General features: G+C 59.7%; 56 protein-coding genes and 1 pseudogene (1 of these 57 running past the window's edge). 26 read left to right on the top strand and 31 right to left on the bottom strand.

Annotation, left to right across the window (positions count from 1 at the left end):
- Positions 1-268, bottom strand: the 5' portion of a protein-coding gene (gene uvrB, locus DQ393_RS22910) for an excinuclease ABC subunit UvrB (protein WP_112344005.1). The gene continues 2,519 nt to the left of window position 1, outside the view; the window shows 268 of its 2,787 coding nt (coding positions 1-268); its start codon is at positions 266-268; its stop codon lies off the left edge, out of view.
- Positions 269-551: 283 nt separating this feature from the next.
- On the opposite strand from uvrB, the gene DQ393_RS22915 reads away from it, so the two are divergent.
- On the top strand, positions 552-1,802 hold the full coding sequence (locus tag DQ393_RS22915; protein ID WP_112344006.1) for an MFS transporter: 1,251 nt from the start codon (positions 552-554) through the stop codon (positions 1,800-1,802).
- Positions 1,803-1,967: 165 nt separating this feature from the next.
- On the opposite strand, the gene DQ393_RS22920 is transcribed toward DQ393_RS22915, so the two are convergent.
- From DQ393_RS22920 to DQ393_RS22945, 7 genes and pseudogenes are all read right to left on the bottom strand, one after another.
- A complete protein-coding gene (locus DQ393_RS22920; RefSeq protein ID WP_245430429.1) occupies positions 1,968-2,465 on the bottom strand; it encodes a hypothetical protein in 498 nt (165 codons plus the stop codon).
- Positions 2,466-2,610: 145 nt separating this feature from the next.
- Positions 2,611-3,450: an RDD family protein gene (locus DQ393_RS22925; protein ID WP_112344008.1), complete on the bottom strand. Its 840-nt coding sequence runs from the start codon at positions 3,448-3,450 to the stop codon at positions 2,611-2,613.
- A gap of 129 nt (positions 3,451-3,579) precedes the next feature.
- Complete coding sequence (locus tag DQ393_RS22930; RefSeq protein WP_112344009.1) at positions 3,580-4,644, bottom strand: SEL1-like repeat protein; 1,065 nt, start codon at positions 4,642-4,644, stop codon at positions 3,580-3,582.
- A gap of 92 nt (positions 4,645-4,736) precedes the next feature.
- Complete coding sequence (locus tag DQ393_RS22935; RefSeq protein WP_245430430.1) at positions 4,737-5,672, bottom strand: tetratricopeptide repeat protein; 936 nt, start codon at positions 5,670-5,672, stop codon at positions 4,737-4,739.
- A gap of 98 nt (positions 5,673-5,770) precedes the next feature.
- Positions 5,771-6,031: pseudogene (locus DQ393_RS33890) on the bottom strand (tetratricopeptide repeat protein); the annotation flags it as partial.
- Positions 6,032-6,197: 166 nt separating this feature from the next.
- A complete protein-coding gene (locus tag DQ393_RS22940) occupies positions 6,198-6,788 on the bottom strand; it encodes a hypothetical protein (protein ID WP_112344010.1) in 591 nt (196 codons plus the stop codon).
- Between the two features lie 4 nt (positions 6,789-6,792).
- Positions 6,793-7,182 carry an acyl-CoA thioesterase gene (locus tag DQ393_RS22945; RefSeq protein ID WP_112344011.1) on the bottom strand — a complete coding sequence of 130 codons (390 nt, stop codon included), beginning with the start codon at positions 7,180-7,182 and terminating at the stop codon, positions 6,793-6,795.
- A gap of 245 nt (positions 7,183-7,427) precedes the next feature.
- On the opposite strand from DQ393_RS22945, the gene DQ393_RS22950 reads away from it, so the two are divergent.
- The 6 genes from DQ393_RS22950 (at position 7,428) to DQ393_RS22975 (ending at position 13,053) form a co-directional block, all read left to right on the top strand.
- The gene (locus tag DQ393_RS22950; RefSeq protein ID WP_112344012.1) at positions 7,428-8,621 is read left to right on the top strand and encodes an extensin-like domain-containing protein; all 1,194 of its coding nucleotides are present in this window, start codon (positions 7,428-7,430) and stop codon (positions 8,619-8,621) included.
- Positions 8,622-8,727: 106 nt separating this feature from the next.
- On the top strand, positions 8,728-8,982 hold the full coding sequence (locus tag DQ393_RS22955; RefSeq protein WP_112344013.1) for a hypothetical protein: 255 nt from the start codon (positions 8,728-8,730) through the stop codon (positions 8,980-8,982).
- A 380-nt stretch (positions 8,983-9,362) separates the two neighbouring features.
- Positions 9,363-10,289 carry an ABC transporter ATP-binding protein gene (locus DQ393_RS22960; RefSeq protein WP_112344014.1) on the top strand — a complete coding sequence of 309 codons (927 nt, stop codon included), beginning with the start codon at positions 9,363-9,365 and terminating at the stop codon, positions 10,287-10,289.
- Complete coding sequence (locus tag DQ393_RS22965; protein WP_112344015.1) at positions 10,286-11,047, top strand: ABC transporter permease; 762 nt, start codon at positions 10,286-10,288, stop codon at positions 11,045-11,047. Before DQ393_RS22960 ends, DQ393_RS22965 begins: the two co-directional genes overlap by 4 nt.
- 148 nt (positions 11,048-11,195) lie before the next feature.
- Positions 11,196-12,521 (top strand): bifunctional folylpolyglutamate synthase/dihydrofolate synthase, encoded by a 1,326-nt coding sequence (locus DQ393_RS22970; RefSeq protein WP_112344016.1) that lies wholly within the window; start codon positions 11,196-11,198, stop codon positions 12,519-12,521.
- A 7-nt stretch (positions 12,522-12,528) separates the two neighbouring features.
- On the top strand, positions 12,529-13,053 hold the full coding sequence (locus DQ393_RS22975; protein ID WP_112344067.1) for a GNAT family N-acetyltransferase: 525 nt from the start codon (positions 12,529-12,531) through the stop codon (positions 13,051-13,053).
- 29 nt (positions 13,054-13,082) lie between these two features.
- On the opposite strand, the gene DQ393_RS22980 is transcribed toward DQ393_RS22975, so the two are convergent.
- The 4 genes from DQ393_RS22980 to DQ393_RS22995 all read right to left on the bottom strand — a co-directional run bounded on the left by DQ393_RS22980 (position 13,083) and on the right by DQ393_RS22995 (position 15,808).
- Positions 13,083-13,988 carry a DMT family transporter gene (locus DQ393_RS22980; protein ID WP_112344017.1) on the bottom strand — a complete coding sequence of 302 codons (906 nt, stop codon included), beginning with the start codon at positions 13,986-13,988 and terminating at the stop codon, positions 13,083-13,085.
- A 104-nt stretch (positions 13,989-14,092) separates the two neighbouring features.
- Positions 14,093-14,794 (bottom strand): retropepsin-like aspartic protease family protein, encoded by a 702-nt coding sequence (locus DQ393_RS22985; protein WP_112344018.1) that lies wholly within the window; start codon positions 14,792-14,794, stop codon positions 14,093-14,095.
- Positions 14,791-15,012: a DUF1289 domain-containing protein gene (locus DQ393_RS22990; RefSeq protein WP_112344019.1), complete on the bottom strand. Its 222-nt coding sequence runs from the start codon at positions 15,010-15,012 to the stop codon at positions 14,791-14,793. The genes DQ393_RS22985 and DQ393_RS22990 overlap by 4 nt, the downstream gene beginning before the upstream one ends.
- A gap of 19 nt (positions 15,013-15,031) precedes the next feature.
- Positions 15,032-15,808: an adenosylcobinamide-GDP ribazoletransferase gene (locus DQ393_RS22995; protein ID WP_112344020.1), complete on the bottom strand. Its 777-nt coding sequence runs from the start codon at positions 15,806-15,808 to the stop codon at positions 15,032-15,034.
- A 127-nt stretch (positions 15,809-15,935) separates the two neighbouring features.
- Here DQ393_RS22995 and cobT point away from each other — a divergent pair, with 127 nt between their 5' ends.
- Together cobT and DQ393_RS23005 are read left to right on the top strand one after the other, a co-directional pair.
- Positions 15,936-16,952, top strand: a complete 1,017-nt coding sequence (cobT, locus tag DQ393_RS23000; RefSeq protein ID WP_095435100.1) for a nicotinate-nucleotide--dimethylbenzimidazole phosphoribosyltransferase — start codon at positions 15,936-15,938, stop codon at positions 16,950-16,952.
- A gap of 183 nt (positions 16,953-17,135) precedes the next feature.
- Entirely contained in the window at positions 17,136-17,528 is a 393-nt protein-coding gene (locus DQ393_RS23005; protein ID WP_112344021.1) for a diacylglycerol kinase, read from the top strand.
- 21 nt (positions 17,529-17,549) lie between these two features.
- Here the strand turns inward: DQ393_RS23005 and DQ393_RS23010 are convergent, their stop codons facing one another.
- Entirely contained in the window at positions 17,550-19,079 is a 1,530-nt protein-coding gene (locus DQ393_RS23010) for a sensor histidine kinase (protein WP_112344022.1), read from the bottom strand.
- Positions 19,080-19,202: 123 nt separating this feature from the next.
- On the opposite strand from DQ393_RS23010, the gene DQ393_RS23015 reads away from it, so the two are divergent.
- The 3 genes from DQ393_RS23015 to DQ393_RS23025 all read left to right on the top strand — a co-directional run bounded on the left by DQ393_RS23015 (position 19,203) and on the right by DQ393_RS23025 (position 20,962).
- Positions 19,203-19,778: a thermonuclease family protein gene (locus DQ393_RS23015; RefSeq protein WP_112344023.1), complete on the top strand. Its 576-nt coding sequence runs from the start codon at positions 19,203-19,205 to the stop codon at positions 19,776-19,778.
- On the top strand, positions 19,763-20,407 hold the full coding sequence (locus DQ393_RS23020; RefSeq protein WP_210260609.1) for a uracil-DNA glycosylase family protein: 645 nt from the start codon (positions 19,763-19,765) through the stop codon (positions 20,405-20,407). The genes DQ393_RS23015 and DQ393_RS23020 overlap by 16 nt, the downstream gene beginning before the upstream one ends.
- 66 nt (positions 20,408-20,473) lie before the next feature.
- Entirely contained in the window at positions 20,474-20,962 is a 489-nt protein-coding gene (locus DQ393_RS23025) for an Lrp/AsnC family transcriptional regulator (RefSeq protein WP_069613098.1), read from the top strand.
- Between the two features lie 58 nt (positions 20,963-21,020).
- On the opposite strand, the gene DQ393_RS23030 is transcribed toward DQ393_RS23025, so the two are convergent.
- Positions 21,021-21,914, bottom strand: coding sequence for an NAD(P)-dependent oxidoreductase (locus DQ393_RS23030; RefSeq protein ID WP_348628025.1), 894 nt, complete (start codon positions 21,912-21,914; stop codon positions 21,021-21,023).
- Between the two features lie 247 nt (positions 21,915-22,161).
- Here DQ393_RS23030 and DQ393_RS23035 point away from each other — a divergent pair, with 247 nt between their 5' ends.
- The 4 genes from DQ393_RS23035 to DQ393_RS23050 all read left to right on the top strand — a co-directional run bounded on the left by DQ393_RS23035 (position 22,162) and on the right by DQ393_RS23050 (position 26,174).
- On the top strand, positions 22,162-23,130 hold the full coding sequence (locus tag DQ393_RS23035; protein WP_112344025.1) for a sulfonate ABC transporter substrate-binding protein: 969 nt from the start codon (positions 22,162-22,164) through the stop codon (positions 23,128-23,130).
- Positions 23,131-23,326: 196 nt separating this feature from the next.
- Complete coding sequence (ssuD, locus tag DQ393_RS23040; RefSeq protein WP_112344026.1) at positions 23,327-24,502, top strand: FMNH2-dependent alkanesulfonate monooxygenase; 1,176 nt, start codon at positions 23,327-23,329, stop codon at positions 24,500-24,502.
- Between the two features lie 24 nt (positions 24,503-24,526).
- On the top strand, positions 24,527-25,363 hold the full coding sequence (gene ssuC / locus DQ393_RS23045) for an aliphatic sulfonate ABC transporter permease SsuC (protein WP_112344027.1): 837 nt from the start codon (positions 24,527-24,529) through the stop codon (positions 25,361-25,363).
- Between the two features lie 10 nt (positions 25,364-25,373).
- Positions 25,374-26,174 (top strand): ATP-binding cassette domain-containing protein, encoded by an 801-nt coding sequence (locus DQ393_RS23050; RefSeq protein WP_112344028.1) that lies wholly within the window; start codon positions 25,374-25,376, stop codon positions 26,172-26,174.
- 27 nt (positions 26,175-26,201) lie between these two features.
- Here DQ393_RS23050 and DQ393_RS23055 read toward each other — a convergent pair whose 3' ends face one another.
- The 4 genes from DQ393_RS23055 to DQ393_RS23070 all read right to left on the bottom strand — a co-directional run bounded on the left by DQ393_RS23055 (position 26,202) and on the right by DQ393_RS23070 (position 28,645).
- Positions 26,202-26,678: an SRPBCC family protein gene (locus DQ393_RS23055; RefSeq protein ID WP_112344029.1), complete on the bottom strand. Its 477-nt coding sequence runs from the start codon at positions 26,676-26,678 to the stop codon at positions 26,202-26,204.
- Positions 26,675-27,019 carry an ArsR/SmtB family transcription factor gene (locus tag DQ393_RS23060; protein WP_112344030.1) on the bottom strand — a complete coding sequence of 115 codons (345 nt, stop codon included), beginning with the start codon at positions 27,017-27,019 and terminating at the stop codon, positions 26,675-26,677. The genes DQ393_RS23055 and DQ393_RS23060 overlap by 4 nt, the downstream gene beginning before the upstream one ends.
- Positions 27,012-27,704: a glutathione S-transferase family protein gene (locus DQ393_RS23065; protein ID WP_112344031.1), complete on the bottom strand. Its 693-nt coding sequence runs from the start codon at positions 27,702-27,704 to the stop codon at positions 27,012-27,014. Before DQ393_RS23065 ends, DQ393_RS23060 begins: the two co-directional genes overlap by 8 nt.
- 116 nt (positions 27,705-27,820) lie before the next feature.
- Positions 27,821-28,645, bottom strand: a complete 825-nt coding sequence (locus DQ393_RS23070) for a methyltransferase domain-containing protein (RefSeq protein WP_112344032.1) — start codon at positions 28,643-28,645, stop codon at positions 27,821-27,823.
- A 145-nt stretch (positions 28,646-28,790) separates the two neighbouring features.
- Between DQ393_RS23070 and DQ393_RS23075 the strand changes: the two genes are divergently transcribed.
- On the top strand, positions 28,791-29,516 hold the full coding sequence (locus DQ393_RS23075) for a DUF2270 domain-containing protein (RefSeq protein WP_112344033.1): 726 nt from the start codon (positions 28,791-28,793) through the stop codon (positions 29,514-29,516).
- Between the two features lie 45 nt (positions 29,517-29,561).
- Here the strand turns inward: DQ393_RS23075 and DQ393_RS23080 are convergent, their stop codons facing one another.
- The 4 genes from DQ393_RS23080 to DQ393_RS23095 all read right to left on the bottom strand — a co-directional run bounded on the left by DQ393_RS23080 (position 29,562) and on the right by DQ393_RS23095 (position 32,545).
- Positions 29,562-29,828: an usg protein gene (locus DQ393_RS23080; protein ID WP_112344034.1), complete on the bottom strand. Its 267-nt coding sequence runs from the start codon at positions 29,826-29,828 to the stop codon at positions 29,562-29,564.
- A gap of 185 nt (positions 29,829-30,013) precedes the next feature.
- Positions 30,014-30,844, bottom strand: coding sequence for an ABC transporter permease (locus tag DQ393_RS23085; protein ID WP_112344035.1), 831 nt, complete (start codon positions 30,842-30,844; stop codon positions 30,014-30,016).
- Positions 30,841-31,644, bottom strand: a complete 804-nt coding sequence (locus DQ393_RS23090) for an ABC transporter permease (protein ID WP_095435085.1) — start codon at positions 31,642-31,644, stop codon at positions 30,841-30,843. The genes DQ393_RS23085 and DQ393_RS23090 overlap by 4 nt, the downstream gene beginning before the upstream one ends.
- Before the next feature lie 118 nt (positions 31,645-31,762).
- Positions 31,763-32,545 (bottom strand): lysine/arginine/ornithine ABC transporter substrate-binding protein, encoded by a 783-nt coding sequence (locus DQ393_RS23095; protein ID WP_112344036.1) that lies wholly within the window; start codon positions 32,543-32,545, stop codon positions 31,763-31,765.
- 480 nt (positions 32,546-33,025) lie between these two features.
- On the opposite strand from DQ393_RS23095, the gene DQ393_RS23100 reads away from it, so the two are divergent.
- Positions 33,026-35,503, top strand: a complete 2,478-nt coding sequence (locus tag DQ393_RS23100; protein ID WP_112344037.1) for an OmpA family protein — start codon at positions 33,026-33,028, stop codon at positions 35,501-35,503.
- A 48-nt stretch (positions 35,504-35,551) separates the two neighbouring features.
- Here the strand turns inward: DQ393_RS23100 and mobB are convergent, their stop codons facing one another.
- The 3 genes from mobB to DQ393_RS23115 are packed head-to-tail and all read right to left on the bottom strand — an operon-like array spanning position 35,552 to position 37,651.
- Entirely contained in the window at positions 35,552-36,082 is a 531-nt protein-coding gene (mobB, locus tag DQ393_RS23105) for a molybdopterin-guanine dinucleotide biosynthesis protein B (protein WP_112344038.1), read from the bottom strand.
- Positions 36,079-36,729, bottom strand: a complete 651-nt coding sequence (gene mobA / locus DQ393_RS23110; protein ID WP_112344039.1) for a molybdenum cofactor guanylyltransferase MobA — start codon at positions 36,727-36,729, stop codon at positions 36,079-36,081. The genes mobB and mobA overlap by 4 nt, the downstream gene beginning before the upstream one ends.
- A 10-nt stretch (positions 36,730-36,739) precedes the next feature.
- Entirely contained in the window at positions 36,740-37,651 is a 912-nt protein-coding gene (locus DQ393_RS23115) for a DMT family transporter (RefSeq protein ID WP_112344040.1), read from the bottom strand.
- A 334-nt stretch (positions 37,652-37,985) separates the two neighbouring features.
- Here DQ393_RS23115 and DQ393_RS23120 point away from each other — a divergent pair, with 334 nt between their 5' ends.
- Positions 37,986-40,535 carry a methyl-accepting chemotaxis protein gene (locus tag DQ393_RS23120; RefSeq protein ID WP_112344041.1) on the top strand — a complete coding sequence of 850 codons (2,550 nt, stop codon included), beginning with the start codon at positions 37,986-37,988 and terminating at the stop codon, positions 40,533-40,535.
- 68 nt (positions 40,536-40,603) lie between these two features.
- Here the strand turns inward: DQ393_RS23120 and DQ393_RS23125 are convergent, their stop codons facing one another.
- A complete protein-coding gene (locus tag DQ393_RS23125; RefSeq protein ID WP_112344042.1) occupies positions 40,604-41,311 on the bottom strand; it encodes a helix-turn-helix transcriptional regulator in 708 nt (235 codons plus the stop codon).
- A gap of 100 nt (positions 41,312-41,411) precedes the next feature.
- Here DQ393_RS23125 and DQ393_RS23130 point away from each other — a divergent pair, with 100 nt between their 5' ends.
- Positions 41,412-41,810 carry a VOC family protein gene (locus DQ393_RS23130; RefSeq protein ID WP_112344043.1) on the top strand — a complete coding sequence of 133 codons (399 nt, stop codon included), beginning with the start codon at positions 41,412-41,414 and terminating at the stop codon, positions 41,808-41,810.
- A 55-nt stretch (positions 41,811-41,865) separates the two neighbouring features.
- On the opposite strand, the gene moaA is transcribed toward DQ393_RS23130, so the two are convergent.
- Entirely contained in the window at positions 41,866-42,855 is a 990-nt protein-coding gene (gene moaA / locus DQ393_RS23135; RefSeq protein ID WP_432422023.1) for a GTP 3',8-cyclase MoaA, read from the bottom strand.
- 193 nt (positions 42,856-43,048) lie between these two features.
- Here moaA and DQ393_RS23140 point away from each other — a divergent pair, with 193 nt between their 5' ends.
- Positions 43,049-43,423 (top strand): gamma-butyrobetaine hydroxylase-like domain-containing protein, encoded by a 375-nt coding sequence (locus DQ393_RS23140; RefSeq protein WP_112344045.1) that lies wholly within the window; start codon positions 43,049-43,051, stop codon positions 43,421-43,423.
- A 34-nt stretch (positions 43,424-43,457) separates the two neighbouring features.
- Positions 43,458-44,657: a low temperature requirement protein A gene (locus DQ393_RS23145; protein WP_112344046.1), complete on the top strand. Its 1,200-nt coding sequence runs from the start codon at positions 43,458-43,460 to the stop codon at positions 44,655-44,657.
- Here the strand turns inward: DQ393_RS23145 and DQ393_RS23150 are convergent.
- A complete protein-coding gene (locus DQ393_RS23150) occupies positions 44,651-45,136 on the bottom strand; it encodes a MarR family winged helix-turn-helix transcriptional regulator (protein WP_112344047.1) in 486 nt (161 codons plus the stop codon). The genes DQ393_RS23145 and DQ393_RS23150 overlap by 7 nt on opposite strands.
- A gap of 45 nt (positions 45,137-45,181) precedes the next feature.
- Here DQ393_RS23150 and DQ393_RS23155 point away from each other — a divergent pair, with 45 nt between their 5' ends.
- Together DQ393_RS23155 and DQ393_RS23160 are read left to right on the top strand one after the other, a co-directional pair.
- Positions 45,182-46,147, top strand: a complete 966-nt coding sequence (locus DQ393_RS23155; protein WP_112344048.1) for an alpha/beta hydrolase — start codon at positions 45,182-45,184, stop codon at positions 46,145-46,147.
- A gap of 54 nt (positions 46,148-46,201) precedes the next feature.
- On the top strand, positions 46,202-46,810 hold the full coding sequence (locus tag DQ393_RS23160; protein ID WP_112344049.1) for a pyridoxamine 5'-phosphate oxidase family protein: 609 nt from the start codon (positions 46,202-46,204) through the stop codon (positions 46,808-46,810).
- 91 nt (positions 46,811-46,901) lie between these two features.
- Here the strand turns inward: DQ393_RS23160 and DQ393_RS23165 are convergent, their stop codons facing one another.
- From DQ393_RS23165 to fumC, 3 genes are all read right to left on the bottom strand, one after another.
- Positions 46,902-47,969 (bottom strand): GGDEF domain-containing protein, encoded by a 1,068-nt coding sequence (locus DQ393_RS23165; protein ID WP_112344050.1) that lies wholly within the window; start codon positions 47,967-47,969, stop codon positions 46,902-46,904.
- A gap of 199 nt (positions 47,970-48,168) precedes the next feature.
- Positions 48,169-49,776 (bottom strand): fumarate hydratase, encoded by a 1,608-nt coding sequence (locus DQ393_RS23170; RefSeq protein ID WP_112344051.1) that lies wholly within the window; start codon positions 49,774-49,776, stop codon positions 48,169-48,171.
- Between the two features lie 353 nt (positions 49,777-50,129).
- Complete coding sequence (gene fumC / locus DQ393_RS23175; protein ID WP_112344052.1) at positions 50,130-51,521, bottom strand: class II fumarate hydratase; 1,392 nt, start codon at positions 51,519-51,521, stop codon at positions 50,130-50,132.
- 405 nt (positions 51,522-51,926) lie between these two features.
- Here fumC and DQ393_RS23180 point away from each other — a divergent pair, with 405 nt between their 5' ends.
- Together DQ393_RS23180 and tnpA are read left to right on the top strand one after the other, a co-directional pair.
- The gene (locus DQ393_RS23180; RefSeq protein ID WP_112344053.1) at positions 51,927-53,825 is read left to right on the top strand and encodes a L,D-transpeptidase family protein; all 1,899 of its coding nucleotides are present in this window, start codon (positions 51,927-51,929) and stop codon (positions 53,823-53,825) included.
- Positions 53,826-53,998: 173 nt separating this feature from the next.
- Complete coding sequence (gene tnpA, locus DQ393_RS23185; protein WP_112340015.1) at positions 53,999-54,433, top strand: IS200/IS605 family transposase; 435 nt, start codon at positions 53,999-54,001, stop codon at positions 54,431-54,433.
- Positions 54,434-54,506: the final 73 nt, after the last annotated feature.

Consider the following 54,506-nt stretch of genomic DNA (forward strand, 5'->3'; position numbering starts at 1 on the left):
CGGCGGCGGCACGCGTTTTGGGGTCGGTCGACCCACCCATGGAGACGCCACGCGCGGTCTTGCCGGCGGTGATTTCCACCTTCTTGCGGTGCTTGCCGGCCTTCGAAGCGATCTCACGCTGGGTTTCGACGCTCGATGCCTCTGCATCCGCTTCGAGCTGCTTCACCCAATCGGCAACGCTGCCGCTGAGCGGCGCACCGTCGAACGGCGCCTGCGGCGCCTCTTCGAAACCGGTCGGAGCGGGGGATTTTTTCGATGATTTGGCCATGGGGCGAATATGGCGACAGATCGCGCAGATGTGAAGGGGTAAAGGGTACAAAAGGGAAACAGAATAGCGGATTTTTCCATTCGCCGGAGATGTCAGATATGTTACAACCCAAGGGCGGCCAATGCGTTATCGCTGATCCAAAGTCCGCATAGCGCGATCCTCGCAGGCGCCAAGGGAGGAACCAGCCGCAACGTCGACATGCCCGGCCAGCGCCGGGTTCCCCCAGCTTCGACGGCATCCGGTATTGCCCGCCTCGCCGCCGCCATCCGGTCGGAGGATCATGATGACCGCATTGGATAGCTTACGCTCCTTGTCCCCCCAGCAACGAAACACCGTGATCGCAGCCTATCTGGGCTGGACGCTGGATGCTTTCGATTTCTTCATTCTGGTTTTCGTCCTCAAGCATATAGCCGAAGAATTTCACACGGATGTTCCGGCGGTTGCCGTGGCGATCTTTCTCACCCTTGCCATGCGGCCGCTCGGCGCGCTGATCTTCGGCCTTGCGGCGGATCGCTTCGGCCGGCGCACGACGTTGATGGTCGACGTGCTGCTTTATTCCATTTTCGAGTTTCTGACCGGTTTTTCGACCGGATTGACGATGTTCCTGGTTTTGCGCGCGCTTTTCGGCGTGGCCATGGGCGGCGAATGGGGTGTCGGTGCTTCGCTCACGATGGAGACCATCCCGGAGGAATCGCGCGGCCTCGTGTCCGGCATCCTGCAGGCTGGCTATCCTTCAGGCTATCTGCTCGCCTCGATCGTGTTCTTCCTGCTGTTTCCGATCATCGGCTGGCGCGGCATGTTCATCGTCGGCGCGCTGCCGGCGCTGCTGGTGCTTTACATCAGACGCAACGTACAGGAATCGCCGGCGTTCCTGCAGCGGCAATCCAAACCGCAGCGGCCTTTCCTGACCGTACTGCGGGAGAATATTCCGCTCTTCATCTGGGCCGTGCTTCTGATGACGGCGTTCAACTTCTTCAGCCATGGCACCCAGGACCTCTATCCGACATTCCTGGAAACCCAACGGCAATATGATTCCTATACGGTCGGCGCTATCGCCATCGTCTACAATATCGGCGCGATCATCGGCGGCCTGACCTTCGGTTCCCTGTCGCAGCGCTGGGGCAGGCGACGGACGATCGTCATCGCGGCACTGCTGGCTATTCCCGTCGCCCCGCTCTGGGTCTGGGGTCAGGGGCCTGTGATGCTCGCGATCGGCGCCTTCCTGATGCAGCTTTTCGTCCAGGGCGCCTGGGGCATCGTCCCCGTACATCTCAACGAATTGTCGCCGGACGAGGTGCGCGGCACGTTCCCAGGATTTGCCTATCAGCTCGGCAATCTGCTGGCGTCGGGCAATGCCTCAATCCAGGCGGGATTGGCGAAGCAGTGGAACGGCGACTATGCGCTGGCGCTGTTGATCGTCGCCTGCATCGTCGCCGTCGTCGTGGCGTTGTTCGCCGGCTTCGGGTTCGAGAAAAAGGGAGTTCGGTTTGGCGGCAAGGACGCCGGACAACCCGATAGCGTCATGCAGACCTGAACCGGTTTGTCATCATATAGACCCGAGCGGTTTAGCTCTTCGCGAAAGCTCTAAACCGCTCAATCTCTATGCTTTCTCGTAATTCCGGGTTTTCTCGCAATTCCGGACGGAAAACCGCCACCAACTGGAATGCTCGAAGGGCCGGCGATCTTTACCGGCCCTTTTTCACTTTCCGCAGATTTCCGAGATCTTGGCCTGGGCAAAGCCGCGCGCCAGATCCTGCAGGCCACCGACGGAGGATATCAGCTCACCAATGGGGCCGTTGATACCGACGTGCAGGTCGGTAATGTGGCAGGCGCCGACATCGACTGTCATCGAAGCGTCCAGCTCGCCCTTGATCGTCGTCTTGAGGACCCCATGCGACTTGCAGGCCATTTCGGCACGGGCGTTGATCTGAACGCCTCCATTTGGAGCGTCGCAGATATCGAGCGACTTCACCTCGAACTTGTCCTTGTGATCGACACCCGGCAGCTTCTTGCACGGATCGGCTTCATTCACCGATTTCTCGATCTCCGGGCCGAACTTGCTCTGCAGCAGCGACCAGCATGAGCCGGGCGCGGCTTTCGCCGACGTTGCCGTCAGCGGCAGCGGCGACAGCGGCAGGACGACCGCCGCGGCAAGCAAAGCCATGCGAAGCGACGGCAGGGGCAAGCGGGGGGACATGAGATATTTCAGGTTCACGGCGATCTATCCTCGCAGGAGAAGGAGCAGCAATTGAGGCCCGGCATGGCGCTACTCTTCCATCTCTTCCTGCGCCAAGGCAATCCCCAACGCTATGGCGATAAACTCCACGGCTTTGGACCGACGATCAATTCTTCACGACCATCGTGTCGCAGAAGCGGTCATAGAAGGTCTGCCCACGCCATATGATCAATGGGAAGAGCCACCAGATGAGCGCGAACACCAACAGAAGCGGCGTCAACGCCCCGGTAACGGCCAGGAAATCGCTGGCGCTGAGAGGATTTATATCTCGCGCCTGCTGGATCATCTCTTCGATCGGAGGAAGATACAGGCGCGACAGGAACAGGCTGGCCAGATCGAAGGTTGCCAGCAGCATCAATGGTAGAAACTTGAGCACCTCGCGCTTGGCGGCAAGTTCGAAGGGCAGGGCGCCGTTTTCAATCGTCATTACCCGCAGCGATGTTACCCGCTTGCCTGGCGTCCGCCGGCCGCGGGTCGAGCAATAGGCGAAGGCGAACGGAAGGAGCAACAGCATGATGCTGGAACTCGGTCTCACCGTTATAGTCGGATCGATCGGATTGCCGTTGCTGTCGACCGGCACGGAAAAAGCATGCTTTACCGTGGTCGGTCCCCGCTGCGAAACAGCGGCTGAAACGAAAACGGTGTATCCCTTGCTGCCCAGCCAGGATATGCGGCAAAGCTGATTGCTTCTCGTCTCGCCGGGCTGCAGAGGCCACTCAGCTTCTATCTTCGGAATGAGCGGCCCTACCGTGGTCTCCTGGCATTGCTGCTCGCGAAGAAACGGCAAGGTCAGGTCCCACGGCATCACCGCCGATAGTGCGAGAAACAGGAGTACGAAAGCGATCTGGAAGATGACGATGTCGATCGCATAAGCACTGAACCGCCGCCAGAAATGGCGAGGCGGAAGGGAGGCTTCTGGTGGTCGGATGCGGCAAAACTCATAAATTCCCCCGGTTCAATGCGCTTTGCGGCAGTCAGGCATAAGCTTTAGGCACTTCAAGTTGCAGGAGTTAGCACGCTTTGCTGCGATTCGCTGGGGAACGAAGATTGAGCGGTGATCGATCTCCCAACCGGATCAGATCGGGATGCCTTGTTCGTTCGAGCGATCATCCTTGTCGGAGTCGCCCTCATAGCCCAAGCGCTTTGCCTTGCGGAACCATTCCAGCGCCTTGGCGGAATCCGACGCAACGCCGTCACCGTCGCGATACATCATGCCGAGATTGTAGGCCGCATCGGCATAGCGATGCGCCGCCGCCCGTTCGAACCAGTAGATCGCCTGAGGACCGTTCTTGGCGGCACCTTCGCCATCGCGGAACATGACGCCGAGATTATATTCGGCTTCGACATCGTTCTGCGCTGCGGCTTTGAGGAACCATGCGATTGCCTGGCCATCGTCCTGTTTCACCCCTTCACCATCGGCATACATCGCGCCGACATTGAACTGTGCGCTGGGATCGCCCTGGTCGGCCGCTTTTTTGAACCAGGAAAGGGCTGTCGCGCCATCCTTGGCGACACCCTCGCCGTCACGATACATGATGCCGAGATTGTACTGCGCCTCGATCTTACCCTGCTCGGCGGCCTTGAGATACCACATTGCGGCCTTGCGCTTGTCCTTGTCAGTGCCTTCGCCCTGGTCGTACATGGAGCCGACATTGAACTGCGCATCCATATCGCCCTGCTGGGCGGCCTTGCTGTACCAGGCAAAAGCCTGCGGCTTATCCTTGAGAACGCCTTCGCCCGTGTCGTAGACGACGCCCAGATTGTATTGTGCGTTGAGGTATCCCTGCGCAGCCGCCTTCTTGTACCAGAGAACGGCCTGGCTCTTGTCGGCGGTGACGCCTTCACCCTGATCGTACATGGTGCCGACGTTGAACTGCGCTTCGGCATTGCCCTGCTCGGCGGCCTTCTTGTACCAGCTGAGCGCCAGTGCGTAGTCTTTCTCGACGCCGCTACCTTGCTCGTACATTTGCCCGAGTTTCAGCTGGGCCGCGACGTTGCCCCTGTTTGCCAAGGGGCGCCAGTAGTCCGCGCCTGTCTTGAGATCTTCACGATCATAGCTGTTGCGCCCGACATCGGCATGCGCCGTCCCCATCGGCACCAGCGCGAAGAGCAAAGCTGCTGCCCCCATTTTCCAATTCACGATCTACCCCGCAGTCGAAAATTCGTTCTTTCGAGATGACAAGCTCTTCGCGACCCTCAGGGCAAGAGCGCCATCAGCAAGTGAAATATGATCTAGCCCGTCATGTCGCCGGCGCCCTTCTTTCCGGCGGCTCCCTGTCCCAATGGCCCGAGATCCTTGATCGGACCCTCGCTATTGGCTTCCATGTAGCCGAGGCCGTGCTGCGCTTCCGGCAATCCTTTCGCCGCCGCCTTGTTGAACCAATCTGCGGCAATTGTGGAGTCCTTCGGCACGCCATAGCCGTTATAATACATATATCCAAGGCCATATTGCGCGCGGGCGTCGCCCTGACCGGCGGCCTTGCGAAACAAGTCGGCAGCCTGGCCATAGTCCTTGGTTACGCCGGCGCCCTGATAATAAAGATAGGCGAGGGCATACTGGCCCCGTGCATTGTTCTGGTCGGCGGCCTTGCGATACCAGTCTGCCGCCGCTGCTTTGTCCGGCTTTGTCCCTTGGCCGTTGTCGCACATGTAGCCCAGGGCGTATTGCGCATCCGCATGTCCCTGGGCGGCGGCCTTCCCATACCATTCGAACGCCTTGGTATTGTCCTTTGCGACGCCGCGCCCGCCCGCATACATGTAGGCAAGGGCGTATTCGCCTTGCGCGTCGCCCTGCTCGGCGGCCTTGCGATACCACCTCGCCGCACTCTCTTCATCGGCCTTCACGCCCTGACCGTTGGCATAGAGATAGCCGATGGCATATTGAGCGTCGGGGCGGCCCTGATCGGCCGCCTTGCGATACCATTGGAGTGCCTGCCTGTAGTCCCGGGCGACACCCGTTCCGTTCGCCAGGCTATAGCCGACGGCATATTGCGCATCGGCGCGGCCCCCTTCGGCGGCTTTCAGGTACCAGGAATAGGCTTCGGCATCATCCCGCTCGACACCCCTGCCATTGGCATAGGAGTAGCCGACGGCATATTGGGCCTGCGCCTGATCCTGGTCGGCGGATTTCCGATACCAGGCGAGGGCATTTCCTCTATCGACATCCATGCCCGCCCATTGGCGTAGGAGTAGCCGATGGCATATTGGGCATCGGCATTGCCCCGCTGTGCCGCCCTCAGATACCAGTCGTTCGCCTGTTTCAGGTCGGCATCGACGCCGCGGCCGCTGGCATACATATAGGCCAGCGCATACTGCGCCTGTGCATTGCCCTGGTCGGCCGATTTCCGATACCAATCGACCGCCCGGGCATCATCCCGCTCCACGCCCTGGCCGTTGGCATAGCGATAGCCGAGACCGTACTGCGCGGCCGGATTGCCCTGGTTGGCGAATTCCACCCAGTATTTCAGATCGATCGTAGTATTGGCCGGCCCCGGAGCGGGGTCTTCGGCATGGGCAAGCCAAGGCATCGAAAGAGCGAGCGCCAATCCCAATGCATAGCTCTTTGTCTTCAAGGCTTGAGTCCCCCGCCGATGTCCCAGACGACAATCGATCTGAACAATATGGCGATGTCTTGGTCAAGGATTGTGGAGCATCGAAATGGCGGTGGTTTTCCGCCAGGCGGAAATGCGAACCTTATCCCGGAAGCACGTCGTAGAGGCGAAAGATCCACGTGATCTGGTAGATCAGCCCGACGATTACGAATGCTGCCTGGAAGCGCCGGTTGGCGGTGATCGCGGCAATGATGCACAGGACGACATAGACGACGTTGCGTATCGGATATTCCCAGCCGAGGGACTGGAAATAGGCCTCGCCCTTCAGCAATGTATCGATCAGATCGACGGCATAGGTCACCGCAAGCAGGCCGAAAAACCAGCGGCGACGGGAGATGAAATATTCCTCGAAACCGCCGTAATCCTCGACCGAATGCGGATTCAGCAATACGCACAGGAAATAGAAGAGGCAGCAGAAGCAGATGAGAAAGAGGTAGACGCCGAAATTGATCTGCGCGACGGATTGTAGCCGATATTCCCACCACCAGAAATGGATGATGAACAGGAACATCGACAATACCCAGCCGATATGGACGAGGTAGATCTTGTTCTTGCCTGGCGACTGCACGAACCCGGCGAGCCTCGTCAGAAGCTGGGCGAGCGAGAGGCCGATCACCATGCTCATGACCGTCCGGATATAGACGTAGACTTCTGGCGTATGTGCCGGGCCCATCACGTCAGCTCTCCTCCGGTACGGCCTTCGGCGCTCCATTCTCGTCAAGCGCGACCATGATGAATGTTGCAGCGGTGACTTTTTCCAACGCATTGAAGCGCGCCCGGTGCGCCCAGGCTTCGACATTCAGCGTGATCGAGGTGCGTCCGACGCGGTCGATGTCGGTGAAGACGCTCAGCGTGTCGCCGATCTTGACCGGCAGCTCGAAAGCCATCTCTTTCACAGCCGCCGTGACAACGCGGCCACGGGCGCGTTCGGCCGCGCGGATGCCGCTTGCCAAGTCCATTTGCGCCATGACCCAGCCGCCGAAGATATCGCCGGCAGGATTGGCGTCGGCGGGCATGGCAAGCGTGCGCAATGTCAGCTCGCCTCTGGGTTTGACGCTGTCGTTCATTCATCTGCTCCTGTTTCTCGGCTCGATTCCCCTTTTCAGCCTATGCAATCCAGGCGCGATGGAAAAGACAATGTTGAGTTTTCTGCTTTGAACCTCTACGGGCCGGAGGGCATGTTCCGTGCGGTTTCGTCACTTTGCAGCGCCAGGCTGAAACATCCCGAGTGGCGACGGTAAGCATTCGTTCACCCTTCCCATTTAGGATTTGTAATCGTTACCGACCGTGGCTGGGGCAGCGGATCAGGAGTATGACCATTTTACCCAATCTACGGCGGGTCGCGCTGCCATTGCTATTGTCGTCGGCGCTTGTTGCCTGCACGGCAGACAGCCTCGTGCCCCCTTCCGGCATCGACAGTTCCTCGCGCGTCGGCTCCATCAAGCCGCATAGAAGCGTGCCGCAGCGGCAGTTCGCCTATCCAGGCGTCCAGGATCCGGTCGTTTCCACCTCGAACAACTATAGGAATGGTGGTCCTCTCCGTTCCACCGGAACCGGCAAGGCGGCGACCACGTCCGATGTCGAAGTCGGTCTGGCGCAGCAATCGAATGTTCCGCCGCAGGGCGTCAACATGGATGCCGAACTCGGCGTCGGGCCGAGCGAGGAGGCGCAGTCTCCATCGGTGGTCGGGCTGGCGCAGGAAGAGCAGCAGAATATTGCCGAAGGCGAGTCCGATCAGCCTGTTGTCGATGGCATCGGCACCGACGCGCCGGTCCAGACCAACCGCTCCGTCCTTCAGCGGCCTGCCGCGCAGGCTGAACTCGGCCAGTCGCGGATACCGAGGCAGCAACCGGGAACGCAGGTCGCCATGCTGCCGCGTATCGAAAATCCCGTGCCGCGCCTCGATCAGGAATTCGAAGCGCCACAATCGACACCCGGCATGATGCCGCCGTCGGAAGTTGCCTGCCGTCAGGAACTCAGGCGCATGGGCGTCATCTATACGGATAAGCCGGCGATTTCGAACGGTCCCTCCTGCCAGGTTCCCTATCCGGTTTCGCTCAGCGGTCTCTCGGGCAACATCGCCGTCAGTCCAGCCGTCACATTGAATTGCCAGGTGACGCTCGCCTTTGCCAAATGGGTGAAGAACGAGCTGGCTCCGGCTGCGCGCACACGCTACTGGTCCGGCATCGGCACGATCGTGCCGCTCGGCGGCTATTCCTGCCGCAGGATGAACAATAGCCGGCAGCGCTACAATCCGATGTCGGAACATGCCCATGGCAATGCCATCGATGTCGGCACCTTCGTGTTGAAGAATGGCCATGTGATCGACGTGCGCAAGAAGGGGCTCTTCTCCTTCCGGGAAGGGCGGCTGCTGAAAGCCGTGCGCAGCGACAGCTGCCGCTACTTCGATACGGTGCTCGGCCCGGGCAGCAATCCGGAACATTGGAACCATTTCCACTTCGATCTCCGGGACCGGAAAGGCGGCCGACGCTATTGCAGCCTCTGATAGGCGTTTCGCCGGGGCAGCATCCACACTTGCCGAGCGGGGAAGCTGATTTACCTATCGAGGAAATTGCGTTTACTCGTGTGGGCCGAGGGCAGGAGAAGGTTTCATGGAAGAAGCACCAAGACGAAAGAGAAGCCTGGGAAGGGCGCTCCTTGCCGCATTGATCGCCATCGTCATCGTTATTGGCGGCCGTTGGTACGCCTATGTCGCCTATGCCGACGATCCGTTCGACGAGGTCGGTATCGACCTCAACTCGATGATGCCCGCTCCCATCCGTGACAAGGGTTGCGAAATGCTCAGGGCTCGCTTCGAGCACAGGACGCTGCCGCCGGCTGGCTGCGGCGTCAACGGCAACTGGTAGCGCTACATCGATCGTAAGCCGGCGAAAAAGAAAAAAGCCGGCTGATGCCGGCTTGAGCGGTGCATGGCAACGACGGGGGATCCTTGCCTGCTCCAGAAAAGACCTTCATGTTGCAATGATGCATGCAATATGGATACGAGGGCAATAAATCGGCCAGTACGACAGGCGCTGACGTGTCGCCAAGAGGCATTGGGCGGAGTTGCGACAAACGTTGCTCACCTAAGGAGCTATATGCCCGACGAAGGTCACGATTTGATGACAGCTTATTTGGCTTAGGCGAACGCTGTGTTTCACCTCCGTGGGGTGGTAAAAGCCCGGGACCGGCTATATAGCGGGCAAACGCCGCGAAATTCATCACAAAAGCCGGACTCTGCCTCACCATGGCTCCGATCATTTCCATCCGTAATCTCACCAAAATATACTCTAACGGGTTCCAGGCGCTGAAAGGCGTCGATCTCGATATCGAGCAAGGTGAAATCCTGGCCCTGCTCGGGCCGAACGGTGCAGGCAAGACGACGCTGATTTCGATCGTCTGTGGGATCGCCAATCCGAGCGGCGGTACGGTGACGGTCGGCGGTTATGACGTCGTGCGCGATTTCCGCGCCACGCGCAGCATGATCGGCCTCGTGCCGCAGGAACTGACGACCGATCAGTTCGAAACCGTCTGGAATACGGTGAGCTTTTCGCGCGGGCTCCACGGCAAGAAGCCGAACCCGGAATATATTGAGAAGATATTGCGCGATCTTTCGCTGTGGGAGAAGAAGGACAACACGCTTCGGCAGCTTTCGGGCGGCATGAAGCGGCGCGTGCTGATCGCCAAGGCGCTTTCGCACGAACCGAAGATTCTTTTTCTCGACGAGCCGACGGCCGGCGTCGACGTGACGCTGCGCAAGGATATGTGGCATGTGGTCGAGCGCCTGCGTGCTTCCGGCGTTACGATCATTCTGACGACGCATTACATCGAAGAGGCCGAAGAGGCGGCGGATCGCGTCGGCGTCATCAACGGCGGCGAGCTGCTGCTGGTGGAGGAGAAGAAGGCGCTCATGGCCAAGCTTGGCCGCAAGCAGCTGATCCTCGATCTCAACGAACCGCTGGGCGCCGTTCCCGATCGTCTTGACGGCAACGGGCTTTCGCTTGGGCCGAATGGCCTGACGCTGGTCTATGACTTTGATGCGCAGCACGAACAGTCCAGTATCGCGGCGCTGCTGTCGAAGCTCGCGGCCGAGGGAATTCATTTCAAGGACCTCTCGACGCGCCAAAGTTCGCTCGAGGATATTTTCGTCTCGCTGGTGGGAGCAGGCAAATGAACTTCGAAGCGATCAAGTCCATCTACGCTTTCGAAATGGCCCGCACGCGCCGCACGCTGTTGCAGAGCGTCGTCTCGCCGGTCATTTCCACCTCACTCTATTTCATCGTCTTCGGTGCGGCGATCGGATCGCGCATCAATCTCGTCGAGGGCGTGTCCTATGGGGCGTTCATCACCCCCGGCCTGATCATGCTGACCCTGCTCGGCCAGTGCATCAGCAACGGCTCCTTCGGCATTTATTTCCCGAAATTCACGGGCACGATCTATGAGGTGCTATCGGCGCCCGTCGCCATGGCCGAGATCGTTCTCGGATATGTCGGCGCGGCGGCGACCAAGGGCATGCTGATCGGCCTGATCATCCTCGCCACGGCGAGCTTCTTCGTCGAGATCAGGATCGAGCATCCCCTTATGATGATCCTGTTCTTCGTGCTGACGGCGGTCACCTTCAGCCTGTTCGGCTTCATGATCGGCATCTGGGCCGGAAATTTCGAGCAACTGAACCTCATTCCGATGCTGGTCGTGCCGCCGCTGACCTTTCTCGGCGGCAGCTTCTATTCGATCAACATGCTGCCGCCTTTCTGGCAGGCGGCCAGCCATCTCAATCCGGTTCTCTATCTCGTCAGCGGCTTCCGCTGGAGCTTCTACGGCATCGCCGATGTCAATCCGATCCTGAGCCTCGCAATGATCACGCTCTTCCTCGTCATCTGTCTGGTGATCCTCGGATGGATTTTCCGGACGGGCTACCGGCTGCGGAACTGAGGGCGGAGCCTTCTAGTTTTGCCGCGCGCGTGGCCGCTTGGGCTCCACTGGTCGTGACTTGACGGAGCCAGGCGGCCGGGTGTCCATAGTGGTGAGAGGTTCTCATGCTGCTTCCTGGCGTCAGTCTGAAATCTTCCGAAGGTATCCAATGCCGCAATCCGATCCGAGCCCCGCGCTATCCCAAGCACTCTCCCGGCTCGACCAACTGACCAATTGGGAGCGCAAGCCGCGTGGGGAGATGCGCGTCGGTCTTGAGCCCATGCTCGATCTGATGCAGCGGCTGGGCAATCCCCATCGGAGCTTTCGCGCCATCCATGTCGCAGGCACCAAGGGCAAGGGGTCGGTCTCGGCGCTCCTCGAAGCGGGATTGCTGCGGGCCGGCTGGCGCGTCGGTCGCTACGCATCACCGCATGTCGACCGGGTGAACGAGCGCATCAGTGTTCTGGGCCAGGAGGTCGGAGATGATGTCCTGGCCAGCGCGATCATGCGCGTTCTCGATGGCTATGAAAGCGCGAAGCAGGCAGCGACAGCTGGCGAAGATGCCACCTGGTTCGATGTGATAACGGCCGCCGCCTTCGTCGTGTTCAGAGATGCGGGCTTGAACTGGGTCGTTGTCGAGGTCGGCCTTGGTGGCAGGCTGGATTCGACGAATGTGGTTTTCGGCGAAGTTGCCATCGTTACCAATATCGGGCTCGAGCACACGGAAATCCTTGGGATCACGCGCGAGGCGATCGCGGGCGAGAAGGTCGGCATATTGAAACCGGGCGCGACGCTTGCCACCACGCTTGCTATCGACGATGCCGCGGGAAAGGTCTTGCAGCAGCGTGCCGATGAGCTTGGCTGCCAGGTCCTGCGAACCGATCTTCCCGAAGATGCGACGATTGCTGAGACGAATATCTCGCTGGTCGGACTTGTGTTCGATCATCTGGGACGACAAGGCGAGAGCGTGCAGACGGCGAGCGAAAAGGTGCAGCCGGTCGGCGCGTGGCTGCTCGAACCGGCCGTTATCGACAAGGCGCGGCTGCCGGGGCGGATGGAGCGTTTCGACCTTGCCCTACCATCCACGCTGCGCAGCGGACGACAGAGCTTGCCCGTCATCATGGATGGTGCGCATGTGCCGTTCAACATCGAGGCTGTCCTTCGCGATATCACGCGCTCGTCCAGCGTCAGCGGCGATTGCGTTGCCGTCGTCGCACTTGCATCCGACAAGGATGCTCGCGGCTTCTTGAATGTGCTCTCGCGATATGTGGCCCATGCCGTCTTTACGGAGGCGTCCGGATCGGGTCGAGCCCATGCGGCGACGGAGCTGGAGGCATTGGCGATCTCGATGGGTATGGCCTGCGAAGCCGAGCCCAACCCGCAGAAAGCGCTTCATCATGCAGTCGCGAAAGCTGCGGAGAGGGGCGGCTGGATCCTGGTGACGGGCTCGCTCTATCTTGTCGGCGCTCTGCGCGGCACTGTCCAGGGAGTGTAGGGTGACGATGGAAATTACGATCAGGCCTGCTCTTGCCGACGATGTCACCGAGATGGCGAGGCTGCATCGCGCGATCTGGTGCGACACCTATCGCAATCTGGTGTCTGCAGAAATCTATGAGGCTCTCGACGAGGATTTCCGTCGTCTGCGATGGGCGGATATACTCGCAAATCCCCGTACGGATCAGCGCGTACTTCTGGCTGAGCAAGACGGGCGGCTTGTCGGCATCGGCGCGATCAACGCGCCGTCCGATGCCGTGTTCGAGGGGCGAGGCGAGATTAAGTCGCTCTATATCGATGCTTCCATCAAACGCCAGGGACTTGGCCGCCGTCTGATGCGAGAATTGGCGCGAGAATTTTTATCCATGGGCTATTCGGGCGCTGCGCTTGGCGTCGTCGTCGGCAATGAACCGGCGATCGCCTTCTATCGTGCGCTCGGAGGGCAATTGATCGGCCGGTACACGGATCCGGGTCCGGTCTGGCGCTCCGACAATTTCATTTTCGCGTGGGACGACCTGTCCGTTCTGATCTGATTATCCCATGCAAGCCGATGAACGGCGATTTACCCGGCTGCGACCCTCTTGCGTGGCGCGAAGGTCATCGCCATGACGCCTGCTACGACACAGACAAGACCTATGGCTGCGGTCGGAGATAGAGGTTCGCCAAGGAAGATGACGCCAATCCCGACGCCGATCGGGACGCGCAGATAGGCTTGCGCCGTCGTGCCGACCGAACCGAGGGTCTGGATGAGCCGGAAATAGATGCTGAAGGCAAGCGCGGTAGAGACGACCGACAGGCCGAGCAGTGCCAGGATCGAGGCTGTCGACGGCGCAATTTGCCAGGGATGTTCGACAATCAGGCTGGCGGGAATGAGAAGGGCCGCGCCGCATAGCAGCGAGCCGGCGGCCGGCATCATCGGGTCGAGCCCCTTGAAATTACGGCCGAACAAGGCGGCACAGGCATAGCAGATGGATGCAGCGACAACGGAAAGCTGCGGCAGCAATTGGCGGCCCATACCATGCAGCGCATCGAGGCCGATGATCAGGCAGATACCAGCCATGCCAGCAATCACGCCGAACAGCTTGCGGCCCGTCAGCGGTTCGCTGCGCAGCAGGAAAGCGGCAATCAGGAAGGCGAAAATCGGTGTCGTGGAATTCAATATGGTCGCAAGGCCGGCATCGACGGTCTGTTCCGCCCAGGCAATTAACGTGAAGGGGATGGCGCTGTTGAGGCAGGATTGAATGAGGAAGCGCTTCCAGGTGGCGGCGTCACGCGGCAGGTTCAGACCACGCCAACGAATGATTGCAAGCAGGACAAGGCCGGCGATCAAGGTGCGGGCCGCGATCAGCGTGATCGGCGGAATGGTTGCTACTCCGACGCGGATGAAGGTATAGGAGGCGCCCCAGCAGGTCGCGAGAGCAAGCAGAAGCAGAAGTTCCGTCGTTATATTGGTTTTTGCAGACGCCATGATTTGTCACTCTTTATGCGGTTCGGATGTGACCGTCTTTAGAGCGAAAAGAACGAGGAATGCTTCGGTCCACGCCGAACTATTGAGCCGATGGTTCGTCTGCCTCAGTCGCGAAGCCGAAGTTCGTCGGTCTGCATCTGCATCGATCCCAGGGTTTCGAGAAAGCTCATGCCGAGCAGGCTCTGGTCCAGCTTGCCCGCTTCGGCCACGCTCGCTTCGACATCTTTGCGCTTGATCGGCCCGATGGCGACGGAGCCGAGCTCAACTGGGGCTGCCATGGCGCGACCGTTGGCCGTCAGCACGCTCATGGAATAGGTGAGGTTTTCCGGGATGATGCCGACACGCTCGGCGTCTTCCTGTGACAGCGCAATCGTGCTGGCACCGGTGTCGATCAGCATGTCGATCGGCTGGCCATTGATCAAGACCTGGGCCTCGAAATGTCCGTTCGAACGCTTGTGAAGAATGACCTCCTGGCCGCCTTCGCTTGTCGTGACGACAACGGCATGGCCGGGCATCAGACCGGCGAAGACACGATTTCCGACCTGTTCCGCATCGCGGCGATAGATATAGGCGGTCGCGAGCGCCATGATGATGACCAGCCAGATCAGGAGATTGCGGACAGACTGGCTGACGGTATGGCGGCTTGCCCAGACGGCGGCGCTCATCATCAGGGCAATCGGCAGAAGATAGACGATGCGAGCGAAATCGTCATTGCGCATGCCGAAAGTGGTGCCGGTATTGCTGTTGAAGACGAGCAGAGCAAGGCCGATGCCGAGAATGGCGAGAACGATGTTCAGGCGGTTCATACGGCACTGCGCTCCCGTGCCATCCTTTGGCGGCGGGTTTCCCTGCGCGGCTTGCGCTCGATCTGCGTCAGGCGTTCCGGAAGCGCTTCCATGATCTCACGGCGTTCGTCGTCGCTATAGTTCATCCAGGCGCCGATTTCGGCCGATGTGCGGCCGCAACCGAAGCAATAGCCGGTCGTTTGATCGATGGAGCAGACAAGGATGCAAGGTGTCAGCATGAGATCATATATCGAGGCTTCAAACGCACATGGCAAGGGTACAGAGGGAGACGATCTCGCAAATCTGCTGCGTTGCGCCGATCGTGTCGCCGGTGTGACCTGACAGTCTTTGCCGCATGTATCCGGTGGTGAAAAATGTTGTTGCGCAGGTCGCAAGAAGGCAGGCAACGAGCGCGGGAACACCAAGCGCAGGTCCGATGAGGAGCACCGCGAGGCTAAGTGCGGCAATCAATGCCAGCTGCATGGCATCGCCATCCGGCTTGCCCGCCGAAGCCGCTATTCCATCCGGTTTGGCGGGCGGCAGGGCATACCAGTGCCATACCATCGCACTGCGGCTCAAGGCGGCGCTTGCGAGTAAGGCGATAGCGGATTCCGAAGGTGGAAGATGGCGGGCGAGAGCGGCAAGAGCCGCAGCGCGCAGTCCGAAGGACAGGATCAGCGCCGCCGCGCCATAGGTGCCGATGCGGCTGTCCTTCATGATCTCGAGTGCGCGTTCGCGGTCCTTGCCGCCTCCAACTCCGTCGGCGGTATCGCTGAGCCCGTCCTCATGAAGAGCGCCTGTCGTAATCGTCTGCACGGTGAGCGCCAGCAGAGCCGCCATCAACGGATCGGCATTGACGGCAAGCAGTGTCGCGAAGGTCAAGGCTGCAGGCAGGACGACCAGCAGACCGGCAACGGGGAACGTGCGGGAAACGCGCGCAAGCCTGCCGTCATGGCCTTCGAAGAACGACGCCGGCACGGGAATACGGCTCAAGAAAGCGACCGCGCGCGCGATATCGCGCATATATTCCCGCATTTCTTCCTCTCCTCGCCATGCGCGCGACAGCATCGGGCGCTTTTGGAGTTGTTCGCGCCGATTCCGAAGACTAATAGAGTTGCACGCAAAGAACCCGATTTGAGACCAAAAGACAAGGAACGCATTCATGAGCGTCAGCGGCCTCCCATTCGACGATTTCCGCGCATTGCTGCGCGACCTTCCGGGGCCGGATGCCCGGGCACTCGTGGCAGCGCGCGAGCGTGATGCGCAACTCACCAAGCCGCCGGGCGCGCTTGGAAGACTGGAGGAAATCGCCTTCTGGCTGGCCGCCTGGACCGGTCGTGCGCCGGCCGTGACCCGGCCGCTGGTGGCGATCTTTGCCGGTAATCACGGCGTCACCAAGCAGGGAATTACGCCGTTTCCGCCTTCCGTAACCCAGCAGATGGTGGAAAATTTCGCAGCCGGCGGAGCCGCGATCAACCAGATCTGCGTTGCCTACGATCTCGGCCTCAAGGTGTTCGACCTAGCCCTCGATTTCCCGACGGGCGACATCACCGAAGAACCGGCATTGAGCGAGCGCGACTGTGCCGCGACCATGGCCTTCGGCATGGAAGCGATTGCCGGCGGTACGGATCTGCTCTGTATCGGCGAAATGGGCATCGGCAATACCACGATCGCCGCGGCCATTCATTACGCGCTCTATGGCGGCAAGGCGGAGGACTGGGTTGGCCCGGGCACCGGCTCGGAAGGTGAGATGCTGAAGCGCAAGATCGCTGCCGTCGAAAAGGCGGTGGCGCTGCATCGCGATCATCTCAACGATCCGCTGGAAATTCTGCGCCGCCTTGGCGGCCGCGAGATCGCTGCGATGGCCGGCGCCATTCTCGCCGCACGCATGGAACGTATCCCCGTCATCATCGACGGTTATGTCGCGACGGCTGCCGCTTCCATTCTCAAGGCCGCCAATCCCTCTGCGCTCGATCACTGCCTGATCGGTCACGTCTCGGCGGAGCCGGGACATCTGCGCTCCATCGAGAAGCTTGGAAAGACGCCGCTTCTGGCGCTCGGCATGCGGCTCGGCGAAGGCACGGGGGCGGCGCTGGCCGCCGGCATCGTCAAGGCCGCGGCCGCCTGCCATTCGGGCATGGCGACATTCGAGAGTGCCGGCGTGACGAACAAGCACTGAGAATCGCGGCGGCGAGGCGTTGAAATAGACGTTTCGCCGCTAAATTTCCTGTAGACGATCTGTTTTCGTCATAAATCTGTAATGAATTTTGGGTGGGCGGAACGCGCTGCCTTGCTTCGCTCACGGTGAGGCGGTATTCGCAAAGCATCCAGATGCAACCGGGACAATACGGGCGGAGCGCGAATGGCTGAGTTTTCAAAATCAGCGGTCAACAAGGAGACCGGGATTCGGCACTTTTTCGCCGCTGCCGGCTATTCCTGGGGTGGTTTTCAGCGGCTGCTGCAGGAATCGGCCTTCCGGCAGGAACTCCTTTTTGCGGCTGTTTCCTTGATCCTGTTGATCGCCGTCGGTGCGACCATCGGCGAAATCGTCATCGCCATGGTACTCTTTTTGGGGGTTTTCGCGATCGAGGCCATGAATACGGCGGTGGAAGAGGTCATCGACCGGATATCGCCGGAGATTTCCAATGTCGGCAAGCATGCCAAGGATCTCGGCTCGTTTGCGGTTCTGTGCATGCTGGTCGCTTCCGGTATCTACCTGCTTTATATCATCGGCGGCCACCTGCTTTTCCGCTAGAGATCAGCACCCGAGCTTCGTTTAAGCAAAGCTCTTCTTGCGCCGCTCGACAAGCGGGGCGTCTTCGATTGCCGGTAGGCTTTGCAGCACGCGCTTGGCTGGCAGGATGGCGATGACTTCGGTGCCTTCCCGCAGCTTGGATTTCAGCACGAACTGACCATCATGCTTGGCAAGAATGGCTTGCACGATCGGCAGACCGAGGCCCGTGCCCTGCTCGGCGCTCTTGATGGCGATCGAGCCCTGCCCGAAGGCGGAAAGCACGACGGGTATCTCTTCTTCGGGAATGCCCGGTCCGTTGTCCTTGATCGCCACATATTCCCCGCCGCCGGCCGTCCAGCCGACCTTGACGGCAATCTCGCCGCCCTGCGGCGTGAATTTCACTGCGTTCGACAGCAGATTGAGGATCACCTGGCGCAACGATTTCTCATCGGCCCAGACCGAGGGTAGCAGCGCTTCGAATTGCGACGAGATCGAAATGTTCTTGGCGCGTGCGCGCAACTGCACCATGCCAATGCAATCCTCGGCAATATCGAGGAGCGAAATCGCTTCCTCGTTCAATTCGTATTTGCCGGCCTCGATGCGCGAGAGGTCGAGGATTTCATTGATCAGATTGAGCAGATGCTGTCCCGAGCGATGGATGTCGGTCGTGTATTCGCGATAGGTCGGGTTGTTCAATGGCCCCATGACTTCCGCTGACATGACTTCGGAAAAGCCGAGGATGGCGTTCAGGGGCGTTCTGAGCTCGTGCGACATGGAGGCGAGGAAGCGCGATTTGGCAAGATTTGCTTCCTCGGCACGCCGGCGAGCCTCGTCCGACATGGATTTTGCGACTTCCAGCTCTGCGATCAGGTCGTCCTTCTCCGACTGGAAGGAAAGGATCTTGAGGTTTGACTGATACATGCGGATGGTGATGAAGGTGAAGAATACGACGGCCACGGAGATGGCGGCGGTCAGCGCGATGTCCGATGGCCTTCGTGTAAGGATGGCGGTCACGACCAGCGCGACGGTGACCGGCGCAAAGGAAAAGGGCACAGCACGCGGCAGCATGAAACTGGACATCGCCGTGATGCCGATCGCGACCAGCAGGGTAGTGCCCTTATAGAGTGCGAAACTGTCGCCGCCGCAGGTGGAACAGCCCTGCAAGGCAAAGATCGCCCAGCAGAGACCCGTCAGCAATTGTCCGAGCAGAAAGATCTGCCGCCATTTCCTGGCGCCTTCCGCCGAGATTTCCTGCTTCCGTGCCTTGCGGCCAAGCAGCATGTTGATGGCATGTGCCGTCAGGATCGGGATAGTCCAGAAGAAGATCTGCGCGTCCCGCGTCAGGTAGACGCCAAGCACGGCAACGATGACGGCAAAAATCGGAACGACCGCGGCGCCCTGCAGCAGCGTGTCGATATGCATGAGCATCATTTCGCGGTCGAAATTGCGGCTGTGGCCGTTCTGCAGGCGCTCGCGCGTCTGCCGCACGGCCTTCGACACAGCCCGGTTGCGGTGACTGCGCGATCGGTCGACGATATTCTTATCTGTCGATGTGCTGACGCCGGTGCTCATGGTTACATTGAAACTTGGCCTGCCTGAGACTACAGACTAGCGTCCAATCCTTAAGAAGATACTGCGCTGAAATGATTTGTTTGCCATCTTCGCCAAGGATTTGTTGTTAAAGGAGGCAAGAACGTGATGCGGTCAGGCCGCCTGTTTCGTGACGGCGTGGCCACTTTCGCTCTGCTCGCCATCATTGCGTTGCTCGCGTTGAAAATGAACAATCGACCGGAAATCGTTCAAAACGGCAGCTTTTATGTCATCGATGGCGACACGCTTTCCGCCAACGGCGAGCGTTTGAGGCTGAAAGGTATCGATGCTCCCGAATATCGGCAGCGCTGCCAACGCAACGGAGCGGATTGGGCCTGCGGCGAGGAAGCACGCGAGGCGCTCGCCACAATGATTAAAACGGGAGCGCCCGAATGCCGGGGGCGGGAGAGGGATCGCTATGGTCGCCTGCTGGTGACATGCGTCGCCGGCGATCTCGATATCAATGCCGCGATGGTGCGCAACGGCATGGCGGTTTCCTATGGTGCCTATGCGAGCGAGGAACGGATCGCACGGCAGGCGAAAGCCGGACTTTGGGCCGGTGAATTCGAGAAACCTGGCGACTATCGGCGCGAGGAGCGTATGGCTGATGGCAATGACTATGATCCGATTGCGGGATTGTTCAGCTATTTGCACCGACTTGTCGGATGGAGCGCGCCGTGAAACAGGAGAGCGAATTGCAGATCCTGCGTTCAGCGATTGCGGCCTGCCGTCTCTGTCGGGACGCACCGGCCAGGGGCGAGGCGGATCGCCTGCCGCATGAGCCGCGTCCGGTTGCGACACTATCGTCCACAGCACGGATACTCATCGCAGGGCAGGCGCCAGGATTGCGCGTCCACGAGAGCGGTCTACCCTTCAACGATGCTTCGGGTGACCGTTTGCGTCAGTGGCTCGCTGTGGATCGCGAGAGTTTCTACAATCCGGACCATTTCGCCATAATGGGCATGGGCTTCTGCTTTCCGGGCTATGACAAGGCGGGAAGCGATCTGCCGCCGCGCAAGGAGTGCGCGCCTTTGTGGCGGCAGCGGGCGATGGATGCGATGCCGCAGATCGAATTGATCCTGACCATCGGTCAATATGCGCAGGCTTGGCATCTCGGCACGGAGCGCATGGGTTCGATGACCGAGACGGTCGCGCAGTGGCGGCGTTACCTTCTCAACAACCGGTCGCCGTCTGTCCTGCCGTTGCCACATCCGAGCTGGCGCAACAGCGGCTGGCTGAAACGGAATCCGTGGTTCGAGACCGAGTTGCTTCCGGTATTACAACAACGTGTGAAAAGCCTGCTTCCTTGAGAAAAAGTTTCTTTTCTCCCGCTAAAAATAAGCTATAGAGAGAATATAATTCGAAGGGATGCTTAAATGGACCGTCTTGACCGCAAAATCCTGCGCCTGCTGCAGGAGGATTCCACTCTGGCCGTGGCCGACCTCGCAAAGAAGGTCGGGCTGTCGACGACGCCATGCTGGCGCCGTATCCAGAAGATGGAAGAGGATGGCGTTATTCGCCGCCGCGTTGCGCTGCTCGATCCCGAAAAGGTCAACACGAAGGTCACGGTTTTCGTGTCCATCCGCACCAACAGCCACTCCATCGAATGGCTGAAGCGCTTTTCCGAAGTGATCGCCGATTTTCCGGAAGTGGTGGAATTCTATCGTATGAGCGGCGATGTCGACTATCTGCTGCGCGTCGTCGTGCCTGACATCGCCGCCTATGACGCCTTCTACAAGCGCATGATCGCCAAGATCGAAATCCGCGACGTCTCCTCCGCCTTTGCGATGGAACAGATCAAGTATTCGACGGAATTGCCGTTGGATTACATGCTGCTGGAGAATGCAAAGTCCAACGAGGACTGAGCAGCATTTTTTGCAGGGCGCTCAGCCGAAATCGATTTCGGCTGAGCGCTTTTTGTTTTTAATTCCGATCCAGGCGCGCGAGCAGCGACGAGGTATCCCAGCGATTGCCTCCCATTGTCTGGACATCACCATAAAACTGGTCGACGAGGGCCGTAAGCGGCAGTTTGGCCTTATTGCGGCGGGCCTCCTCGAGCACGATGCCGAGATCCTTGCGCATCCAGTCAACCGCAAAGCCGAAATCATATTTGCCTGAAGTCATGGTCTTGTGGCGGTTCTCCATCTGCCACGAACCGGCGGCGCCCTTGGAAATGACCTCCACCACCTTTTCGATATCGAGCCCGGCCTGCTTGCCGAAATGGATGCCTTCGGCCAGGCCCTGAACGATGCCCGCGATGCAGATCTGATTGATCATCTTGGTCAACTGACCTGCGCCGACAGGCCCCATGAGACCGACCATGCGGGCATAGGCACCGATGACGGGACGAGCCTTTTCGAAGACGGCTTCGTCACCGCCGCACATGACGGTCAAAACACCATTCTCGGCGCCGGCCTGGCCGCCGGAGACGGGAGCATCGATGAAGTCGACGCCCTTTTCCTTGGCGGCCGCGTAAAGCTCGCGAGCGACTTCGGCGCTTGCCGTGGTATTGTCGATGAGGACGGAACCGGCTTTCATGGTGGAAATGACACCGTTTTCACCCGTCGTCACCGAGCGCAGGTCGTCGTCATTGCCGACACAGGTGAAGACGAAGTCAGCGCCTTCGGCGGCTTCAGCCGGAGTAGGGGCAAACTTGCCCTCAAATTGTCTGGCCCATGCCTCGGCCTTGGCAACGGTCCGGTTATAGACGGTGACGTCATGCCCGCCCTTGACCTTCAAATGCCCGGCCATGGGATAGCCCATGACGCCCATGCCGATGAACGAGACCTTTGCCATTTCATAACTCCCTGACCGAATTTGTTTCGAAGGCTTAGCGGAAAGGCCAGGAGGACGGAAGACCGATTTCTCGGGTAACTTGTCACCATGGCATATGATTTGAAATCTGATTTCTAGTTTTTTCGTTTATTGGAATACAATTTCGTCTTTGGTGGGAATCTTCATAATATCCTTTGTCGATATAATCTATGGATTTGCGATCTTTAAGCCATCGACAACGAGCCGATGGCTGCGGAAGCGCCGGGGCCTTATGAAAAGGGGATCTTCGATGATTTCGCGCAGACAGACACTCGGCCTTCTCGGCGCCACGGCAGCAGCCTTGGCATTGCCTTCTCTCCGCCCGGCAAGGGCGGCCGCCGCGAGGACGCTTCGCATCGGCTGGCAGAAGAATGGCGTGTTGGCCTTGGCAAAGCGTCAAGGGGCGTTGGAAAAGCGCCTTTCCGATCGCGGCATATCCGTCGAATGGTCGGAGTTCACGTCCGGTCCGCCTTTGCTTGAAGCGCTTGGCGCAGGCGCTCTCGATTTCGGCGCCACGGGCGATGTGCCGCCGCTCTTCGCACAGGCGGCCAACGGCAATTTGCTCTATGTCGGCCTTTATACCGGCAGCCCCGAAGGCTCCGCCATTCTCGTGCGCAAGGATTCGCCGATCCAGACGCTTGCCGATCTCAAGGGAAAGAAGGTTGCCTTCAAGCGTGGCTCCAGCGCTCACAATGTCACCGTCAAGGCTTTGCGCAAGGGTGGTCTGACGATCAAAGATATCCAGCCGCTCGATCTCGCGCCTCCGGATGCGTCCGCCGCCTTCAAGACCGGCGCCATCGATGCATGGTCCATCTGGGATCCCTATCTCGCAATTGCAGAGGCCGATCCGGATACACGCATCCTGACGACGGCGCGTGGGATTGTCGATTCCTTCAGCTATTTCCTGGCGAATGGCGATTTCACCAAGAGCAATCCGCAGGTCATCGTCGATGTCATCGATGAACTGGCCAAGGTGGGGGCGGCGGCGCAATCGAATCTGGACGGCACCGTTAAAGCCCTCTCCGAAATCACCGGCGTTCCTGCCGGGGTGACGCGGGTGACGCTGACGCGTCCGGGTGCAAATCTGGGGAGTGCCTCGACCATTACGGACGCGGCGATCGCCTATCAGCAGGGGCTGGCTGACGAGTTCTATAATCTTGGGATCGTTCCCAAGAAGCTCAACGTGACCGACATCGTCTGGCGGCCGAAGGCAAGCTGAGGCTGATAACCGCTTGCAGATATCGCCTGCGCCTCCAAACACTACGGGCGCGGGCTCTGCCGGCAAAAATTTTTCGTCAAATACCAGCGATTAGAAAATCCATATTGTCGATATAATCGATGGCGTATGTCACTATCCATGCTGGACATCGGGAAGTGGCTCCCGACCGCGCGCACCCAGAAGGCAGGAAAATCTCATGACCGCGACTGCAAAACCCATCGATTTCCTCTGGTTCATTCCGACCTCCGGCGACGGCACCTATCTCGGCACGGCCGATCTCAACCGCGGACCGGAGATCGGCTATCTCCAGCAGATCGCACAGGCTGTCGACAGGCTTGGCTATACCGGCGTATTGCTGCCGACGGGGGTCTCCTGCGAAGAGTCCTTCGTGACGGCCGCGGCGCTTTCGGCGCATACGCAGAAGCTGAAGTTCCTGGTTGCGATCCGTCCCGGTACGGCATCTCCTGCCTATTATGCACGCCTTGCCTCGACGCTCGATCGCGTCTCCAACGGCCGCGTGCTGCTCAACATCGTCGTTGGCGGCAGCCCGGCGGAGCTCGCCGGTGACGGCATCCACCTGGAACATGACGAGCGCTACGCCCATGCCGATGAATTCTTCCATGTCTGGGAGGAGCTTCTGGAAACCGGGTCGTCCACCTTCGAGGGCAAATATATCAAGGCGACCAACGCACGTCTCGGCCTGCCGCCCGTGCAATCGCCGCGGCCGCCACTTTATTTCGGCGGTTCCTCGGATGCCGGCATCGAATTCTCCGTCGGCCGCGTCGACAAGTACCTGACCTGGGGCGAACCGCCGGCGCAGGTGGCCGAAAAGATCGAGAAGGTGCGGGCCGCCGCCGCCAAGCGCGGGCGCGAGGTGAGCTTCGGTATCCGCCTTCACTTCATCGTCCGCGAAACGGATGAGGAGGCATGGGCTGCGGCCGATAAGCTGATTTCCAAGCTGGACGACGAGACGATCCGCGAGGCGCAGGAGCAGTTCGTCACGCAATCCGACTCCGTCGGGCAGAAGCGCATGGCGGCCCTGCATGGCGGCCGGCGCGACAAGCTCGAAGTGTCGCCGAACCTCTGGGCCGGCGTCGGCCTGGTGCGCGCCGGTGCCGGTACGGCACTTGTTGGGTCGCCGAAGACTGTGGCTGCAAGGCTGCGGGAATATCAGGAGCTCGGCATCGAAACCGTGATCGGCTCCGGCTATCCGCATCTGGAAGAAGCCTATCGTGTGGCGGAGCTTCTGTTCCCGGAGCTTGGCCTGAATCAGGAACAGCAGCGCGCCGGATTCCGCAACGAATTCGGTGCCAAGCAGATCTTCGCGGGCGGCAGCCACGGTGGCAATCTGAAGGTTGTTTCCGGCTCGTAACGCCACCTTTGAAGGGAGATTCCCATGTCGGCATTCGACACATCCTTCGTACGCGTAGGCTCGGAACGCCGCACGCGCCCGGCCAAGGCCGCGCGGCAATCAATCTCGATCCAGAGATTTCTGCCCTTCCTGTTGCCGGTCGTCGTGATCGCGGCCTGGCAGCTCGGCTCGTCGCTTGGATGGATCTCCACCCGCATCATGCCGTCGCCGGCGGCAGTCGTGGTCGCCTTCTGGCAGACCACGATCTCCGGGGAATTACCGAACAACATTCTCGTCAGCGCCGGCCGCGCTTTCGCCGGCCTATTGGTCGGCGGGTCGATCGGCTTTCTGCTCGGCATTGCCAACGGCGTATCGCGGCACTCGGAGCAATTGACCGATACGACGCTGCAGATGCTGCGCACCATCCCGCATCTCGCCATGGTGCCCCTCGTCATCCTCTGGTTCGGGATCGGCGAGGAATCGAAGCTTTTCCTGACGGCGCTCGGCGTGCTGTTCCCGATCTACCTCAACACCTATCACGGCGTGCGCAATGTCGATCGCGGGCTGATCGAGATGGGACGGGTCTATGGTATGAGCAGCTGGACGTTGTTCCGGAAGGTCATCTTCCCAGGCGCGCTTCCGTCCATTCTCGTCGGTCTGCGCTTTGCCCTCGGCATCATGTGGCTGACGTTGATTGTGGCTGAATCGATCGCGGCATCATCGGGCATCGGCTACATGGCCAACAATGCCCGCGAGTTCGGCATGACCGATGTCGTCGTTCTGACGCTGGTGATCTACGCCATCCTCGGCAAGCTCGCCGATGTCGTTGCGCGGGCGATCGAGCGCAGGGCTTTGCGCTGGAATCCGGCCTATCAGAATTGAGGAGCCTGCCATGAGCGTCAACACACTCGATCGCCCACAGGCGGAAATCAAAAATGTGGCTTCGCAGGCTGCGGGAGCTGCGGCCATTCATATCAAAGGATTGGAGAAGAGTTTCGGCAACAACCGTGTTCTGCGCGGCATCGATCTCGATATTCCGGCTGGGCAGTTCGTCGCTGTCATCGGCAAGAGCGGCTGCGGCAAGAGCACGCTGCTGCGCATCCTGATGGGTCTGGAAGAGCCGAGTGCCGGCCATATGCGCTTCGAGGCCGCCGACGGCATCGACGCGCAACCGAATACGCGCATCGTCTTTCAGGAGCCGCGCCTGCTGCCCTGGTTTTCCGTCGCTGACAATGTTGCCGTCGGCCTGGGGGAGGGCGTGCCGCAAGACGTATCGAAGAAGGAAACGGCTTCGGTTCTCTCCGAGGTCCAGCTTGCCGAGAAGGCCGGCGAATGGCCGTCCAGCCTTTCCGGCGGACAGAAGCAGCGCGTGGCACTTGCCCGCGCGCTCGTCAGCAAACCCGGCGTGCTTGCGCTCGACGAGCCGCTCGGCGCGCTGGATGCCCTGACCCGCATCAGCATGCAGGAATTGCTGAATCGCGTGTGGCGCGAACTCGGCTTTACCGCGGTGCTCGTGACGCATGACGTCAGCGAGGCGGTGCATCTGGCCGACCGCGTCGTCGTCCTGGACGAGGGCAGGATCGTGCTCGATCTCGCCGTTCCCTATCCGCATCCGCGCCGCCACGGCAATCCGGCCCTGGCAGAGCTCGAAGGGCAGCTGCTGGCGGCGATCCTCGGCGACGCACGGGGTTAGAGCTTTTCCGCTTTTTCTGGAATTGCTCTAGTTCGGCCTGTTATCGTCTCCCTCGACATAAAGCCTGAGATTGTCGAAGCCGATTTCCGTGCCCATCAGCCGCGAGCCGTTGTCGCTGTAACCGTCGAGGAACACGACCTGTTCGGTAAAGGTCACCTTCGTGCCGCCGGGTTCCGGGGCAAAGTTGACCGTTGCCAGCGAAACGGAAATTCTGACGTCGTCGAGCATCATGTCGAAGGCATAGATGAAGCGCTCGTTGTGGACGACGTCGATATAGCGCGCTTGATAGGCATGCACGACGCCATCCGTCGAGGCGGTCCGATTGCTTTCGCTGCCGCCGGTGCGGAAATCGAGCTGGAATTCCAGCTGCTTCCACTCGCCGTGACAGGCAAACCATTGTTTCTTCTGCTCCGGTATTGCCCAGGCGTTGAAGACACGCGACAGCGGCGCCTTGAAGTGGCGCTCTATGGTGATGGTCGTATGCTCTGTCGATCGTTCGCTCATTCGTCCGTCGTCTCCGTCGATGTGTGTGCGAGAAATATGTCGAGTCGATCGAAAGCCTTGTTCCAGGATGCCTTGCGTTCGGCAATCCATCGTTCGATGGAGGCAAGCGCCTCCTTGCGAAGATGATAAGTGCGCACCCGGCCAGCTTTTTCCGATAGCACCAGGCCGCTTGCTTCCAGTACCTGCAAATGTTTCATCACGGTCGGCAGCGCCATGCCCAGAGGTTGCGCCAGTTCCGTGACGGATGCAGATCCATGTCCGAGCCGGTCGATCATGCCGCGCCGGCTTGGATCGGAAAGAGCCTGGAACATGCGGTCGAGTGCCTGCGGTTCCTCAAGCATTCGGCTTTTCCGGCCGGAATTGTACCGGCAATTTCTCGCTGTAGGGATAGAAATGGAAGTAGGGCATGGCTTCCTGGAGGACGCGGGCGAAGGACGGTCGCTCGAGGAGACGTCGATAATACGCCTTCAGCCGGCTATGCTCTTCGGCGAAGGGAACGACGGTTTCGGCGTAGAACAAAGCCGGGGCAGCGGCGCAATCGGCCATGGTGAGGCTGTCGCCGCTGATCCAGATCTTCCCATCGAGCTGCTTCTCGATCATTCCGTAGGCAGTGCGTAGCAGTGCCTGGGCTTCGGACACGCCCTGCGGGCTCCGGTCCTTCTCAGTGCGGCGCACGTCCGCGACGATCCTCTGCATCGGGTCCTGAACATAGAGATCGAAGAAACGATCCCAAAGCCGGACGCACAAGGCATCCGACGGATCCGCCGGCAGGAGCGGGGTTGGCCCAGGATAATGCCGATCCAGATATTCGATGATGATGCTGGTTTCGGGTACTGTGCTGTCGAGGGCTTCGTCGCGAAGCACCGGAAATTTTGCGAGCGGCCAGAGACGCACCAGTGAGGCGCGGGATTCCTCATTGCCTAGATCGATGATGCGGCTTTCGAAGGGCGTTCCGTTTTCATAGAGCGCCATCAGCACCTTGTGGCAGAATGAGGCGAGGGGATGCTGGTAGAGAATAAGGGACATGCAACGAGCCTTCCGAGATCAAAGCCGATACTTATCTAAATGGATAAGTATCAGCTCAGCGGGCGCGAAGCAACAGAATAGTTACCCAAATGGATAACTATTCTGCGTCGCTCGCCTCAATCGGCAATCAGGCGTGCGATAACCAGATGGCCCGGTGTCGGCTGCCCGTCTTCCATGCGGACATTGATATCGGTGATTTCGACGAGTTCGAAGCCGGTCGCGGCCAACCGTTCGCGCACATAGGCTTCGGAATGGGCGAAACGCTGGTGTGGGCCGACCATATAGGGGCGTCCGGCCATGGTCGCTTCCGCCAGGGTCTCGGAGGAGAAGATGAAGAGACCGCCTGGCGTCATGTTTTCCGCGGCACCGAAGAAGAGAGGCTCCAGTGCGCCGAGATAGGGCAGTACATCCGTTGCCGTGATCAGATCGAAGGCGTCTTCATCATTATCATCAAGGAAATCCTCGACCTCGGCGACGAAGAGCGTTTCGTAGATATCCTTTTCATGGGCGACTTCGACCATGTTCTCGGAAATGTCGATGCCGGTAATATCCTCGACGATATCGCGCAGCGTGCCGCCCGTAAGACCCGTGCCGCAGCCAAGGTCGAGCATGCGCTTGAAGGGGCCCAGGCCGAGCGCCTGCAGGCGCTGGCGAACGAGGACCGGCACGTGATAGCCGAGCTGTTCCACCAGCACGTCTTCGAAGACTTCCGCATGCTGGTCGAATAGGGTCTCGACATAGGCGTCCGGGGCCTTCACCGGCGTCTCGCCGCGCCCCATGGATGCAATGCGCACCGCCGCGCCGCCGTGATCTTCCGGGTCGAGCGCCAGCACTTTCTCATAGGCCTTTACGGCAGCGTCGATATCGCCCGCCTTTTCCAGCGCCAAGGCCTGGTTATAGGCTTCCGCCAGCGCATCTTCGTCGATCTTCTTCTTTGCCATGATTGCCGGCCCTTCCTTTTGTCAGGCAGGCATTAAGGCGCTTGATCGGCTTTTGCAATGCTTGCCGCGCAGGCGCAGAATATGACCTTCGGCGAAGGCGACTTGGGGGGACGCTATCCGAACAGAAGAACAAGGGAGGAAAATCATGGATAATGAACTCACCACACCAAACCCGACGAGCAGCCCGGCGGGACGCGGCTGTCCCTCCATGCCGTCGACATCGGCCGAAGTCACCAACACGGTGACCCACTATTACCGGGGTGAATTGGGGAGGATGACAAGCTGGCGCGATCGCATCGACCGGACATCGAATTGGGCGATCACGGTGGTTGCGGCATTACTGTCCGTATCGCTTTCGACGCCGACGTCGCATCATGGCGTTTTGCTGTTCGGAATGATGCTGATCACGCTGCTGTTGCTGATCGAGGCGCGGCGATATCGGTTCTTCGATGTCTATCGCTCGCGTGTGCGGCAATTGGAGCGGCACTACTTCGCGCAAATTCTGGCGCCACAAACGGAGCTCAATCCCGATTGGGCGCTGTCGGTCGCCGCCAGCCTGCGTTCGCCGCGGCTGCTGCTCAGCTATGTCGAGGCAGCGCAGCGGCGCTTGCAGCGCAATTACTGCTGGATGTATGCGATCCTGCTCCTGGCGTGGATCCTGAAGATTTCGACGCCCAGGCTACAGACGGAGGGCCTGGCGCAGGAGCAGCCGCATTCATGGAGCTATATCACCGACAATGCGGCGCTCGGACCGATCCCTGGCTGGATCGTCCTCATCCTCGTCGCGGTCTTTTATGCCTTCGTCCTTTACGGCACGCTCCATCGCGGCTCGCATGACGGAGATTTCATCCATGGCGAGGCGCATGTCTGATGGCAGTACGGTCGATCGCGAGGCCGCCCACGCGATCCGGCTGCCTTAGTGCAGGATGAATTCTCCTTTCATCGCACGCCATTCGGTTGCCGAAATCAGCTTGCGATGGACATAGCGCACGGAGTGCAACGGCCCATCCAGCGTTTCCTGCCAGAATTTCAGGAAGCCGCGCATTTCCGGGAAGTTCGGGGCGAGATCATAATCCTGCCAAATATAGGTCTGCAGGAATTGCGGATGATCGGGCAGGCGGTAGAAGATCTGCGCCGTCGTCAACCCATAACCCTGCAACTGCTTTTGCATGTCGTTATGCATGAGCTTTCTCTTTCCGTTCCCATTCTTGTTCGTGACTCATGGTCACTCAAATATGGAAACAACAGATGGTAAACTCAAGCTTTACAAAAATGTCATGATGGAAATTTATTCACAGAAATCAATGCATTAGCAGCGACTGCATGGGAGTGCTGCCAAGGCTGCGGCTAGGTGCAGCCTTGACGGGATCAGCGCTTGAGGTGCCGCGTCAGCCCGCCTTCCATCCGCGCCCAGCCGTTTCGCATGAGTTCGACGATCACGAGATAGAAGATCGCAGCCCAGAGATAGATCTGATAATCGTAGGTTCGCGAGAAGGCGTAGCGTGTTTCGCCCATCAGGTCGAAGACCGTAATAATGGAGACGGTTGCCGAACTCTTGATCAGCAAGATGATCTCGTTGCCGTAGGGACGCAGCGCCACGATGAGCGCCTGGGGAATGATGATCTTGCGGAAAGCGATCCAGGTATGGATACCAAGGGCGCTGGCCGCTTCCCGCTGGCCCTTCGGTACGCTCTGAATGGCGCCGCGGACGATTTCCGTCTGATAGGCCGCCGTGTTCAGCGTCATGGCGAAGACGCCGCAGTAGAAGGGGTCCTTGAAGAACCACCAGAGGCCGATATCCTCGAAGAACCAGCGAAAGCTCGGGAAACCGTAATAGACCATGAAAATCTGTGCCAGCAGCGGCGTGCCGCGGAACAGATAGACATAGCAATAGGTCAGCGTGCTCAGGATCTTGTTGCTCGACATACGGGCAAAGGCCAGCGGTATCGAGAGAATCGCACCCAGGATAAAGGATGTGGCGACCAACTTGACCGTGATCCAGAGACCGTGAAGCAGCCGCGGCCCATAGGTTTCGAGCTTATCGACATCCCACCCGTTTATAATCATTGCCAGCAGCGAAATACCGAGAATGGCCCATAGGGTCAGAAAGAAATAACCGGCGATACGGGCCTTGGACAGCTTCGTGACCGTCTTCGGCGGTGCCGGTTGCGCGGCGATCAGAACTTCGGCATGGCTCATCGATGGACCTCCGCACGTTTAGCCCATCGATCGAGATAGAAGAGGCCGACGGAAGAGATGACGGCCAATGTAAGATAAAACAGGCAGGCGATGGAATAGAAGGTGAAGGGCGCCTTGGTGGCGCGGACGGCGATCCCCGTCTGCCTGATGATGTCGGCAAGGCCGATGATGGACACGTAAGACGTATCCTTCAGCAGGTTCATCCAGAGGTTTCCGAGATTCGGCAGGGAAATGCGGACGAGCTGCGGCACGATGATCAGCCGCATGGTTCGCGCCCGATGAAATCCAAGTGCATCACCTGCCTCATACTGACCTTTGGGAATGGCTTTGAAGGCAGAGAGGAGGACTTCCGAGCAATAGGCGGAAAAGACGATTGCCAACGCCACCATGCCGGCCGCGAAGGCGTTGATCTCAACGGGTCCGTCATAACCGAATTTCGCGAGCACGGACTGCAAGAGGATCTGCATGCCATAGTAGATGATGAAGAGCGTCAGCAGCTCCGGCAGGCCACGGAAAATCGTCGTGAAGACACCGGCGGCGAGCCTCAGCGATTTCTCTTCCGATTGCTGCGCGAGCGCGACGAAGAAGCCGATGACGATGCCGAGCGGCAGCGTCAGGACCGAGACGGTGATGGTAATCTTCAACCCGCCGGCAAGCTCGTCGCCCCATCCCGTGTCACCACAGGCGAGCATCGTATTTTGGCCGAACAGAGTGAACAGTCCGGCTGGACCACACAACGGGTCAAAAATCGTACTCAACCAGGTCCACAAGGAACCAAGGGCGGAAAACAATCCGCTCATGCCATATTTCCCCTAGCGACTTTTGCCGCGTTTCTGCTTATATTCTTCTCGTTGTCAAACAAAAACGGCGGAAGGGCAAGCTTCCGCCGTCGTCTTTTCCCAGGGAATCGACGGGCGATCAGTCGCCGTAGACGTCGAAATCGAAATACTTGTCCTGGATCTTCTTGTAGGTGCCGTCAGCACGGATCGCAGCGATCGCGGCGTTCAGCTTGTCCTTGAGGGCCGTATCGCCCTTGCGGATAGCGATACCCGCACCGACACCGTTGATGACCGGGTCGCTTTTCAGCGTGCCGAGCATCTTGCAGCAGTTGCCTGCATCGGACTTCACCCATTCGGACAGCACGACGACGTCGTCGATGGCGGCATCGATGCGGCCATTGCTGAGGTCGAGCTTGTATTCGTCAGCCGACGGATAGAGCTTGAGCTCGGCGTCCTTCAGGTGGGCGGACGCGTAGTTGGCATGCGTCGTGGAGGACTGTGCGCCGATGGTCTTGCCCTTCAGGGCTTCGTCGGTCGCTTCCTTGAGAGTGGAGTCCTTCGGAATGGCGATTGCCGGCGGCGTGTTGTAAATCTTGTTGGTGAAATCGACGATCTTCTCGCGCTCGGGCGTGATCGACATGGACGAGATGATCGCGTCGAACTTCTTGGCCTGCAGGGCGGGGATGATGCCGTCGAAATCCTGGTTCACGAAGGTGCACTTGACCTTCATGTGATCGCAAAGCGCATTGGTTATATCGATATCGAAGCCGGTGAACTTGCCGCCGGCGTCAAGCGATTCGAAAGGCGGGTAGGTCGCGTCCGTGCCGAAGACGATCGTGTCGCCGTCGGCAAGCGCCGCACCGGCGACAAGCGACATCACGGCGAAAGACGCAGCGGCAAAAAGACGAGTGGAGATGCGCATATTGACCCTCTCTGTTGGCGGCCGGCAGCCCATTATTGTTTTTGGCAGACGGCTCAAGTGGAGCGGGCCGGTGGCCCGCCTTGCGGCGATATTCGTACTTTTTTTCCGAAAAATGCAACTGGAATTACGAGGGTGATGATTGCAGCCCGATCGCGCGGCAATACGAATGCGCTGGCGCCGGACGGTTTTATGTCGAAACGACCTAAATCTGAATCCGCGGTAGAAACAAATGGCTAGCGCATGATGTCGTCTGAAGACCGTTCCGACTTTTCGGCATCATGCCCTGGCGAGAATTCTGAACGTAAGCCGTCCGGCGCATTCAGCCAGGGTTAATTACGGCCACCTAATAGTTCGGGAACATATAGCCGCCTGCCGCGATTCAGCCTCATCAGAACCGAAAATCGGCCGGGATCTTGAGGCATCGGCATGCCTGCTGAGATTCGCAATTCGGCGGACAAAGAACATAAGAGGAGACCCCATATGGGAAAGCGATCCAGACTATTTGCCAGCGCCGCGTTTCCGCTGCTCTCGTTATCGCTCGCATTCGAGCCGGCAGCGGCGGCGGCGTTTCGCGAACAGCCCATCGCGCCGTTAAACACCGGTATCGCGGCTGCCCCCAACGCCAGTTTCGAAGTTGCGCAGCAGGAGGCTCCGTCCGCCCAGCCAGAAGAAGAGCCGCAGCTCAAGCGCAAGAAGCCCGCCGAGGGTGGTGAAGGTGAGCCGCAGGGCCAAAAACGTCGCGGCGAACCGGCAGAGCAGGGCGGTGGACAGCAGCAGCATCAGATGAAGCAGGCCGCCCCGGAGGCCGAGCCGCAGCAGAAGGCGCCGAAGGTGCAGCCGGAAGCTCAGCCGCCAAAGGCGGAGCGTCAGCAGCCCGCCGAGCAGGAGCAGCCGAAGCCTCAGCGCCAGCCGGCTGCAGAGGCCCAGCCGGAGCCGAAGAAGCAGCGCCAGCAGCCGGCGGAGGAGCCTCAGGCTCAACCCGAAGCCAAGCCGCAGCCGAAGGCTGCAGCTCCTGAAGTAGAGCCGGAAACCAAGCAGCCCAAGCCGAAGGCGAAGCAGCCCGCGGCAGAGCAGCCGGCCGAGGCTCCGCAGCCGAAGATCAAGCAGCAGCCTGCCGAGGAAGTGCAGCCGAAAGCCAAGCCTGAGCCGACGGAGCAGCCCGCGCCGGTCCAGAAGGAAGCTCCCGCCGCGCAGCCGCCGCAGAGCCAGGAAGCCCAGCCTGGAAAGCAGGCGCAGCCGGAGCAAAACGCTCATCCCAAGCAGCAGGGCCAGGCCGGAAATCCGGCGAAGCAGCCAACCGAACAGCAGCCGGCGCCCGCGAGCGAGCCCTCGCAAGGTCACAAGGCTCAATCGGGGACAGAGGCGCAGCCCGGGACGCAGGTCCAGCCTGAAACACAGCCCGGAACGGTGGTCACGCCAGGCACCCAGCAGGGGCAGAAGCAGGGTGGCGACAAGACCCACGGCAAGCAGCCGCAAAACCAGCAGCAGGGTGAACAGCCTGGCGCCAACCCGCAACAGCCGGCCCAGAAGGGCGAGCCGCAGGGACAGCCAGCACAGACCGGTAACCAGGCAGCGCCGCAGCCCGGTAAGCAGCAGCCGACGAACGGCGCCGAGGTGCCGGCTCAAGGCAATGCAGCAACCGCACCTGCCAATGGCAACAGCCAGCAGGCCGGCGAAATCCAGCTGCCACCGGCCGAGCAGGTCTCGCCACAGGAGCTGGAGCGCCGCAAGAAGATTGCGGAAAACCCGGCTTCCGCCAATGGGCCCGTCATCCTGCCCGTTGAAAACGGCAGTGCGGTTCTGGATAGCCAGAAGGACGCGGTTCGTCGGGGAGAGCATCTGAACAGAGGCCAGAATCCCGGTGCCCAGAGCGGCGGCGTACAGGCCGGTCAGAGCCAGCAGAGCGGGCAGGCGCAGAGTGCTCCGGCCCAGCAGCCGCCACCGGCTTATACCAAGCCGCCGACCTCCGACGCCGAGGCGCAACGCGCAGCGGCAGGCGGTCAGCCGCAGCCGCCGATCAAGATGGAGGCCGTCACCAGCGAACAGGGCCGTCGGATCGATCGCCGGCCGGATTTTGCCCCGCCGCAGGGAACGACGGTCCAGACCATCATCAATCAAGACAATCGCACGGTGGTGAATGTCGACAACACCTATGTCGTCCGGCATGACGATACCGAGCGTTTCGTTCGTGGCGGCGAACGGCCGATCTATGAACAGTTGCAGCGGGACCGCTATCGCGAAACGATCGATCAGCCTGACGGCGATCGCGTCGTGACGATCCGCAATCGCTATGGCGATATCATCCAGCGTTCACGCATCGATGCTAGCGGTCGCGAATATGTGCTGTTCTACTCGCCGGAACTGGAAGATCGTCCCGACAATGACGATTATTTCCGTGATCCGGGCGACGATCTGCCGCCGATGCGCCTGCTCATCCCCTTGAGTCAGTACATCATCGATACGGCGTCGAACCGCGATGCGGACTATTACGACTTCCTGCGCGAACCGCCGGTCGAGCCGGTCGAGCGAATCTACTCGGTCAACGAGGTCCGTTATTCGGCCCGTATCCGCGACAAGATCCGCCGCATCGACCTCGATACGATCACCTTCGCGACGGGCAGTTCCGATATTCCGATGAGCCAGGCGAGCACGCTGCGCGGTGTGGCCGACGGCATATCGAAGATCGTCAAGCGCGATCCGACCGAAACCTTCCTGATCGAGGGCCATACGGATGCCGTAGGTTCGGCGGAGAGCAACCTGATCCTCTCCGACCGTCGCGCGGAATCGGTCGCCAATGTTCTGACGGATGTCTATGGCATTCCGGCCGCGAACCTGGTCACCCAAGGGTATGGCGAGCAATATCTCAAGGTGAATACGCTTGGACCGTCGCAGGAGAACCGCCGCGTCACCATCCGCCGCATCACGCCGCTGGTACGCCCGGTTGCCTCCAATCGGTAAGCATTAGCCTACATTTTGCCGAGGGGCCGCTGGGAAACCGGCGGCCCTTTATTTTGCCGGTTTGCCGAGGCCGACGGCGGCGGCGATGAAATCGGCGATCGCGAGAGTATCGTCGAGATCGAAAACGGAGAGCAAGCCGGCGTCTTCCACCGAATGATCGGCGGCGATGGCGACGATATGGGGATCCTGCGGGGCAAGCGGTTCGCGCTTGGCAGCTTCCAGGCGGCGGGCTTCGATCTTCGGGATGGGCTCTCGCTTGTACCCCTCGATCAACACGAGATCACAAGGGGCGAGGCGCGCCAGTATTTCTTCAAAACTCGGCTCGGGGTCGCCGCGCAATTCATGCATGATGGCATAGCGCGTACCGGAAACGATGGTGACTTCGTGCGCGCCCGCTTCGCGGTGGCGAAAACTGTCGGCGCCGACCTTGTCGATATCGAAATCATGATGCGCATGTTTGATCGTCGAAATCCGATAGCCTCGCCGGGTGAATTCCGTCACCAGACGCACGGCAAGGCCGGTCTTGCCAGAGTTCTTCCAGCCGGCAATGCCGAAAATCTTCGGTCGGGGTTTGGTCATGATGTGCCTTCCAATGCTGCCAGCCATGTCTCCGCTTCGAGCAGTTCCGCGGGCGTATTGATGTTAAAGAAAGGGTCGAGCGGACCGATCCGCGTTTCGATCGCGGGAAATTTCACCCGCTGGACCTTGTGGCGCGCGAGAAAATCCCTGACGCGCCGTTTGTCGTCCGAAACGATCCAGGTCTCCAGATTCGTTGCAGCAGAAACCGGCCAGAGGCCGAAAACCGGATGGTCCTGCCCGAGGGATGCGGCAATCGCAATCTCATCGGGACGTTCGACGGCATGGGCGAGCCGTGCGACGAGGTCGTGTGGGAAAAAAGGGCTGTCTATCGGGATCGTGGCGACATGCGAAGCCCCTGGATAGTTGCGTGCCGTATCCCGCATCGCGGCAAGCACGCCGGCCAGAGGGCCGAGTTTGCCACCAATTTTATCCGGAACTAGCCGCATCCCCATGCTGTCGGGCCAATCGATGTCCGCATTCAAGGCGATCGGCTTGTTTTGGCGCTGAGCGATCCGCGAAGAGATGCGGCTGATCAGGCTTTCGCCACCAAGCAGAGCGAAGGCTTTGTTCGCACCCATGCGGCTCGACCGGCCCCCGGCAAGAAGGACGACCGGAATATCCTCTGCGTTTGCGATGAAGCTGGACATGTTCGGGACCTCAGGCCGGGACACGCGGTTCTGATTCCTGCGCGACCGGATCGACACCGCGCCGTTTGCTTTCCCGATAGAAGGTATAGATGCCAGAAGCGATGACAATCGCCGCCCCGAAAATGGACCAGCCGTCCGGCACTTCGTCGAAGATAATCAAACCGAGCAAGGCAGACCAGATGAGGCTCAGATAGCGGAACGGTGCAACGAAGGAGATTTCGCCTGTGCGCATCGCGAGGATCACCGCCTGATAGCCGATCAGCACGAGAACGGAGGCCAACAGGATCTGCATCAGCGACGTTGTGCTCACCGGCTGCCACCCGCCGAACGGAACGATGCACAAGGCGCCGAAGACGGATATGGAAATTGCGGTGCAGAGGGTGATCATCAGCGACGGCACTTCCTTGTCGATGCAGCGCGTCGCCAGATCGCGGGCGGCGGTCGCAAACATGCAGGCGATGACAAGCAACGCAGCCGTGGTGAAACCGTCCGGACCGGGCCGGATGATGATCAGCACGCCCGTGAAGCCGATCCCTATCGCCGTCCATCGCCTCCATCCCACGGGTTCCTTGAGAAAGATCATCGCGCCAAGCGTGACCGCCAGCGGCACGGCCTGCTGGATGGCGGCGGCATTGGCGATGGGCATCATCCCGAGAGCGGTGATATAGGTCGCGGCGGCGATTGCCTCGCAGGCGATGCGCAGCGCGATCATCGGCTGCAATATGACCTTCCAGGAGCGCAGCGAGCCCATCCGGCGAGCCAGCAGATAGACGAAAAAGCTGGTGAAAAGGCCGCGGATGAAGATGATCTCGCCGGCATTCATCGCGGCGATAACTGTTTTGGACAGCGCATCGCCACAGCAGAAAGCAGCCATGGATGCCGCCATGAAGAGCGCGCCCTGGGTATTCTTGGTCAGTCGCATGAGAAAGATGAGTCCCCGATATCTACTCTCGATTAGCGCCGTTTTCCGCAAATTGGAATCGATTGTCCGGCTGCGACGGCCGAAATCGATTGTGCGTTGCGGTAGAATTGTTGCCCAGGGAATGCAGCTTCCTCGGCCCATGGTCGCGGAATGACACAGCGGTTGCAAATTTTTCGCCGATACAACGGCTTTTAGGTGGGCAATTAATTCTTATTCAATCTTATTTTCCGACGCTCGCTGCGGTTTTGCATGAGGCAGAAGCACTTACCGCAGCGCAGCAGGAATGACGATCCCGCCTTCGCCGGATATTTTTATAATCCAGTTGAGGCGCCGCATGTTTTTCATTGATCGTCTTTTGCAAGGCCGTCGGATTGTCACCAAAGTCCTCATTTTCGTGGTGCCTCTGGTGGTCCTTATCGCCGGTGTCGGTCTCGTCGGCTATCACACGGCCAATATTCTCAACGGCCATATGACCGTGACGCGCGCGACGATTGAAAATATCAGCGACTTCGAAAACCTGCAGGCTGCCTTGCAGGAGTTCACCGCTTCGCCTTCGGAGGACACGCGCCAGGCGCTCGCGGCGAAGATCGATGCCCAGGAACAGGGCGTCCATCGGCTGAGCGGATTGCTGAGCGACGATCAGCGCGCCAAGATCGTTCCAGTCAGCGAGCTTGCCGCCAAGATGCGGACGCAGCAGGCCACGCTCTGGACTATCAGGCAGAAGCAGGACAGCGATGTCAGCGCCATTCAGAAGGCGGTGCAAAACATCGAGGCGACGGCCAAGGCTGCCGGCAAACAGATCGACATCATCCGCAAGGATTTCAGCGACAAGGAAACTTTCGCCAAGGAACTGCTTTACGATGCCGCCGCCTATAAGGGGCTGTCGGAAAAGATGAGCAATCTGCGCATCCAGGTGCAGATGGCTGCCGATTCCACGGAAGAAATCTCGGATGCGCGCACCTATGCCGATGCGATCCTGAAGCAGGTAAAGGTTTCAAAGGCTCTCGTATCCAGGCGCGGTGCCGCTCTCGTCGCCAACGCTTCCGATGCCGCCGACAAGCTTGATGCCGTCTTGAAGGGTTCGGACACGCCGGACCAGAAGGTCGAGGCGATGGGACCGGTGTTGCAGAGCTTCGTGAAAATCGAAGGCGACATGACCCTGCAGTCGGCAAAGAACAGCGACACCGCAGCCGATCGCTTTGTCAGCCTGGACAAGATCATCGACGGCCAGAAAGAACTTCTGGACCATGTCGACCAGGCGCTCGGCATCGTCGATCGCCTGGCGCTTCATGCGTCGCGCATGGAAAACGTCCGGGATGGCGCCTCGCGCGAACCAGTGCTTGCCGACCTCAAGGACCTGCAAGCCGTTGCGGCCCGGATCTCGGAACTTGGCCAGACCAATGCCACGATGCGCGATTTTTCCGCCCACATGAAGCCGCTGATCGACAGCCTCACCAATGGATCGGCCGATTTGCTGCAGACCGCAACCGATTGGAAAACGACGCGCGTTCAGTCGAACGGTCTGCTCGCCGATGCCATGACCTCGTTGCGCGGCTTCGTCGCCCAGGCACAGGAACTCGGCAAGGAAGACAGCGAACGCTCGGCCAATGTCTCGGTCATTGCCATGATCGTCGGCACGCTGCTTGCGATCGTCGGCGGCCTGATGCTGGTGGAAACCCTGCGCGGTCCGCTGAAGCGCATTACCGAGATCATGACGCGCCTTGCGAGCGGCGATCTGGACGTAGCGATCGACGGACGCAATCGTGGCGACGAGATCGGCGACATGGTGCGCTCCGTCAGCGTGTTCCGCGATGCCGCGCTTGAGAATGTCCGGCTTGAGCGAGAAGCGGAGAGCGCGCGCGCGCTTTCCGCCGAGGAATCGTCCCGCCGCGCCGCTGAGCGTGCCCGCATCGAGGCCGAGCAGAAGCAGGCACTCAATGCGCTGGCGGATGTCCTTGCCAAGCTTGCCGACGGCAATCTGGAAGAGGGTATGCGCGAAGATCTCTCCGCTGATTTCGTGGAAATGGCCTTTACCTACAATCATGCGGTCGAAGCGTTGCGCGAGACCCTGACGGACGTGCGCTACACCGCCGAGGAAATCAAGGGTGGCACCGGCAACCTCGCCATGTCGGCCGACGATCTGGCTCGGCGCACCGAACAGCAGGCGGCCGCTCTCGAGGAAAGCTCGCGCGCCCTGCATCGTCTCAGCGACGTGGTGCGCTCGACGGCCGAGCGCGCGCGGCAGACGGCGACCTCCGTCAACGAAACCCAAGCCTATGCGACCCAATCCGGCGAAGTGGTCGCCAAGGCCGTCGGTGCCATGAGCGAGATCAATCGATCGTCGGAGAAGATCGCCACGATCATCGGCGTCATTGACGAGATCGCCTTCCAGACCAATCTGCTGGCGCTGAATGCCGGAGTCGAGGCTGCCCGTGCCGGTGAAGCGGGCCGCGGCTTTGCCGTGGTGGCGCAGGAAGTGCGCGAGCTGGCGCAGCGCTGCGCCAATGCGGCGAAGGAGATCAAGGGTCTGATTTCCGCAAGCTCCGCCCAGGTCCAGAACGGCGTTCATCTGGTCGAGCAGACCGGTGCCGCGCTGTCGGAGATCATCAGTCACGTTACCGGCGTCCAAAGGCTGGTTGCCGATATTTCGTCGGCGACCACCGAGCAATCGACCGGTATCGAGGAAGTCACCCGCGCGGTGTCCGAGGTGGAGCTTATCACGCAGCGGAATGCTGCCATGGTCGAGGAGAACAATGCCGAGATCCATGGCCTGCGCCAACGCGTTGACATGCTGTCAGAGAAGATCGACCGTTTCCGGACCGGCGAGGGCGAAGTGGATTACCAAGGCTATAGCGACGCCGAAACACGGTATCGCGCTGCCTAAATCAACATATTAGCAAAAACCTATAATCTATTGAAAGCGCCGGCCAACGTGCCGGCGTTTTTTATCGATCATGACAGGTGTGGAGATAGACGAACCTGTTCTTCGCGCCAGCGCTGCCAGCGGCGGCGCAATTCGCCCGACCGCAAGCCGATGGGTTCATCGAGTATTTCAGCAGCGGCGATGCGGTCGGTGCGGAAATGGCGGAAGCCCTGTCGCAGCTCGCACCAGGCAACCAGCAGGCTGCTCGTTTCGGCATAACCGAGGATTACCGGCCAGACCGTCCGTTCGGTTTCCTCGCTTGCCTCCGAGTTGTAGCGTAGCCGCAATTTCATGCCGTTGCGGATTGCCGATCTGAGCAGGGATGCATCGACACGTTCCTCAGGCTTGCCACTTGTCGGCTTTGCGCCCACGCTCGGCTCGATGACGAAAAGGCGGAGGCGCTCGGGGACGACGGCGGCGATCTTTGCTACGACATCGCGCGCCGCATTGGCGAGCGCCTTGTCCGAATGGGCGGAGACCCATTGCGCCCCCAACACCACCGCCTCCAGCTCATCAGGCGCCAGCATCAAAGGCGGCATATCGTAGCCGGCAGCAAGCAGGTAGCCCAAGCCAGCCTCACCCTCGATCGGGACTCTCTGACCAATGAGGTCCGCCACGTCACGATAGACGGTGCGCTTCGAGACCTCCAGTTCCGCCGCCAGCGCGCTCGCCGTCACAGGCCGGGTCGATCGGCGCAAAATCTGGATGATCTGAAACAGTCGGTCGGCACGGCGCATGGCATACTTACTCCTGCTGACAGTATGCTGGCAGCAGGAGCGTGCGACAAGAGGCTCTGCGTGACCGCGAAGGTTCTGCAGTCAGTCGAAAGGATCAGTTATGAAGTTGGCTTCCACCCGCCTTATCGCAGGCGATATCAAGGCCATGGTTGCCTTTTATGAGATGGTAACCGGGTTCCAGGCCCAATGGCTTGCCCCGGTCTTTGCCGAGATCGAGACCCCGGCGGCAACCTTGGCGATCGGTTCCGTCGAGACTGTCGTGCTTTGGAAAGAGGGTAGCGCCGAGCCCGGTTCCAATCGCACCGCCTGCCTCGAATTCCAGGTGAAGGACATCGATGTGGAATATGAGCGTCTGAAGGACAAGGTCTCTCTCGTCCACGAACTGAAGATGATGCCCTGGGGCAACAAGACCTTCCAGTTCCGCGACCCTGAGGGAACGGCAGTTTCGCTGTATATGCCTGCGACCGATGAGGCGAGGAAGCGTTTCGCATCGCGCTAGGCTGCAGGCGTGCATCCTCCTGCGGTCAATCAAATCATCGGACGGAATGGAGCGTTCAGCCGCCGGTGACGCTCATGTGGCGTGCGACCGCCGGTCGGTTGTGCGTACGGTCGATGATGAAATCGTGACCTTTCGGCTTGCGGGTAATCGCCTCGTCGATCGCGGCATGGAGGAGCGCGTCGCTCTCGCTTGCGCGCAGCGCCGTGCGCAGGTCGGCCGCGTCGTTCTGACCGAGGCACATGTAAAGCGTGCCCGTGCAGGTGAGCCGCACGCGATTGCAGCTCTCACAGAAATTATGGGTCATCGGTGTGATGAAGCCGAGGCGGCCACCGGTCTCCGTGACGTCGACATAGCGGGCCGGGCCGCCCGTCTTGTAGGGAATATCGGTTAGCGTGAACTGACGTTCCAGATCGGCGCGCAGCTGTGAAAGCGGCAGATACTGGTCGGTGCGATCCTCGTCGATCTCGCCCATGGGCATGGTCTCGATGACGGTCAGGTCCATGCCGCGACCATGAGCGAACCGCAGCAGTTCCAGAATTTCCTCTTCGTTGAAATCCTTGAGCGCAACGGCATTCAGCTTGATTTTCAGACCGGCTCTTTGCGCCGCGTCGATCCCCTCCATCACCTTGGAGAAGTCTCCCCAGCGCGTGATGGTTCGGAATTTGTCAGGGTCGAGCGTATCGAGGGAAACATTGATGCGCCGGACACCACAGTCGTAGAGTTCGTCTGCGTGGCGCGCGAGCTGCGATCCGTTGGTCGTCAGGGTCAGTTCGTCGAGCGCGCCGTTTTGGACGTGCTTGCCGAGTTCGCGCACCAGGAACATGATGTTCTTGCGCACCAGCGGCTCGCCGCCGGTGAGCCTGATCTTGCGCACGCCCCGGGAAATGAAGGCGGAACAGAGCCGATCGAGTTCTTCGAGCGTCAGCAGATCCTTCTTGGGCAGGAAGGTCATGTTCTCGGCCATGCAATAGGTGCAGCGGAAATCGCAGCGATCCGTGACCGAAACGCGCAAATAGGTGACGGCGCGCCCGAAAGGGTCGATCATGGGGACTGTGTCCGCCTGAAGCGGTGATGCGTTGCCTATGCTGCCGACGATGCTGTTCACTCATGCCTCCATTAGACGTCTAATGTGGGCATAGGCGATTGTTGCGTCAAGGAAAATGCTTCTCGATTACACTTGCGCGTGAACGAGCGGCGGCCTAATTCTCGAAAAGATACTGAAAGGCATGGAAAAACCGATGAGCGACGTTTGGCCGACCGAATTGCGGGTCTCGAAGGACCGGCATCACCTCAAAGTGACATTCGACGATGGCACGAGCTTCGATCTTCCGGCGGAAATGCTGCGGGTGCTGTCGCCTTCCGCCGAGGTGCAGGGGCATGGGCCGGGGCAGAAAGTCACCGTGCCCGGCAAGCGCAATGTGGGCATCATGTCCATGACGCCTACGGGCAACTATGCCGTGCGTATCGGCTTCGACGATATGCACGACACAGGCATCTTCACCTGGACCTATCTGCGCGAGCTCGGCGAGAAGGGACATGAGCTTTTCGCGGCTTATGAGGCCGAATTGAAGGAAAAGGGTCTCAGCCGCGATGCGGCGGGAAGACCGCATTGATATTGGCCTCATAGACCGGAGAGGGGGCGTAGGCATGATCCTTGGGGGTAGGGAAAATTGGCTTCGCGCCAAGGGCAGCAAGAACGAGAGCAAGGTCTCCTTCGTCGAGCTGTTTTTCGATCTGGTGTTCGTTTTCTCGATTTCGCAGCTTGCACATTCGCTGGCGGAGCATTTCACTCCGCTCGGCGCGCTGGAAGCGATCATGCTGATCTTCGCAGTCTGGTGGGTCTGGGTTTTCACGGCATGGGTGACGAACTGGCTGGATCCCGATCGGATGCCGGTGCGTATCATGCTGTTCACGCTGATGTTTGCTGGGCTTATCCTCTCGGCTGCGATCCCCGAGGCTTTCGGCGAAAAGGCCATCTATTTTGCCGGCGCCTATGTCTTCATGCAGGTCGGCCGGTCATTGTTCACCGCTTATGCTCTGAAGAATGTCAGCCAGGCCAATCATCGCAATTTCCTGCGCATCACCAGCTGGCTCGTCCTGTCCGGCATCTTCTGGATATCAGGCGCCCTGCTGGAAGGCGAACCACGGGTCATATTTTGGCTGGTTGCCCTCATTATCGAGTATTCAGCGCCTGCGCTCGGATTTCGGGTACCCGGTCTCGGCAAGTCGACGACCGAGGATTGGGACGTATCTGGCGCGCATCTGGCGGAGCGTTGCGCGCTGTTCATCATCATCTGCCTCGGTGAGGCGGTGCTGCAGGCCGGCAAGACCTTTGCCGAGCAGCCGGTCACGCCCCTGATCGTGGCGGTGTTCATCACTGCTTTCGTCGGCACCGTTGCCCTATGGTGGATCTACTTCCAATTCGGGCATGAACGGGCGTCCCACCGTATCGAGCATGACGATGCGCCGGGCAGGCTGGCGCGCGAGGCCTTTACCTATGCGCATATTCTCATCCTTGGCGGCATCATCCTCAGCGTCGTCGGCGACGAATTCCTGTTCGCGCATCCGCATGAACAGGCCGATATGCATGTTGCGGCCGCCATCCTCGGCGGCCCGGCGGTGTTTCTGATCGGAAATCTATGGTTCAAGGGGGCGACCACAGGCCGGCCGCCACTGTCGCATATAGCGGGTATCGTCGGATTGGTGCTGCTGCTTTTCACCCTGCCGATGGTCGTGGTCTACCAGCTTGGCATTCTCGCCACGGCCGTGCTTATCGTCGTGGCGATATGGGAATTTGCGTCTCTGAACCGGGTTGTGCCCTCGGCACGATCGGCCGGCGATCATTGATCGCCGGCGAGCTCCAGCGGTTGCCGTTCCTCCTGCATCAGGAGGCCGATTATCCTCTCCATATGCACCGCAATTGCCTCGAATTGTTCGATCGGCGCGTCTGAGAGCGTCCGATCGATGAGGGCGGTCTGTATGGTCATCGCTTCTTCCGTGATGCGCCGCCCCTCCTCGGTCAGATAGAGGCGCAGCACGCGCTTGTCGTGCTTGTCGCCCCGGCGTTCGATCAGCCCGCGATTTTCCATCTGCGGCAGAAGCATGCTCATATTGGAGCGGCCGACCAGCAGCTTGCGGGCAAGTTCCTGCTGCGAAATCCCTTCGAAACGAAACAGGTTGACGAGGATGTCCAGATGCGGCGGCTTGATGTCGAGATGGGCCAGGGCTCGTGTGAGCGATTGCTGCATCAATTGGCAGGCGCGCGCCACGGCGACCCAGCTTCGAAAACGCGGATGGTCCCAGGGAAGGGGTTGATTTTTGTTCATCGCTGTACTTTATTGTTCATAGTTGAACATTATCGGATTCCCACTATGCCATCCTTTGCGCTCAAGGTCACCCGGTCGGGTCTGTCCGGCCTCGGAAGGCTATCGCCGCACCTTGCCGGCAAAGCCGCGTTCCGGCTTTTCTGCCTGACGCCCTCGCGCCGTCCGCGCGGCGCCAAGGCCAGGGCAACCCATATGGAGGGCCGGGAACGCCTTCTGACGGCGGAGCAGGTGATGCTGCCGTTCCCAGGTGGCCGCGCAATGGCCTATCGCTTCAACGGCGGAGCGAAAGGCCCGCGAAAGCGCTATCTCGTGGTTCATGGTTGGGGCTCCAGCAGCGAATATATGTCTGAACTGACGGTATTTCTTGCGGAAAGCGGAGCGGAAGTCGTCTCGCTCGATCTTCCAGGCCACGGCCGCTCGGGCGGGCGGTTCCTGAACGTGCGTTTGGCCGTTTCCGCCATTGCCGCAGCGTTTGCCCGCTTCGGCGGCTTCGACGCCGCCATTGGGCACTCCTTCGGCGGCGCATCGCTAGCGCTGGCCTGCGCGGGCTTTCTGCCTGATGTCGACGCGGTTGATCCCGGCAAATTGGTCTTGATCGGCGCGCCGAGCGCCATGGGATGGCTATTCAAGGATTTCGGACGCCTGATGAGGCTCGGGCCTGCGGCACAAGCTGCCTTGGAGGACGAAGTTCGCCGTGTGACGGGCAGGACGCTTGCCTCCTACGACCAGAAGCGCGGCATGCTCGATCCAGGCCGGCCGGTCCTCGTCATTCACGCCGAGGACGACAAGGAGGTGAGTGCCGAACATGCACGCGCCTATGCTGCACAAGGGCCGCATGTGCGTCTGTTATGGGCCAACGGCTTTGGGCATCGCCGTATTGTCGCCGCCGCTCCGGTGTTTGAGGCGATCGACGCTTTTTTGTCGGAAACCGCGAATACGGAAAATCCGCTCGAAAACGAAGACGATACGGTGCTATCGTTTTACCGAACCCCGCATCGTCGCTCCTTCTAGCAGAACTTGCGTCGCGCGGACTTTGGGCAAGTCGCTGGAAAAACGCGAGGCAGCATGCATATCGTCACGTCAGTCGAGGAACTAAAGGAGCTCTATGGTGAGGCGGGCGAGGCGTCGATCACCAAGGTGACGAAGGTGCTGACGCCGCTCTATCGCCAGATGATCGAAGCCTCTCCCTTCATGGCACTGGCAACGGTGGGGCCGGAAGGGCTCGATTGTTCACCGCGCGGTGACCAGGGCGGCGTCGTTCGCGTTGTCGACGAAAAGACGCTGCATCTGCCGGATTGGCGCGGCAACAATCGCGTCGATTCACTTGCGAATATCGTGCGCGACCCGCGCATCGCGTTGATGTTTCTGGTTCCAGGATCGAATACGACGATGCGCCTCAACGGCCGAGCGGTGGTCTCCGTCGAGCCGGCCCTGCTGGACAGCTTCGAGATGGACGGCAAGCATCCGCGCTGCGTCGTCGTGATCGCGATCGAGGAAGTGTATTTCCAGTGCGCGCGAGCGGTGATGCGGGCCGAGCTGTGGAATGCGGAGCGGTTCGCCGATCCATCCAGCCTGCCGAGCCCGGGCATGATGCTCAAGGCGGCGAAAGACGATTTCGATCAGGAAACCTATGATCGCGAAGCGCCGGCGAGGGCTGCCAAGACACTCTGGTAACAAGACGCTCTTGTGAGCCCAAGACGCCCTTGGTAAGCAAAGCCGCCGGCCTGTATGGGAAGGCAGGGCCGGCGGTCGGTTGGCTGCGCTTCTAATTCTTGTAGATGAGCCAACTTTTGGTGAAGTCCTTCTGCATGCCTTCCTGATAGATGCTGCAGCAGTTGCGGCCGCCATTCTTGGCACAATAGAGCGCCAGATCGGCCTTGTTGTATAGTTCACCGGAATCGACAGCTTCAGAGGCCATGCAGGCGCCGAGCGATAGCGTAATCGGACCGTAATCGACGCGTGTTCGTGAATTTTTGAACGGCGTCGTCTCGAGAGTATGGCGGATCCGTTCGCAGACCGTGGCGACTTCCTCGATAGTGGTGGCTTCCAGAATGAGGGCGAATTCCTCGCCGCCGACGCGGGCCACGAAAATGTCACGCCGGGCCCTGGCGCGGATGACAGATGCGACGGTCGCAAGGATCTTGTCACCGACCGGGTGGCCGAACGTATCGTTGATCCGCTTGAAATGATCGATATCGGCCAGCACCAGCGCCGTGGTGGGCCTTGTCAGTCGATTGTCGAAGATGGAGGCCAGGCGATCCTCGAAAGCGCGCCGATTGGCAAGGCGGGTCAGTGCATCGGTATTGGCAATGCGCTTGTATTCATCCAGCTCCTTGCGAACCTGATCCATTTCCTGGCTGCGCTGGACGACGTTCTCCACCGTTTTTTCGCCCTGCGCCATGGTATCGCCGGTCGCAGCCGTCAGCATGTCGATAGCGCCCCGCAGCAGTTCGGCGCTGTTGTGGCTTCTCGAGCTTATGTTGTCATAGGTTTCGCCGAGCAGGCGGTTGTAGCTCTGAAGCGTAGCCTGCTCCTGCCGCAATGCGCGCAGGACCGTATCGAGCCCGATGGTCAGGCGGGCATGTGCGTCATCGAAAACACGGCTCGCGTGATGCGGAAAATACTTGGCTCCGATCGCATCCAGTTCCTCCTGGGTGGCGCTGCTGCCGAGTGCCGCCAATGCACGCGTGAGAGCGGGATTGGAGCCGATATAGGCTTCATAGAAAAGCTCGTAATTACGCGGAATAGGTGCGATGCCCATGGATCGCATGGCATAGGTAATCTGCCCCGCCACGTCGGGATTATGCGCCGTTGGCGCAATCGCCGTACTCATCGTGAGCTCCGTAACATGTATTGGTTAAATCCCTTTTTTACTTATACAAAGAATCTTTGAAAAAATATTAAGGTCTTGATAATGAGAAATTGTCGGCCCGTAAAGTTTTATTCAAAAGTATTACAATTAAAGTATGTTTTTACATACGAAGGCGCTGTCAGCGCCTTCGTCCGAGTCGGGCAATAATGAGCCGGAATATTTACCCCAGGTTGAGTTCCTGGAAGAAGTCGTTGCCCTTGTCGTCGATGACGATGAAGGCCGGGAAATCCTCCACCTCGATCTTCCAGACGGCTTCCATGCCAAGTTCGGGATACTCCAGAACTTCGACCTTTTTGATGCAATCCTGAGCGAGGCGGGCGGCCGGACCGCCGATCGAGCCGAGATAGAAACCGCCATGCGTCTTGCAGGCTTCGCGTACGGCGCGCGAGCGGTTGCCCTTGGCGAGCATCACCATGGAGCCGCCGAAGGACTGGAACTGGTCGACATAGCTGTCCATGCGACCGGCCGTCGTCGGGCCGAAGGAACCGGAGGCGTAGCCGGCGGGCGTCTTGGCCGGGCCGGCGTAATAGACCGGGTGGTTCTTGAGGTAGTCCGGCATGCCCTGGCCCTTTTCCAGGCGCTCGCGGATATTGGCATGCGCCAGGTCGCGCGCCACGATGATCGTGCCGGTGAGCGAGAGGCGCGTTTTGACAGGATGCTGCGACAGTTCGGCCAGAATATCCGCCATCGGCCGGTTGAGGTCGACGCGGACCATCGATTCGGAAAGCTTCGCCTCGTCGATCTCAGGCATGTATTTGGAGGGATCGGTCTCGAGTTGCTCGATGAAGATGCCGTCGCGCGTGATCTTGCCCTTGGCCTGGCGGTCGGCGGAGCAGGAAACGCCAAGGCCGATCGGCAACGAGGCGCCATGGCGGGGCAGGCGGATGACGCGGACATCATGGCAGAAATACTTGCCGCCGAACTGGGCGCCGACGCCGAGGCTCTGCGTCAGCTTATGGATTTCCTTTTCCATTTCGATATCCCGGAAGGCGTGTCCGCTTTCGGAGCCTTCCGTGGGAAGACAGTCGAGATATCGCGTCGAGGCGAGCTTGACCGTCTTCAGGTTCATCTCGGCCGAGGTGCCGCCGATGACGATGGCGAGATGGTAGGGCGGGCAGGCTGCCGTGCCGAGCGTCAGGATCTTCTCTTTCAGGAAATCCAGCATGCGGTCATGGGTGAGCAGCGACGGCGTGCCCTGATAGAGGAAGGTCTTGTTGGCCGAACCGCCGCCTTTTGCGACGAAGAGGAATTCGTAGGCGTCGGTGCCTTCCTCATAGATATCGATTTGCGCCGGCAGATTGTTCTTGGTGTTCTTTTCCTCGAACATCTTGATCGGCGCGAGCTGCGAATAGCGCAGGTTCTTCTTCTCGTAGGCATCGAGCACGCCCTTGGCGAGCGCTGCGCTGTCGCCGCCCTCGGTCCAGACGCGGCGGCCTTTCTTGCCCATGATGATGGCGGTGCCCGTGTCCTGGCACATCGGAAGCACGCCGCCGGCGGCAATATTGGCATTCTTCAGCAGATCATAAGCGACGAAGCGGTCGTTATCGGTAGCCTCGGGATCTTCGAGGATCGAGGCGAGCTGCTTCAGGTGGCCGGGGCGCAACAGGTGGTTGATGTCGGCAAAAGCGGTTTCAGCCAGCAAGCGGATGCCCTCGGGGTCGACGGTCAGGACTTCCTGGCCTTTGAAGGTGTCGACGGAAACATAATCGCCGGAAATCTTGCGATAGGGGGTCGTGTCGTCACCGAGGGGAAACAGATCGTCAGCCATGTAGGAAACCTTTCAAGCCGGGTGGGCGGGGAAGATGTTTGGAAACGATCTAAATCCCGCTTGAGGCAAAAGCAATTGTTTGGCTGATAAGTCGAAACTTCAAAGTGGGGTTCGTTGATTGGACATACTCAGGTCAGGTGGGTCTTCCGATGGCCAAGCCGTGTGCCCGGCCCCTCACCCTAGTCCTCTCCCCGCATCGCGGGGAGAGGGGACCTATTCTGTGTTTGCGGCACCTATTAATAAGGCTGCTGATGTCGCATGATCAACTCCCTCTCCCCGCGATGCGGGGTGAGGGGCCATGCACACGGCTGCAACATTGGAGAACATGCCCGGACGATCACCGTCCAGTGATATCACTTTGGCCCGATCATCGTCTCTGGCTGGACGATAGCGTCGTACTCTTCCGAGGAAACCAGTCCGCTTGCCAGCGCCTCTTCCTTCAGGGTCGTGCCGTTCTTATGCGCCGTCTTGGCGATCTTGGCTGCGTTATCGTAGCCGATCTTCGGGGCGAGCGCCGTTACCAGCATCAGCGAACGTTCGAGACCGGCCTTGATGTTGTCCTCGCGCGCCTCGATGCCGACGACGCAATTGTCGGTGAAGGAGACGGCTGCGTCGCCGAGCAACTGCACTGACTGCAGGAAGTTGTAGGCCATCATCGGATTATAGACGTTGAGCTCGAAATGGCCCTGGCTGCCGGCAAAGGTGAGGGCGGCGTTGTTGCCGAAGATGTGGATGCAAACCTGCGTCAGCGCCTCGCACTGGGTCGGGTTGACCTTGCCCGGCATGATCGACGAACCTGGCTCGTTTTCCGGCAGCGCCAGTTCGCCGAGACCGGAGCGCGGGCCGGAGCCAAGCAGGCGGATGTCGTTGGCGATCTTGAAGAGCGCGGCTGCCGCCGCATTGATAGCGCCGTGGCTGAAGACCATCGAATCATGGGCTGCCAGCGCCTCGAACTTGTTCGGAGCGGTAACGAAGGGCAGGCCGGTGATTTTGGCGATCTCGTCAGCAACCTTCTCGGCAAAGCCGATCGGCGCATTGAGGCCGGTTCCCACCGCCGTGCCGCCCTGGGCGAGTTCGCAAAGACCCGGCAGTGTCAGCTCGATGCGCTTGATGGAGGAGGCGACCTGCGCGGCATAGCCGGAAAACTCCTGGCCGAGCGTCAGCGGCGTTGCATCCTGCGTGTGGGTGCGGCCGATCTTGATGATATGGGCGAAGTCGGCGACCTTCTTTTCCAGGGCCTCATGCAGGTGTCTGAGCGCCGGCAGCAGGTGATGGACGATCTGCTCGGCGCAGGCGATGTGCATGGCCGTCGGATAGGTGTCGTTGGACGACTGGCTCATATTGACGTGATCGTTCGGATGCACCGGCTTCTTCGAGCCCATGACGCCGCCGAGCATTTCGATCGCACGGTTTGAAATCACCTCATTGGCATTCATGTTCGACTGCGTGCCCGACCCGGTCTGCCAGACGACCAGTGGAAAATGATCGTTGAGCTTGCCGTCGATGACTTCCTGCGCGGCGGCGACAATGGTCTTGCCGAGCGTCGGATCGAGCTGGCCGAGTTCCATGTTGGCGCGCGCCGCCGCCTGCTTGACGATGCCGAGCGCGCGGACGACCGACAGCGGCTGCTTTTCCCAGCCGATCTTGAAATTACCGAGTGAGCGCTGCGCCTGCGCGCCCCAATAGCGGTCGCTGGCAACCTCGATCGGGCCGAAGGTATCGGTTTCTGTGCGGGTGGACGTCATGTTACTGGTCCTGCTTTCCATTGAGACAGATAGCAGCCATATAGGCCCGAACGGCGCCTATGAAAATATCAAAGCACTATTTCATGACCTGTTTAGTCATGTTTTTCTCGTGCGCCGGCGTGCCCTTTTTAACACGCTCTCCATATATTCGCAGGATTGCATTTTCCGACGCTTAAAAAGCCCGGGAAATTTCAATAAAAGATTAACCAATAATTTCATAATTTTGTGTGAACTGAACCACGGAAAACGCCGCTGCTTCGTAAAGCGAAGTTGAGGCATTGAACGAAAGGCGGGTCTCGCCGTTTTCATTCTAGTGGGTATACGATGTCTTTAGACATCGCGGCCGAGTTGAAAACAGCCCGCCAGGCTCGAAGTTACCGCACGATACAGGGACCCGATTAGAGAATGAAACTTGCCACCAAAGCCACAGCATCCGTCCTGGCTCTTTCCTGTTGCCTTTCCTCCATCGGCGTAACCTCCGCGAACGCGATGACCCTCATGGATTTCATCCGTGGCGGCCAGGGGCGCCAGCAGAGCACGCAGGTTTCGGCGCCGGTTCCCGTCAATCCGATGCAGACGCTGGATCCCGATCAGCCTCCGCGGGTAAAACAGCCGTTGCCGACGGTCGATGCGCCGAAATACTATACCTACAAGGCAGATGCGATGCGTCTGGTTTCGACCACGCATTTTGCCGACCCGATGGTAACGGGCGCGGTCGCCGATGCCTCCCCGACGCCGGCAGCGGTCGATACCGAGATTTCGCAGCGTCGGTATCTTTCCGATGCGCGCGTCATGGCGACGAATGATATCGCCAAGGCGATCGAATCCTATTATGCCGATCAGAGCAAACCGCTTCTCTGGGTTGCTGATCACGGTGTCAGCGACAAGGCGAAGGCCGCGATGGCGGTTCTTGCCGACGCCGGTTCCGTCGGCCTTGATCCCGCCGACTATGCGGTGACGCTGCCCGGCGACAATGCCGCGAATGCCGATCCGGTGCTGCGTGATCGGGCTCTCATGCAGTTCGAGCTCACGCTCTCCAGCAAGGTGCTGATGTTCGTCCAGGATACGGTTCGCGGTCGTCTCGACCCGAACAAGATCTCCGGCTATCACGACTTCAAGCGCAAGGACGTCAACCTGGCGGCTATGCTCGATGTATTGCGCGCCAGCCCCGATGCTGCCGCCTATCTCAACAGCCGTAGCCCGTCCAACCAGCAGTTCCAGTTGTTGAAGACGGAGCTTGCAAAGCTGCGCGCCGAATCGGGAGCGGACGGCAGCCACATTTCCATTTCCCTGACTGGTATCCTGAAGCCGGGCGGCAATTCGCCGGAAATGGCCAATATCGTCAAGGCGATCGAGCATCGCGGATCGGAGTCACTGAAGACTGCCCATGCCGATCTTTTCGCCGCCTATCTGGGTACGCCTGATTACACGCCAGAGCTCGTGTCGCTGGTTGAAGACTTTCAGAGGGAAAAAGGGCTGACAGCTGACGGTGTGATCGGTCCATCCTCCGTCCGGGCGATGGTTGGAGAGAACAACGATACGAAGATCCAGAAGCTGGTCGTTGCCATGGAGCAGCTGCGTTGGCTGCCGGCCGAACTCGGACCGCGCTACGTCTTCATCAACCAGCCGGCGTTCATGGTCTATTACCACAACAATAACCAGGAACAGCTGTCGATGCGCGTCGTCGTCGGCAGCAAGCAGCACCAGACCTTCTTCTTCGAAAATCAGGTGCAGACGGTCGAGTTCAATCCTTTCTGGGGTGTTCCGCAGTCGATCATCATCAACGAGATGCTGCCGAAGCTGCGTTCCGATCCGAACTATCTCGATCGTATGGGCTATCAAGTCGAAGTCGGCGGCCGCGCCGTCGCGTCATCGAGCGTCGACTGGTACGGTTCGACCAAGAGCATCTCGGTTCGCCAGCCGCCGAGCAGCGACAACGCGCTGGGCGAGCTGAAGATCCTTTTCCCGAATTCGCATGCGATCTATATGCACGATACGCCGCAGAAGAGCTTCTTCAAGAAGGATATGCGTGCACTCAGTCATGGCTGTGTCCGCCTTGCCGACCCGCGCGCGATGGCAGCGGCCGTGCTGAACACCACGGTCGATGACGTTGCCAAGCAGATCGCGACCGGCCAGAACAAGGCCGTTCCCGTGCCGCAGAAATTCCCGATCTACATCGCCTACTTCACCGCCTGGCCGAACAAGGACGGTGTCATCCAGTATTTCAACGATGTCTACGATCGCGACGCGGCAACGCTGAAGGCGCTCGATGCGACCTCAAAGGCACGCACTGCCCAGATCTGAGCTTCGGTTCGATCAGGAAATACGCAAAGGGCGGCCCGTCGAGGCCGCCCTTTTTCTTATATCGATAAATAAACCTCCACCTACGGTGGAGGACTGGACGAGTTCTACACGGTAGTTGAGAGACCTCCTGCTTGAACCGCTGGGGTGGCCCAGACTTCGAACAAGGAGGTTTTATGGATGAGCAAACGCTCTCGCATGCGACGTGGGACTGCAAGTATCACATTGTTTTTGGCAGCAAATACCGCACGAAAAGACTTTACGGGGACGTGCGGCGTGAGTTGGGAGAACTCTTGCGTCGGCTGGCACAGCAGAAAGGCTGCCAGATCGAGGAGGGTCATCTGATGCCCGACCATGTGCATATGTTGATCTCGATCCCGCCGAAATACTCGGTTTCGCATATTGTCGGCTTCTTGAAGGGCAAGACGGCCCTTTACGTAGCGAACAAATATGCGCGCAAGCGCCGCTACAAAGGGTATCACTTTTGGGCACGCGGGTATTTCGTATCGACGACGGGCTATAACGAGCAGGTCGTCAGACAATATATCCGTAATCAGGAAAAGGCCGACAAAGCTTCCGACTTTGCCGACCTCTTCAATCGTAGCTACTAAGCGCTAACAATACCGCTTCTAGCGGTTCAAGCGCAGCGTTTCAAACCTCCACCTCTGGTGGAGGTCATGACTT

Origin of the sequence: Martinezella tropici (assembly GCF_003287875.1) — a bacterium.
Taxonomy (GTDB): domain Bacteria; phylum Pseudomonadota; class Alphaproteobacteria; order Rhizobiales; family Rhizobiaceae; genus Rhizobium; species Rhizobium tropici_C.

Coding starts and splice junctions, on each gene's coding strand:
- DQ393_RS22915 (WP_112344006.1), top strand. CDS start 552: ATGACCGCATTGGATAGCTTACGCTCCTTGTCCCCCCAGCAACGAAAC.
- DQ393_RS22920 (WP_245430429.1), bottom strand. CDS start 2,465: ATGTCCCCCCGCTTGCCCCTGCCGTCGCTTCGCATGGCTTTGCTTGCC.
- DQ393_RS22935 (WP_245430430.1), bottom strand. CDS start 5,672: ATGGATGTCGATAGAGGAAATGCCCTCGCCTGGTATCGGAAATCCGCC.
- DQ393_RS22940 (WP_112344010.1), bottom strand. CDS start 6,788: ATGGGCCCGGCACATACGCCAGAAGTCTACGTCTATATCCGGACGGTC.
- DQ393_RS22945 (WP_112344011.1), bottom strand. CDS start 7,182: ATGAACGACAGCGTCAAACCCAGAGGCGAGCTGACATTGCGCACGCTT.
- DQ393_RS22950 (WP_112344012.1), top strand. CDS start 7,428: ATGACCATTTTACCCAATCTACGGCGGGTCGCGCTGCCATTGCTATTG.
- DQ393_RS22955 (WP_112344013.1), top strand. CDS start 8,728: ATGGAAGAAGCACCAAGACGAAAGAGAAGCCTGGGAAGGGCGCTCCTT.
- DQ393_RS22960 (WP_112344014.1), top strand. CDS start 9,363: ATGGCTCCGATCATTTCCATCCGTAATCTCACCAAAATATACTCTAAC.
- DQ393_RS22965 (WP_112344015.1), top strand. CDS start 10,286: ATGAACTTCGAAGCGATCAAGTCCATCTACGCTTTCGAAATGGCCCGC.
- DQ393_RS22970 (WP_112344016.1), top strand. CDS start 11,196: ATGCCGCAATCCGATCCGAGCCCCGCGCTATCCCAAGCACTCTCCCGG.
- DQ393_RS22975 (WP_112344067.1), top strand. CDS start 12,529: ATGGAAATTACGATCAGGCCTGCTCTTGCCGACGATGTCACCGAGATG.
- DQ393_RS22980 (WP_112344017.1), bottom strand. CDS start 13,988: ATGGCGTCTGCAAAAACCAATATAACGACGGAACTTCTGCTTCTGCTT.
- DQ393_RS22985 (WP_112344018.1), bottom strand. CDS start 14,794: ATGAACCGCCTGAACATCGTTCTCGCCATTCTCGGCATCGGCCTTGCT.
- DQ393_RS22990 (WP_112344019.1), bottom strand. CDS start 15,012: ATGCTGACACCTTGCATCCTTGTCTGCTCCATCGATCAAACGACCGGC.
- DQ393_RS22995 (WP_112344020.1), bottom strand. CDS start 15,808: ATGCGGGAATATATGCGCGATATCGCGCGCGCGGTCGCTTTCTTGAGC.
- cobT (WP_095435100.1), top strand. CDS start 15,936: ATGAGCGTCAGCGGCCTCCCATTCGACGATTTCCGCGCATTGCTGCGC.
- DQ393_RS23005 (WP_112344021.1), top strand. CDS start 17,136: ATGGCTGAGTTTTCAAAATCAGCGGTCAACAAGGAGACCGGGATTCGG.
- DQ393_RS23010 (WP_112344022.1), bottom strand. CDS start 19,079: ATGAGCACCGGCGTCAGCACATCGACAGATAAGAATATCGTCGACCGA.
- DQ393_RS23020 (WP_210260609.1), top strand. CDS start 19,763: ATGGAGCGCGCCGTGAAACAGGAGAGCGAATTGCAGATCCTGCGTTCA.
- DQ393_RS23025 (WP_069613098.1), top strand. CDS start 20,474: ATGGACCGTCTTGACCGCAAAATCCTGCGCCTGCTGCAGGAGGATTCC.
- DQ393_RS23035 (WP_112344025.1), top strand. CDS start 22,162: ATGATTTCGCGCAGACAGACACTCGGCCTTCTCGGCGCCACGGCAGCA.
- ssuD (WP_112344026.1), top strand. CDS start 23,327: ATGACCGCGACTGCAAAACCCATCGATTTCCTCTGGTTCATTCCGACC.
- ssuC (WP_112344027.1), top strand. CDS start 24,527: ATGTCGGCATTCGACACATCCTTCGTACGCGTAGGCTCGGAACGCCGC.
- DQ393_RS23050 (WP_112344028.1), top strand. CDS start 25,374: ATGAGCGTCAACACACTCGATCGCCCACAGGCGGAAATCAAAAATGTG.
- DQ393_RS23055 (WP_112344029.1), bottom strand. CDS start 26,678: ATGAGCGAACGATCGACAGAGCATACGACCATCACCATAGAGCGCCAC.
- DQ393_RS23060 (WP_112344030.1), bottom strand. CDS start 27,019: ATGCTTGAGGAACCGCAGGCACTCGACCGCATGTTCCAGGCTCTTTCC.
- DQ393_RS23065 (WP_112344031.1), bottom strand. CDS start 27,704: ATGTCCCTTATTCTCTACCAGCATCCCCTCGCCTCATTCTGCCACAAG.
- DQ393_RS23070 (WP_112344032.1), bottom strand. CDS start 28,645: ATGGCAAAGAAGAAGATCGACGAAGATGCGCTGGCGGAAGCCTATAAC.
- DQ393_RS23075 (WP_112344033.1), top strand. CDS start 28,791: ATGGATAATGAACTCACCACACCAAACCCGACGAGCAGCCCGGCGGGA.
- DQ393_RS23080 (WP_112344034.1), bottom strand. CDS start 29,828: ATGCATAACGACATGCAAAAGCAGTTGCAGGGTTATGGGTTGACGACG.
- DQ393_RS23085 (WP_112344035.1), bottom strand. CDS start 30,844: ATGAGCCATGCCGAAGTTCTGATCGCCGCGCAACCGGCACCGCCGAAG.
- DQ393_RS23090 (WP_095435085.1), bottom strand. CDS start 31,644: ATGAGCGGATTGTTTTCCGCCCTTGGTTCCTTGTGGACCTGGTTGAGT.
- DQ393_RS23095 (WP_112344036.1), bottom strand. CDS start 32,545: ATGCGCATCTCCACTCGTCTTTTTGCCGCTGCGTCTTTCGCCGTGATG.
- DQ393_RS23100 (WP_112344037.1), top strand. CDS start 33,026: ATGGGAAAGCGATCCAGACTATTTGCCAGCGCCGCGTTTCCGCTGCTC.
- mobB (WP_112344038.1), bottom strand. CDS start 36,082: ATGACCAAACCCCGACCGAAGATTTTCGGCATTGCCGGCTGGAAGAAC.
- mobA (WP_112344039.1), bottom strand. CDS start 36,729: ATGTCCAGCTTCATCGCAAACGCAGAGGATATTCCGGTCGTCCTTCTT.
- DQ393_RS23115 (WP_112344040.1), bottom strand. CDS start 37,651: ATGCGACTGACCAAGAATACCCAGGGCGCGCTCTTCATGGCGGCATCC.
- DQ393_RS23120 (WP_112344041.1), top strand. CDS start 37,986: ATGTTTTTCATTGATCGTCTTTTGCAAGGCCGTCGGATTGTCACCAAA.
- DQ393_RS23125 (WP_112344042.1), bottom strand. CDS start 41,311: ATGCGCCGTGCCGACCGACTGTTTCAGATCATCCAGATTTTGCGCCGA.
- DQ393_RS23130 (WP_112344043.1), top strand. CDS start 41,412: ATGAAGTTGGCTTCCACCCGCCTTATCGCAGGCGATATCAAGGCCATG.
- moaA (WP_432422023.1), bottom strand. CDS start 42,855: ATGATCGACCCTTTCGGGCGCGCCGTCACCTATTTGCGCGTTTCGGTC.
- DQ393_RS23140 (WP_112344045.1), top strand. CDS start 43,049: ATGAGCGACGTTTGGCCGACCGAATTGCGGGTCTCGAAGGACCGGCAT.
- DQ393_RS23145 (WP_112344046.1), top strand. CDS start 43,458: ATGATCCTTGGGGGTAGGGAAAATTGGCTTCGCGCCAAGGGCAGCAAG.
- DQ393_RS23150 (WP_112344047.1), bottom strand. CDS start 45,136: ATGAACAAAAATCAACCCCTTCCCTGGGACCATCCGCGTTTTCGAAGC.
- DQ393_RS23155 (WP_112344048.1), top strand. CDS start 45,182: ATGCCATCCTTTGCGCTCAAGGTCACCCGGTCGGGTCTGTCCGGCCTC.
- DQ393_RS23160 (WP_112344049.1), top strand. CDS start 46,202: ATGCATATCGTCACGTCAGTCGAGGAACTAAAGGAGCTCTATGGTGAG.
- DQ393_RS23165 (WP_112344050.1), bottom strand. CDS start 47,969: ATGAGTACGGCGATTGCGCCAACGGCGCATAATCCCGACGTGGCGGGG.
- DQ393_RS23170 (WP_112344051.1), bottom strand. CDS start 49,776: ATGGCTGACGATCTGTTTCCCCTCGGTGACGACACGACCCCCTATCGC.
- fumC (WP_112344052.1), bottom strand. CDS start 51,521: ATGACGTCCACCCGCACAGAAACCGATACCTTCGGCCCGATCGAGGTT.
- DQ393_RS23180 (WP_112344053.1), top strand. CDS start 51,927: ATGAAACTTGCCACCAAAGCCACAGCATCCGTCCTGGCTCTTTCCTGT.
- tnpA (WP_112340015.1), top strand. CDS start 53,999: ATGGATGAGCAAACGCTCTCGCATGCGACGTGGGACTGCAAGTATCAC.